Source organism: Planifilum fimeticola (assembly GCF_003001905.1).
Lineage (GTDB): Bacteria > Bacillota > Bacilli > Thermoactinomycetales > DSM-44946 > Planifilum > Planifilum fimeticola.
Genome location: NZ_PVNE01000019.1, coordinates 1 through 57671, shown reverse-complemented (window position 1 = coordinate 57671; position 57671 = coordinate 1). Strand labels below are relative to the sequence as shown.

Here is a 57671-nt window from a genome sequence, read left to right as displayed (position 1 = left end):
CCGCTTCCCGACCTGCGCTACCGGATCTATCGGGAGACCGAGCTCAGCCTCTCCTGCATGGAACAGCTGAAGGAGATGGGGCTTGTCGGATTGTCGGCGGACCTGCCGGTGGAGATCCACCTCGACGTGGGTCGTCGGGGAGAGACCCGGAAACTGATCCAGGAAGTGGTGGGATGGGTGACCTCCGTGGGTTATACAGCCAAGATCAAGCCCGAGGCATACGCGGCCAGCGCGGTGGCGGACCGGTTCACCAAGTGATTTTTTGAAAAAAGTCCCGATTTTGTTTGCGAAATCTGTTGACATGAGCTTTGTCTCATTGCTATAATACTGTGTTCGTTTGACAAAGCCACCTCCTCGTGTTATAATCGTTTCGAGTGAGGTGGTCGAACAGCCATGGGCAAAAATGCGCTCTCGGAGATCAAGCGTACGCTCGACGGTTACATCGGGCAGAGGATTCGTCTGAAGGCCAACAGCGGACGGCGTAAGACCATTGAACGAACCGGCATCCTGGAGGAAACGTATCCTTCCGTCTTCATCGTCAAACTGGATGAGGAACAACACGCTTTCAAGCGGGTTTCCTACAGTTATGCCGATATCTTGACGGAGTCGGTTGAACTCACCGTATTTCAGGAAAGCGGACCGGTTCAAGTCAAGTACGTGAAGAAACAATAAACACATCGTGGTTTTGTGGTGTTTGGATAACGCCCGGCGGAATTTCCGCCGGGTTTTGTGCTGAAATTGCCAGCAACCGAGCCGGGCCCCGGAGCCATACTAAACCTGTCCCGCGCGAAAAGGGGGTTCTCGAGTGGCACGACGCCGTGGTGTCATGTCGGAGGACTTGAAGGTCGAGTTGGCTAAGGATCTCGGTTTTTACGATGTGGTAAGGCGTGAGGGCTGGGGCGGAATCAAGGCCCGAGACGCCGGAAATATGGTAAAACGCGCGATCCAGATGGCTGAGGAACGCTTGAAGGACCGATAAATGTCCGGCTGCGCGGGACGGCCGGGGAGCGAGGCTCCCCGGCTGAGGCTATTGACAAACCCAGCGGAAAAACCGCTGGGTTTGTATGCTAATTGGAAGAAAATAGAGAAGAACAGACGGATAAAGGACCCGCCTTGGGGCCCATTGTTCCTCTTCCAAAGGAGCAAGGCCATTTTCTTGATGTTTTGGCCAAAACCGACGCCGCAGGTTCAACGGTACGACCATCTGGATCTCTTCCACCAGGCGCCGTTCCGAGCGAATGCCGTACAAATACCCGATGAACAACATTTTGAACAACATCACCGGGTCCACGCAGGGACGCCCATTGTTCTCGCAGTATAACGGTCGGGTCTTTTCCGCGATGAACGAAAAGTCGATGGTGGCGTCAATCTTGCGCAACAGGTGATCCTGCGGTACCAAATCTTCGATATTGACCAATTCAATACTGCCTTGCCGATGGGAGTGGGTTTGAAACATACCATCCCGTCCTTATCCTTTTTGTGTTATCTTCTGATTTCGACAAAAAAAGACTGCTGACCTGCTACCTTTGTCAGCAGTCTCGGCCGGGGAGCGAGGCTCCCCGGCTTTTAGTTTCTTCGGGAAACCAGACGTGATAAAATTGGAGAGAAACCCGCGGAAGGCGGAATCTCGGAAATGGTTTGGGTGGCAGGGACAGGATTGGGGGTCAGCAACGATTGATGATCTATTCGGAAAAAGCGCCTGCAAAAATCAACCTGACGTTGGACGCATTACATAAACGGGAAGACGGCTATCATGAATTGGAAATGATCATGACCACCATCGATCTGGCCGACCGGATCGATCTGGTGGAGACGGACGACGGACGGATTCACATGGACAGCACATCGGGGTTGGTTCCCCTGGACGAGCGAAATCTGGCCTACCGGGCGGCGTCCCTGCTCCGGGAGCGGTTCGGCATCCGGCAAGGTGTTCGCATCTTTATCCACAAGAAAATCCCCGTCGCCGCGGGGCTTGCCGGCGGAAGCAGCGATGCGGCGGCCACCCTTCGCGGTCTCAACCGAATGTGGAAGTTGGGGCTGACGCTGGAGGAGCTGGTGAAGTTGGGGGCGGAACTGGGATCCGATGTGCCCTATTGCGTTCAGATGGGAACGGCCCTGGCCAAGGGCAGGGGGGAGATCCTCCGGCCCCTTCCGCCGCCTCCGCCCTGCTGGGTGGTGTTGGCCAAGCCACCCCACGGCATTTCCACCGCCGACATCTTTCGCCGGCTGGACATCGATCGCATCTCCGCCCGTCCGGAAACGGAGAAGATGATCGAGGCCCTGTCCCGCTCCGATTATCCGGCCGTCTGCCGCCTCCTGGGAAATGTGCTGGAAGAGGTGACGCTGGAAATGTTCCCGGAAGTGAGACGGCTCAAGGAGCGGATTCGACGCTACGGCGCCGACGGGGTGCTGATGTCGGGGAGCGGTCCCACCGTTTTCGGCTTGGTCGACCGCGAATCGAGGGCGCGCCGGATCGTCAACGCGTTGCGCGGATTTTGCCGGCAGGTGTTCGCGGTCCGGATGCTGGGCATCCCCGAGGAGTTGTCGGCGCGCGGGGGGTGAAGGCCCGGGATTTCCTATCGCAGACCGCCCACCGGGGGGGTTCGTCCCGTCGGTCCCGATCTCTTGAACGTCCCCGGATTGCGTGATATATTTCGTTTGATACACGGCTGATTGTCGGAGGGCGATCCATGAAAAAGTGGAGACGGAGCGCACGGTTGGTGGATATGACACGGTTGTTGATCCAAGAGCCGCACAAGCTGATTCCTCTCGGGACCTTCGCCGAGCGGTACGGGACGGCCAAGTCGTCCATCAGCGAGGACCTGGACATCATTCACGCGGTGCTCGAAGCGCAGGGAGCGGGAGTGCTGGAAACCGTCGCCGGGGCGGCCGGCGGCGTCCGGTTCATCCCGCGGTTGGACCGGAGCCGGACCGAAGCCGTGGTGAAGGAACTGTGCGAGCGGTTGGCCGATCCGGACCGCATTTTGCCCGGAGGATACCTGTACCTGTCGGACCTGCTCGGCGATCCGGCGCTGATTCGGGAGATCGGCCTCATCTGGGCTACCCTGTTCGCGGGAGAACGGATCGACGCGGTGGTGACCGTCGAAACCAAGGGAATTCCTCTCGCTTACGCCACAGCAACCCACCTGGGCACCGCCGTGGCGATCGTTCGCCGGGACAGCCGGGTGACCGAGGGGTCGGTGGTGACGATCAACGCCGTTTCCGGTTCCAGCCGGCGCATCCGGACCTTCTCCCTTGCCCGACGCAGCCTGAAGGAGGGTTCCCGCGTCCTGGTCGTCGATGATTTCATGAAGGCGGGAGGAACCGTGCGGGGGATGGTGGACCTGCTGGCGGAATTCCGGGCGGAAGTGGCCGGGGTGTGCGTCATGGTGGAATCCCCCGCCCAGGAGCGGTTGGTGGACGATTATGTCTCACTGGCGAAGGTGGAGGAAATCGACGTGAAAAGCAGGAAAATCGCCGTGTCCCTCGGCAATCTCTTCACAAAAGGGGTGGGATTTCAGTGAAACCGATTCGTACCGATCAGGCGCCGGCGGCGATCGGTCCCTACGCTCAGGCGATGCAGGTGGGAAACTTCGTGTTTACCTCGGGGCAGATTCCCCTGAAGCCGACGGGGGAACTGGTGACCGGGGACATCGAGGAGCAGACCCACCAGGTCTTTGCCAACCTGCGCGCCGTCCTGCAGGCGGCCGGTACCGATCTGGACCGGGTGGTCAAAACGACGGTCTACCTGGCCGACATGAACGATTTCTCCAAGGTGAACGAAGTGTATGCCACGTACTTCCCGGAGCACCGTCCGGCCCGGTCCTGCGTGGAAGTTTCCCGCCTTCCCAAGGACGTCGGGATCGAAATTGAAGTGATCGCCACGATCGACTAAATTTCACAAAAATCGAATCGGCTGGAAGGATTTTCACCACCCGCGTGGAATAGTACAATGACGGCATCTTTGGAAATGGGTGGTGAAAGGGACTTGGAAGTGACAGAAGTGCGGTTGCGGCGCGTATATCCGGAGGGGCGTATGCGCGCCATCGTTTCCATCACCATCGACGGTGAATTCGTCGTTCACGACATTCGCGTGATCGACGGAAAAAAGGGGATGTTCGTTGCGATGCCCAGCAAACGAACGCCGGAGGGGGAATTTCGCGACATCGCCCATCCGATTTCACCGACGATGAGGGAAAAGATTGAAGCCGCGGTTCTGGAAGCGTACCGCCGGGCCAGTGAGAATCTGGTCAGGGAACCGGCCGAAGGGGTTTTGTGATCCGACCCTCGTCAGCGGCGAGAAGGCCTTTCAGGAATTTCGAATCGATCCCTGCGGCGGAAACGGATGGCGCATACATATCGCGAATGGGTCCGGAAGGTTCGGGCCCCCTTTTTTTGGGCCGACGAATTGGAAAGAACCAGCACGACCGCACTTATTGAAATCATAAGGGCTTTGGGATATAGTCAGGTATGAAGTTTATCAGGAGAAACAGGGGGCTCATCCGAAGATGGAGAAACTGTATGCGGTCATCTTGGCCGCCGGGCAGGGGACTCGGATGAAATCGGGGAAACACAAGGTGTTGCACCCGGTCTGCGGCAAACCGATCATCGATCACATTCTGGACGCCCTAAACCGGATAGGAGTGGACGAGACGATCGTCGTGGTGGGGCACCACGCAGAGCAGGTTCAATCCCATGTGGGGGAGCGGGCCCGTTTCGTGGAGCAAAAGGAGCAGCTGGGGACGGCCCATGCGGTGATGCAGGCGTCATCCCTCCTTCAGGGGCGGGACGGGACCACCTTGATTCTCTACGGCGACCATCCCTTGTATACGGAGGACACCTTTTCCCGACTGGTGGAGGGTCACCGCCGCTTAGGAGCGGCCGCTACTCTGCTCACGGCGGTTTTGCCCGATCCGACGGGTTACGGCAGGGTGTTGCGCGGGGAGGGCGGCGAGGTTCTCCGGATCGTGGAGCACAAGGACGCCTCACCGGAGGAACGGAAGGTGCGCGAAGTGTTTACCGGAACGGTTTGCTTCGACAACCGCCGGCTGTTTGACGCCCTCGCCCAGGTGAGCAACGACAATGACCAAGGAGAATACTATCTCCCGGACGTGATTCCCATCCTGCGGCATCGGGGAGAGCGCATTGCGGCGGAGATCGTCGACGATCCGGAAGAAGCCATGGGTGTGAACAACCGCGTCCAGCTGGCTGAGGCGGAGGCCGCCATGACCCGGCGGCTCCTGAGAGAACATATGTTGAACGGCGTGACCGTCATCGATCCCGGGAACACTTACATTGAGGCGGATGTGGTCATCGGCCGGGACACGGTGATTTACCCCGGAAGTTACCTGAAGGGGGGGACCGTGATCGGTGAAGGCTGCACCATCGGTCCCCAGGCGGATCTGACCGGAGTGACGGTGGGGGACGGCTCGACCATCCGGTATTCGGTGCTGCAGGATTGCGCGGTGGAGGAGCGCTCCCAGGTGGGTCCCTTCGCTTATATCCGTCCGGGAAGCCGGTTGGAGGCGGAGACGAAGGTGGGCTGTTTCGTCGACATCAAAAACGCCCGGCTGGGACGGGGCTCCAAAGTATCCCACCTCGGTTACGTGGGAGACGCCGACGTGGGAGAAGGCGTGAACATCGGTTGCGGAGCGGTCACCGTCAACTACGACGGGGTGAAAAAACACCGGACCGTGATCGGTGACGGAGCTTTCATCGGATGCAACGTAAACCTGGTCGCCCCCGTGACCGTCGAGAAGGGAGCTTATGTGGCCGCCGGTTCCACCATCACCGACGATGTGCCGCAAGAGGCTTTGGCCATCGCCCGCGAGCGGCAGGTGAACAAACCGGGCTATGCCAAAAGGCTGAGACAGAAGAAAGATTCCGATTGAAACAAGGGCACGACGGGCCGATCCTTCGCCCCGCCGTGCCGTTTCCACGTCCGGGAAAGGTTTGATCTTTGGACAGGTTTTGAAAACAGTGGCAAAATGGAAGCGCCTTCGGCGCTGCCGGCAGCGAAAATGATGGAGGGTACAGCGACATGTCACATTATCGGGAATCCCGCTTGCAAATTTTCACCTGTAATTCAAATCCTGATTTGGCCCGGGAAATTGCGGACCACATCGGCGTTCCGCTCGGGGATGCCGAAGTGGGTCGATTCAGCGACGGCGAAATTCATATCAAGTTGAATGAAAGCGTGAGGGGATCGGATGTTTATGTGGTCCAATCCACCTGTCATCCCGTCAACCAGCACCTGATGGAGCTCCTGGTGATGGTTGACGCGCTGAAACGGGCTTCCGCCCGGACGATCAACGTGGTGATCCCCTATTACGGTTACGCCCGCCAGGATCGCAAAACCAGGGCGAGGGATCCGATTACCGCCAAATTGGTGGCCAATCTGATCGAGACGGCGGGTGCCGACCGGATTATCACGATGGATCTGCACGCCACCCAAATCCAGGGATTTTTCGACATTCCGGTGGATCATCTGCTCGGCGTTCCCATTTTGAGCAAGTATTTCATCGAGAAGCAGCTGGATGAAGTGGTGGTGGTCTCCCCCGACCACGGAGGGGTGATCCGCGCCCGCAAGATGGCCGAGAGACTGGGAGCCCCGATTGCCATTATCGACAAGCGGCGTCCGGAGCCCAACGTGGCGGAAGTGATGAACATCGTCGGGGATGTCAGGGGCCGGACGGCCATCATCATCGACGATATCATCGACACGGCGGGGACGATCATGCTGGCGGCCGACGCCCTCATCGAGCACGGGGCCAAAGAGGTTTACGCCTGCTGCACCCATCCCGTCTTTTCCGGCCCCGCCATCGAACGGATCAAAAAGGCCAATATCAAGGAAATGGTCGTGACCAACACCATTCCCCTCACCCCGGAGAAACAGCTGGACAAAATCCGCGTCCTCTCGGTTTCTCCCCTGATCGGTGAGGCGATTATCCGCGTTCATCAGGAGTTGTCCGTCAGCAAGCTCTTTGATTAAAGGTTTGAAACCCTCCTCGTTGGGATATATTCCTTAAATGGGTTTATATCCCACCTCGAGGAGGATGATGAAAGGTGCTCACGCTTATCGCCGAAAAGAGGGAAGCCCGACCACGGTCCACCGTCACCCGCCTGCGGCGCAAGGGACGCATTCCCGGTGTCCTGTACGGGAAAAACCGGGACAACCGGTTGCTGCACGTGGACCAGGGAGAGTTTATCCGCCTGCTGCAGCAGGGAGGAAGTTCGGCCGTCCTGCAGCTTCAGCTGGAGGGGGAAAACCAGGCCGTCATCGTGCAGGAAGTGCAGAGGGATCCGGTGAAGGACCAGATCCTGCACGTGGACTTCAAGGCCATCCGCATGGACGAGCCCGTCGAAAAGGAAGTTCCCCTCACCCTCCAGGGAGAATCCCCGGGAGTGAAGGCCGGCGGCGTCTTGCAGCAACAGCTGCGGTATGCGGAGATTCGTTGTCTTCCCAGTCAGCTTCCTGGCGAGATCTCCGTCGATGTGAGCAACCTGGAAATCGGCGATGTCCTCACCTTGGCAGAGATACCCCTTCCTGAAGGGGTAAAGCTTTTGTCCGATCCGGACCAGGTGGTTGTCAGCGTGCTGGAGCCGCAATCGGGTGCGGAGGAGGAAGCGGCGGACGAAGGAACGGATGAAACCGCCGAAACGGAAGAGGGTGAATGACGGACGTCCCTCCGGGCGGGCAGGTTCCGCCCGGGATGTCCTTTGGATACGGGCGCAACGAAAGTTGCGCTTGCTCTTTTTTCGCCGGAGCCCGGGAAGGGCGGTGACGGGAACATCCGCCCGATTCGCCGGGCGCATACATAGAGACAGAGAGGGGGAGGAAGGGCGGCCTTCCGCGGGCCGTGGCTGATTGGCCGCCCGTTTTTTCATGAAACTGATCGTCGGATTGGGAAATCCAGGAGAAAAATATGCGGCGACGCGGCACAATGTGGGCTTTTGGGTGATCGACCGCTTGGCGGAGCGGTGGCAGATCTCCATGAATCAGAGCAAGTGGAAGGGATTGACCGGAAGCGGCCGGGTGATGGGAGAGCGGGTCGTTCTCCTGAAACCGATGACCTACATGAACCTCTCGGGGGAATCGGTGCGGCCCGCCTGTGACTGGCTGAAGTGTGACATCGAGGATGTTGCTGTCGTCTGCGACGATCTGGACCTGCCTCCGGGACAATTGCGCCTCCGCAAGAAGGGCAGCTCCGGCGGACACCGGGGACTTGAGTCGCTCATCGAGCATCTCGGGACCAATGAGTTCAAGCGCGTTCGAATCGGCATCGGACACCCCGCCGGTCGAATGCCGGTGGTGGATTACGTGATCTCCCCCTTCACCCGGGAGGAGCGCCCCCTGATCGAGGAAACGGTGGAGAGGGCGGCGGAGGCGATCCACCAGTGGGTGGTATCCACCTTCGACGAGGCGATGAACCGGTTTAACCGGCGAGGGACGGGATGACTGAAAAGCGGCCGACAGGGTCATAATAGGAAGGGAAAACACGGACGGCGGGAGGCTGCCTACCATGGCGATCCAATATGTCTGTCGCTACTGCCGGACCCCGATCGGCCGCATCGAAGATGATCGGGTCACCGAAATGCAGCTGGGGTTCCATTGGTTGACCCCGGAGGAGCGGAAGGATATAATATCCTATGAACTGGATGGGGAGATACGCGTGCAAGTGATTTGTGAAACCTGCCAGGAAATGCTCCAGAACAACCCGGAATTATCGCTCCTGCCGGATCCTTTTCAATAGGGAAATAGGGAGTGTTTCTTTTTTGGCGATGGGTACGGTTCCCTTTGGGAAGTTCCTCGGAGGGCCGTTTCTCGCTCCTGCCGCCCGGTTTGCTGCCGGACGGAGGGGGGAAGGTGCTCGGAGGAACTTTGATCGTTTACACGAATCCCTAAGGAGCCTCGTTTTTGAAGAGGCCCGGAGGTTTGGCAAAGCGGCGGATAACAGCCTTGGCTGTCCCCAGCCAAGGCTTCTTTGCATGGAGACGAAAGCGGTAACGATAACTCCGCGGAGGGGAGGGATCATCCGATGGAGCCGCTCATTCAAATGTTCAGACAGGATGGCGATTTTCAGGCGACCGTGGAAGGGCTCAAGCGGCGGCTCAAGGAACAGATGGTTGCGGGATTGTCCGGAACCGCCCGCATGGTATATGTGGCGGCCCTCCATCAGGAGACGGAGCGGCCGGTTCTCCTGGTCACCCACAACCTGAACCAGGCGCAAAAGGCGCTGGAGGACCTGTATGAACTGCTTCCCAGGGATCAGGTGATGCTGTATCCGGCCAACGAGCTGGTGGTGACGGAGGTGGCACTGGCCGGGCAGGAGACCCTGGGGGAGCGGATCGAGGTATTGTCCCGCCTGTCCCGGGGCTTCAGGGGCGTGCTGGTGGTTCCCTACTCGGGATTGCGCCGCCGTTTCCCCCCGCGCTCCGCTGTGAGAGACGCCCACATCCACCTGACGGTGGGGGAAGTGCACCCGATGGAACCCTTGGTGAGCCGCTTGTCGGAGATCGGCTACGAACGGGTGGAAATGGTGGAAAAGGCCGGAGAATTCAGCGTGCGGGGCGGCATCTTGGACGTGTATCCCGTCACCTTCAACGATCCGGTCCGCATTGAGTGGTTTGACGACGAGGTGGATTCCATCCGTCCCTTTTCCGTGGCCGATCAACGTTCCTATGAGAAGCGGCAGGAGGTGCTGATCCCGCCCGCCCGGGAGCTGTTTGCTCCCCAGGAACGGCTGTATCAGGCCGGGGACCGGGTGGCGGGCCTGCTGGAGGAACGGCTCAGGACGGTGAAGGACCCGGCCCTGAGGAAAAAATTGACCGAAACGATCGGCTGGGAGATCGAGCAGCTGAAGACCGGGCAGTTTTTCACCGGAATCTACAAATATATCGAACCCATTTACCCTGATTGTCAAAGTATTCTGTCATATATGCCCGGGGATGCGGTGCTCATCATGGATGAACCGACCCGCATCCGGGAGACGGCCCGGCAGATGGAGCGGGAAGAGGCGGAATGGCAGACGGCCCTCCTGGGGCAGGGGGAGTATCTGCCCGAGCTGAAGGTTTCCTTTTCCTATGAGGATCTGTTTCAGCGGATTTCCCTCGATGTGATCTACCTTTCCCTGTTCATGCGCCAGACGCCGGGCATCCAGCCCCAGAACATCGTCCAGATCCTCTGCCGGGGGATGCAGCAGTTCCACGGACAGATGCATGCCTTGAAGGGGGAATGGGAGCGTTGGATGAAGGGGCGCTACCGGGTCATCTTCACCGCCGGCACGGAGGAGCGCGCCGAGCGGTTGATCCGGGTGCTCGCCGATTACGGCATGGAGGCGACGAAAGATACGTCGAAGGACCCTCCCCCTCCGGGACATCCGGTGGTGCGGATCGCCACCCTTTTGGGCGGCTTTGAGATGAGCGCCTCCCGGCTGGCGGTGATCACGGAAGGGGAAGTCTTCACCCAGCGGCGACGGCGGGCCCGCCGCATCGCCAAGATGGATTATGCGGAAAAGATCAAGGATTATCAGGATCTGAAGCCGGGCGATTACGTGGTGCACGTCAATCACGGCATCGGTCGCTATGCGGGCATCGAGACGCTGGAGGTGGACGGCCGCCACAAGGATTATCTGCTGATCCAGTACGCCGGGAACGACAAGCTGTATGTCCCGGTGGAACAGATCGAGCAGGTCCAAAAGTACATCGGCAGCGAGGAAAAGAAACCCAAGGTGTACAGCCTGGGGGGCAGCGAGTGGAGCAAGGTGAAAAACCGGGTCCGCTCCTCGGTGCAGGACATCGCCGCCGAACTGATTCAGCTCTACGCCAAGCGGCAGGCGGCCAAGGGTTACGCCTTCTCCAAGGACACCCCCTTCCAGCGGGAATTCGACGCCATGTTTCCCTATGAGGAAACCCCCGACCAGCTGCGCTCCATCGAGGAGATCAAGCGGGACATGGAGCGGGACCGGCCGATGGACCGCCTGCTGTGCGGGGATGTGGGGTACGGAAAGACGGAAGTGGCCATCCGGGCGGCCTTCAAGGCCGTGATGGACGGCAAGCAGGTGGCCGTCCTGGTGCCGACCACCATCCTGGCCCAACAGCACTACGAGACCTTCCGGGAGCGGTTTGCCGATTTCCCCGTGGAGATCCGGGTGCTGTCCCGGTTCCGCACCCGCAAGGAACAGAGGGAAACGATCAAGGGGCTCAAAGAGCACACCGTGGACATCGTGATCGGCACCCACCGACTCCTGTCCAAGGATGTCCAGTTCCGGGATCTCGGGCTGTTGATCGTCGACGAGGAACAGCGGTTCGGCGTGAAGCACAAGGAGAAAATCAAACAGATGAAGCACAATGTGGATGTGCTGACCCTTACCGCCACGCCGATCCCCCGCACCCTTCACATGGCGATGATCGGGGTGCGGGATCTGTCCGTCATCGAGACGCCGCCGGAAAACCGCTTTCCGGTTCAAACCTATGTGTTGGAGTACTCCGCCGCCCTGGTGCGGGAGGCGATCGAGCGGGAGCTGGCGCGCGGGGGGCAGGTGTACTTCCTGTACAACCAGGTGCACAACATCGACCAGATGGCCGATCAGGTGCGTTCGCTGGTTCCCGAGGCGCGGGTGGCCGTCGCCCACGGCCAGATGCCGGAGACGGAGCTGGAGAAGGTGATGCTCGATTTCCTGGACGGAGAGTACGACGTGCTCGTCAGCACCTCCATCATCGAGACCGGCGTGGACATCCCCAACGTCAACACCCTGATCATCTACGACGCCGACAAGATGGGTCTTTCTCAGCTGTACCAGCTCCGGGGTCGGGTGGGGCGCTCCAACCGCATCGCCTACGCCTATTTCACCTATCAGCGGGACAAGGTGCTTTCGGAGGCGGCGGAGAAGCGCCTGCAGGCGATCAAGGAATTCACCGAGCTCGGTTCCGGGTTCAAGATCGCCATGCGGGACCTGGCCATCCGCGGCGCCGGGAACCTCCTGGGGGCGGAGCAGCATGGCCACATCGCCTCGGTGGGCTTTGAGCTTTACAGCCAGATGCTGAAGGAGGCCATCGACGAACTGCAGGGGAAAGAGGAGAAAGAGAAGGGCGGGGAGCCGGAGATCGAACTGAAGGTGGACGCCTACCTTCCGTCCGAATATATCCGGGACGAGAAGCAGAAGATCGAGATTTACAAGAAGATCCGCTCCGTCCGCGCCCTGGAAGAGGCCCGGGACCTGGAGGAGGAGATCGAGGACCGCTTCGGTGACCTGCCGGAACCGGTGATCAACCTGCTCCGGGTGGCGCGGATTCGCGCCTACGCCGTCCGATACGGCATCGAGCAGGTGGTGCAGGAGAAGGGGGAGATCGTCATCCGGTTTTCTCCGGATCAGAACGGGCGGATCGATGCCGGTCGGTTGATCCGCCTCACCCACGAGTTTCCGGATCGGCGCGTCCGGCTGTCCTCCGGCCGGCGGGTCGGGATCGCCTTCAAGGTGCAGGGGATGAATTCGGGAGACGCCCTGGCGATGATCGAAAGGTTTTTGGAAAAGTATGAGACGGTCCTTCACAAGAAAGGGGAAATGCGACATGCGGCACAATAAGCGGCGCTGGACGGTGATGTTGGCGATTCTGCTGGCTTTTTCCGTCGTGATCGCCGGATGCGGGAAGGACGAATCGAAGGAGGCGAACAAGGAGCAGGATCCGGCGGCTGAACTGGGCAAACCTCTGGATACCACCAGCAAGAAGATCGTGGCGGAATACGAGGGCGGAAAAGTGACGGAAGGGGAGCTGAACCTGTACCTGAACATTCTTCAGTTCCTGCAGCCCAACGTCTCCCTCTTTATAAACGACGCCCAAGCGAAAAAGCAGCTGGTGAAGCAGCTGATCGGCGAGCGGATGATCGCCGCAAAGGTGAAGGAGGATGAATCCTACGCCAAGCAGGCCGACAAAGTGATGAAGGAGATCGAGGACTATTTGAAGTCCCAGTCGAAGGAGAAATCCTTCGAAGCCAGCCTGAAGGAGCGGGGCTTCAACAAGGAGCAGCTCCGGGAATTTCTCATCAACGGCAACAAGGTTTCCTCCTACTTCGAAAAACAGGTGAAGGAAGAGGATCTGAAGAAGGAATACAACAAACCCGATCAGTTTGTCAGTGTCAAGGTGCAGCATATCCTGATTTCCACCGAGAACCGCTCCGATGCCGAGGCGAAAAAACGGGCGGAGGAAGTGAAGAGGAAGCTGGATAAAGGCGGCGACTTCGGCAAGCTGGCCAAGGAGTACTCGGACGATCCCGGTTCGAAGGAACAGGGGGGCGTCATCGAGGGGCTGTCGGATCAATTTGTGCCGGAGTTCGCCAAAGCCGCCCGCACCCTTCCCCTCAACAAACTGAGCGAGCCGATCAAAACCGATTACGGATACCACGTGATGAAGGTGTCGGAACGCAAGAAGTTGCCCTACAAAGAAGTGAAGGATCAGCTCAAGCAGGATCAGGTTCAGAAGCTGTACCAATCCTTCGTGGAAAAGAACGTGAAGTTGAAAAAGCTGGACCTGCCGGAGGAGAAGAACGAAAAACAGTGAGAAAAAAGAGCCGGTCCCCGGATGGGGCCGGCGTTTTTCTGTTTCCGGGGTGCTGGCAGGCTTTGCATCTCTTGGTCCCGGAAGGAGACTTCCTCCTTTGCGCAGGAGGTCGCTTTTGTTGTCCACGTTTTAGGCAGCGCGTCCGTGCCTTTTTCCCGGCGGGCCAAACGGGGCATTCGGTTCCGGGTCCTCCGGAGGATCCGGTCCAAAGGCGCGGAATTTCCGCGGGGGATGAGGAACGAATCCGAGGCGCGTAAAGGGCTCAGGGTGTCGCTACCGCGTTTCCACCGCCCCTTGGGACCCGGACCGCCCGTGGGAAAAGGGGCGGGCGGTCCCGCCTCCGCGCCTCGTCTCACCGCCTGTCCCGTCCCGGTATTCCCTGTTCCCTCCACTCGAATAAAGATTTGGCAGCGGATGAATACTATGGACGACACCGCAGCCAGTCAACCGGTCTGATTCCAGAAAGAAAGCGAGGCATCATGACATATGAAAGCTACGGGTATCGTCCGTCGCATCGACGATCTGGGACGGGTGGTGATTCCGAAGGAAATCCGTCGGACGCTCCGGATCCGTGAAGGGGATCCGCTGGAGATCTTCGTGGATCGGGACGGAGAAGTGATTCTGAAGAAATACTCCCCCATCGGGGAACTGGGGGATTTTGCAACGGAATACGCCGAGGCCTTGTTTGAAAACACCCAGCATGTCACCTTGATCTGCGACCGCGACATGGTGATCGCCGTCGCGGGCGGGTCCAAAAAGGAGTATCTGAACAAACCGGTGGGCAATCTGGTGGAGTCCTGCATGGACCAGCGCCGGATCCACGTGGAGACGGAGCCCGGCGAGCCGGAACTGTTCCGGGATTCGCCGGACCGGGTGGAGTCCTTTGTGGTCGCCCCGATCATTGCCGGGGGCGACCCCATCGGGGCGGTGATTCTCCTCTCCAAAAAAGAGGGGGTGCGCATGGGAGACCTCGAAGTGAAGATGGCCGGAACGGCCGCCGCCTTTCTGGGCAAACAGATGGAGCAGTAAAGAAGAAAGAACTCTTCCGGACCTTTATTTGCGCAGGTGGTTTCCACCTGCCTTTTTTGGTACGGAAAATTTTCATCCCCCTAGGCGGAGGGTACGGTTTCCCGGCCGGCGGAGGATTTCCGGCTCCTTTTGTATTTCTTCCTTTTTCCCCAGGGCTTCAGATAGGAGATCAACACCAGGAAGGTCAGGATGGACAGACTGATCAGGGTGCCCATGACCAGCAGCCGCCGGTTTTCCAGATAAACCGGGTTCTGCAAAGGATTCATGCCGTCGGCAAAGAGGATCGGGAATGAATCGTGAATCCAGACGCGCATGCACATGGCCCCGAAAAGGATGGCCATACTGTTTCCGACCCATTTCGCGATGACCCAATAATGGCGGGTGATGCCCCACGTTCCCACGGCGAGCCCGAATCCCGTGGTCAGGCTGCCGAAAGCCCCGGGAATGATGAGGAACCAGTCGAAAAACTGAATGAAAAGGTGTGCCGCATAGATCAATCCGGGACGGTCGGTAAAGGCCGTTGAAAGGGATAGAAGGAGGGTGCCCAACAGCCCGCTGAAATAGAGGACGACGAAGAAGATGTGCGCGATGAGCCACCATGTTTTCCATCTCGGCTTGAACCTTTTGGCGAACTTTTTTTCAACGAGGAAAGAGGCAAGGATCACCACGAGGATCGGAATCAATGTACCGAGGAACACGCTGACGGAGAAATTCATGAACCGACTCCTTTCATTCGGCGAGACTAACACCGTTAGATGAATCTAACACTGTTAGGGTAACGGAGGATGATACAATTGTCAAGAGCAAAGGAGGTGAGCGTCCCTAAAATGCCGAGGAGATCACCGCCGGGGCGGACCGGAGATTTCCGCAAACCGGAGCCCGTCCCCTTGACTCGGGAAGGGATCATCGATGCCGCATTGAGTCTGTTGAATCAGTCGGGTCTGAACCGGTTGAGCATGAGAAGGCTTGCCGACTCGCTCGGGGTTCAGGCCGCCTCCCTGTACTGGCATATCAAAAACAAATCGGAACTGCTTCAGCTGATGGCGGATAAAATCTGCGAGGAGATGAACTGGCCGGATGAAGCCGGGATGTCTTGGCGGGAAAAAGTTCGTCGCGGTATGGTCAGTTATCGGGAAGCGCTGCTTCAGTACCGCGATTCAGCCGAAATCTTTGCCGATACGCCTCCGCTTACGCCCAACCGCTTACGTATGATCGAGTCTTTGTACAAAACACTCGGTCAAGCGGGTCTCAGCCAGGAAGAGGTTGTTTTGACGGCGGATTTGTTGAACAACTACGTCATCGGCTTCGTGATGGAGGAGGTTCGCTTCGCGGGACGGCCCGGGCGACAAGAGGAAGAGAAGGAAGCCCGGCCGGAGTCGCACCCGGTTTTGCCGGATATGGAAAAGAGGTTTCAGTACGGTCTCGAAATCATATTGGACGGGATCAGCTTCAGGTTGAACAGGGAGGGTTCTTCGCCGGGGCAATAGTTCCGTGAAGTTCGGACCCTGGAGGCGGTTGAAAGCGTCCGGCCGGGGTTTTCGCTCGGCGAGTGTCGCCCGCCGATCCGGTCGTCCGGGCTTTGAGCCCTTTGAACGGCCGGGTTGCGGCCACCCGTCTGGTCGATTTTTTGCCGGGGCAAAAATGTGTATAATGGGATTCAGCGCGGCGGGAAAGGGGAAAAAGATGACATCGGGAAGACAAACCTTTGTCCAAGGGGCGGCGATTTTGGGAGCTGCCGCCTTTTTTACGAAGCTGTTGGGGGCTGTGTACCGGGTCCCCTATCAAAACATCACCGGCAACGAAGGGATGTTCGTATACCAGCAGGTATACCCCCTGTACAGCACGCTGCTAATCCTGGCCACCGCCGGTTTTCCCCTGGCCATCTCCAAATTGGTGTCGGAACGGTTGGCCGAGGGAGATGAGGCGGGTGCCCGCCGGGTTTTCGTCGTTTCGTCGGTTACGCTGACTTTGACCGGCTTTCTCTTTTTTCTTCTCCTGTTTGCCGGGGCCCCCTGGATCGCCGGGTGGATGGGGAACCGGGAGTGGCTCACCCTGCCGATCCGGGCCGTCTCCTTCGCCCTTCTGGTGGTGCCGCTGATGTCGGCCGTCCGGGGGTATTTTCAGGGCCATCAGAACATGATCCCCACGGCCCTTTCCCAATCGGTGGAGCAGGTGGTCCGGGTCGCCACCATCCTCTTCGCCGCCTGGTGGTTCATGTCCCGGGAGGGGGACGTGGTCTCCGCCGGCGCCGGGGCGGTGTTCGGCGCCTTTACCGGCGCGGTGGGAGCGCTGCTGGTCCTGCTGATGTTCCTGCGCGGAAGCGGCCTGTTGCGAAAGGCTTCGCAAGCCGGGATAGGCGCCTTTGCGGATCGGGAATCCGCCCGGTATGTCGCCCGGGAGATCTGGCGGCTCTCCCTGCCCATCTGTCTCGGCTCTCTGGTGCTTCCCCTCTTCTCGCTGGTGGACTCCTTCACGGTGGCCAACCTTCTCCAGTGGTCCGGCTGGAGCGTGAACTCGTCGATCGTGGCCAAGGGAATCTTCGACCGGGGGCAGCCGCTGATTCAGTTTGCCTCCTTCTTCGCCACGGCGATCGCCCTCTCCATCGTTCCGGCGGTCGCCGAAGCCAAGGCGAGGGGGGAAATCGGGAAAATGGAAGATCGGGCCTCCCTCGCCTGCCGGCTGACGCTCCTTCTGGGGCTTCCCGCCTCCGTGGGGTTGGCGGTGGTGGTCCGGCCCACCAATGTGATGCTGTTTGAGGATGCCTCCGGGTCCGACGCCCTGGCCATTCTCGCTCTCACCACCGTCTTCTTCACCCTGGGGGTGACCTCCGCGGGGATTCTGCAGGGGATGGGCAAGGTGGTGCTGCCGGCGCGCAATCTGCTGGCGGGGGTCGCCGTCAAACTGGTTCTCAACCTCATCCTGATCCCCTGGTGGGACATCCGCGGTGCGGCGACGGCCACGCTGCTGGCCTACGCCACGGCCACATTCCTCAATCTGGCCGCCTTCCGGGGACAGCTCGGCCGGATGTTCCGCTTGAAGGAAACGGGATGGGCCCTGCTGACCGCCACGCTTTTGATGGCCGGAGCGGCGGCGGGAGTCCAGGCGCTCCTGACGGCGGTCACCGCGGATTGGGCATCTCATCGCTTGGCCATGACCCTCACCGCATTCGGAGCGGTAGTGGCCGGAGCGGCGGTTTACGGGGTTGTCCTGCTGGGGCTCGGGGGCGTGCGCCGGGAGGAGCTCCGGGTTGTCCCCAAGTTGGGACCGCGCCTGGTTTCCCTGCTGGAAAGCCGGGGGCTGATCCGATAGTTTTCGCAGGCGGGGGATGCCCCCGCGCGACGGAGTCTGGATAAGCGAGGTGGAGGGAAATGGCAGGAACGATTATTGTGGTGGGGTTGGGGCCGGGGGATGAGAGCGGAATCCCCCTCGGAACGCTTCGCCTGCTGCGCGAGGCGGACAAAATCCGACTCCGCACGGAAAAGCATCCCGTGGTCAACTGGCTGCGCCGGGAAGGGATCGCCTTTCAAACCTTCGATCACCTTTACGAAGCCCACGACGACTTTGAATCCGTCTACGGGGCGATCGCCGAATCGCTGCTTCAGGAAGCGGGTTCGGGCGCTACTCTGGTCTATGCCGTTCCCGGGCACCCCATGGTGGCGGAGCGGTCGGTGCGGATGCTCCTCGCCAAGGGCCCGGAACGGGGGGTGAAGATCGATGTGAGGGGAGGGGGCAGCTTCCTCGACACGGCCTTTGCCCGCCTGGGAATCGATCCGGTGGAGGGGTTCGCGATGTTGGACGGGACCGCACTGGAGGCCTCCCGGATCGATCCGCGCCTCCATCTGATCGTGGGGCAAGTGTACGACCGCATGGTGGCCTCCGATGTGAAACTGGCGCTGATGGAGGTGTTTCCCGACGAATACCCCGTCACCGTCGCTTCCTGCCTCGGGATGGAAGGGAGGGAGCGGGTGAGACGGATGCCCCTGTACGCCCTGGACCGGGAGGACCGGTTTGACGACTGGACGCTGGTCTATGTTCCTCCCTCCGAGGACGCCGGAACCCTCCACCGCCGGTTTGACACGCTGACGGAGGTTATCGCCCATCTAAGGGGGCCGGAGGGATGCCCCTGGGACAGGAAACAGACTCACCGAAGCCTTCGGAAATATTTGCTGGAGGAGGCCTATGAATTTCTGGAGGCGGTCGGGGAGGAAGATTTCGAGGCGATGGCCGAGGAGCTGGGAGATGTCCTGCTTCAAGTGGTCCTTCACGCCCAGATCGCCCGGGAGGAAGGGTACTTCGACATCCGGGACGTCATCGGCCGGCTGACGGAGAAACTGATTCGCCGCCATCCCCACGTGTTCGGCGAAGACGAGGCCTCCGACGCCGAGGATGTGAAGGGCAAGTGGGAGGCGATCAAGGAGCGGGAACGGGCGGAAAAGGGGTTGCCGAAGGCGGAGTCCCTTCTGGACGGCATCCCGCGGTTTCCGGCCCTCATCCGGGCGACGGAACTGCAGAAGCGGGCCGCCAAGGTGGGCTTTGACTGGGAAAGCAAGGAGGATGTCCGCGTCAAGTTGCTGGAGGAGCTGGAGGAGCTGTTCCAGGCCGATTCCCCCGAGAAGAGGGAAGAGGAGCTGGGGGACCTCTTGTTTTCCGCCGTTGCCCTGACCCGCTTTTTCGGGGCGGATGCGGAGCAGGCGCTCCTTGAGGCCTGCCGCAAATTTGACCGCCGCTTCCGCTTCGTGGAGCAGCGGGCGGCGGAGACGGGAGAGCGGCTGGAGGCGTTTTCCCTGGAGCAGCTGGACAAGTGGTGGGATGAGGCCAAAATTCGGGGGCTGTGACAATAGCGCCGATATCTTTAAGACTTTTTTTTCCACCGAAAGCAGGATTTTCTCTCTTTTTCCCGAAACAATATCCCTAGACCACCGATCAAGGAGGTGAAAGGCTCGCTAAGAGCCGGAATTTCCGGCGGCGGGCCGTTGGGATGAACAAACAGGAATTGATCAGTCGGATCGCCAAGAAGAGCGGCATGACCAAAAGGGACGTGGAGACGGTGATCAACGGTTTCCTGGACGAGGTCTCCGCGGCGTTGAGTTCGGGGGAAAAGGTGCAGCTGATCGGCTTCGGCACCTTTGAGGCCCGGAAGCGCTCCGGTCGAAAGGGGCGGAATCCCCAGACCGGCGATGTGATGCACATTCCCGAATCGACGGTTCCCACCTTCAGGGCGGGAAGCCGGTTGAAACAAGCGGTGAAATGATGCGGCTGGACAAGTTTCTGAAGGTTTCCCGACTGATCAAACGACGCACGCTGGCCAAGGAGGTTTGTGACCAGGGAAGGGTCTTGATCAACGGCCGCACGGCCAAAGCCGGATCGACGGTGGCGATCGGCGATCAAATCACCATCCGTTTCGGTCACAAGCAGGTGAAGGTCCGGGTCGATTCCCTGGCCGATTCCCCCCGAAAGCAGGATGCCGGTTCGATGTACACCCTGCTGGAGGAAACGGCCCTGGAAGATCCCGAGGAGGCGGGCACCCCGCTTTGAACCGTCGCCCGCTACCCGACGACGGGCCTTGGATTTCCGATAACCCGCATCTGCTGCCCCGCCGGGTTTCGAAACGGTTTCCTCTCCCGACGAAGGTTCTATTCGGCAACCTTCGTCCATATCATGTACCGAAAGGGGGTACATGCCATGGTTGAGGAGACGTACGGAACCCGGCACGATCTGGTGATGTCCAACCGAAACAACCTGGAGGTCACCGGGGTGATCAGCGTGGAGAGCTTCGACAGCGAGGAGTTTCTTCTGAACACCGATTGCGGCTTCCTCGGGATACGCGGGCAGAACCTGCACATCAAGAGCTTGGATCTGGAGAAGGGGCGGGTGGCCATCGAGGGCACGATCCACGAGATGAGTTATCTGGATGACGGTTCCCCCCGCGGCGACAAAGTGAAAGGCTTCTTCGGAAGGTTGTTCCGGTGAGCCTGCAAGCCCAGTGGATCACGATGCTGACCATGGTGGGGTCCGGCCTGATCCTCGGGGTGGTGCTGGATGCCTACCGGGTGTTGAAGGAGCGCTTTCGCCTGCGCGGGTGGGTGGTTTCCCTCGTCGATCTGCTCTATTGGGTTGCCGCCGCCAGTCTCGTCTTTCACCTGTTGGTATGGAGCAATTGGGGAGAACTCCGCTTTTACGTGTTCGTGGCGGTCCTGGCCGGTTTTTGGATCTACTTTTCCTGGTTCAGCGACGGGGTTTTCCGCTTCCTCCGCTGGCTGCTTCATGGGCTGGAGCGGATCGGGAGGTCCGTCATCCGGGTGGTGACCGTCCTCATCTGGGTCCCCCTCGCCTACCTGTGGGCCCTGTTCCGCAGGGCGGGCATGCTTTTGTGGCGCCTGGCGCGGGGGTTGTTCCGCCTGGTTTTGGCTCCCTTCTCCCCCCTTATCCGGTTTCTTTCCCCCTTGGGAAAGGCCCTCGAGGGGCTTTTCCATCGCTTCCTCCGTCTGATTCGCGGGCCGAGAAAATGAGATGAAACAGAGAAAAGGAATGATGGGTATGGCATTTGTGCGGAAAGGAAATGTGGTTTCGTTCAGTCCCTCCCGTCCTTCCGAACCGTCGGGCAAACCATCCCAAAGCCGTCTTCCGCGGAATGTCCGCCGTCGCCGCCTGATTTGGTTGATCGTCATGATCGCCTTTTTTGGATGGTTCCTTTCCGAATTCGTGACGCAGACCGGGAGGATTTCCGCCCGGGAGGCGGAGTTGAAGGAGAAAAAGGCAGAGCTGACGGCCCTCAAAAAGGAGCAGAAAGCCCTTCGCGAGGAGATCAAACGGCTGCACGACGAGGAATATCTGAAGGAATTGGCCCGCAAGTACGGATACCAGGAGCCGGGGGAGGAGATCTACACGTTGCCGGAGGGAAAGAATTGATGTCAAACCGCCTGTCCGGAGCAAGCAGGCGGTTTTGAGTTTAAAAAAGAAGAACGGAATGAATCTCCGCAGCCCTCCGTTTTGGGAAATGCATAGCTGTTGGGCTTTGTCGCCGTGATCACCGGAGAGATCGTCCCCTTCGCCGTGCGCGGGCTGATCCCCATCGTCCTGAACGTCCACCGAGCCCTGCGGGAAGTCCGGGACCGGTTGGACGGGAAGCCCGGTGATGCGGAGAAAAGCGAAGAGAAATGAAGCGCGCGGCCTTTCTTTCCGGGAGGATGTCGGAATGACCCCGGTTTCCCCAGAATCATTTGTTTCATTTTCCATCCAAAATCCCTTGACATGTCCGGAGGGGTTTTGTATAATGAAAGCCGTTGATGACCGACGCGGGGTGGAGCAGCTGGTAGCTCGTCGGGCTCATAACCCGAAGGTCGCAGGTTCGAATCCTGCCCCCGCAACCAATTAGACGGAACAGAAGAGGTCGGGTTTCGGAAAACCCGCTCCGACCTCTTTTTTCTTGGCGGCGTAGCTCAGTTGGCTAGAGCGTACGGTTCATACCCGTAAGGTCGGGGGTTCGAGGCCCTCCGCCGCTACCATACAGGAGAGGGGAAGGCGAGGCATCAGCCCCGATGGGGCGACTGAATCGCCTTTTTTTATTTGCTCGGTTGCGGATGTGATACTGTGGATGTCACCATTAAAAAGATCAAGTTCACCACCATAAACAAAACCTATACCGAAAAGGTGCGGGACTGGCGGGGTCGTTACTGTTTCGCGACGCAGTACCCCAATCCGGACGGGAAACGGATTTTTTTGACCTATTATTTCGTGAGGAAAGGATACACGATCTCCAAGGTCTTCAACCGTTCCGGGGAATTCCTCTATTATTACTGCGACATCATGGAGATGCGCCAGACGGGACGCCTTCGCTATGTGATGGTGGATCTGCTCCTCGACATGATCATTTATCCCGATGGCCGTTACCACCTGATCGACATCGACGAATTTGCCACCGCCATCGAGAAGGGGCAGCTGAAACGGCGGCAACAGGTGCACGCCCTGCGAACGCTGGACCGGATGATCCGCAAGCAGACCGAGCGTACCTTTATCCCGCCCTATCTCCACAAGGTTTCCATGCACCCCCTTACGGGGGAGGAGAAGTAGGGTTCCGGCTCCGCGACCTGGGAATTCCCGCTTTTTACGCATTTCTGCCGACCGGTCCGTTGTTTCCCGTTGTCGGGAAATCCCGCCGGGGGAAGCTGCAGTCGGCATTCTTTGTGCTCCGGCGGAAGGCGGGGGAATTCCCGTTCCCCTCAGGCGATCTCTCCGGTTGATCGGGGCGGAGTCCTCCTGCGGGCGGTCTTTCGACGCCGTTTTGTGATGATTTCGGAAGTTTTGTCGGAACCGGGCGGCCTGCGGGCCGGTTCGACAGGATCGTGCCGAAATAAGCAGCAATTCCCCGGGCGTTGAAAGGGAATGCCGATCCCTTTTCCGGGAATGCCCGGTTCGAACTTTTCCCCAGCCTTGAGCGGCCCCGCCGCTTTGAAAAATTGTCGGAAAAAAATTTGGTCGCTCCTCCCGATTGTGACAAACTTTCCCTTCGGGCCTCGCTATAATGGGTGGCACATGAACCGCAAAGGAGCGTGGGATTCGATGCCATCCGGTTACTTGAGCGATTTCAAAAAGGCCTGGAGGGAGAGGGTCGTCGATTGGCGCCTGCGGAGCGGATCGTGGAAGACGCAGCTCCGCCAGCCGTTTCGCGCGTGGAATTTTCCCGTCATTTTCATGGGTTTCCTGTTGGGGAGAGCGATGATTCTGGATGTGATCGCTCCCTTCGCCGTCGCCTATCTGGCCGTCGTCTTCCATCTGTGCAGGCGACAGTGGCCTCTCGCCTTCTTTTCCCTGATCCTTGGAGGGATTTCCCGCGACGAACTCCACGCGGTGCAGATCGCCGGCTTTCTGATTCTCTTTCTGCTGGTGCAGAAAACCTTCGACTGGATGGGAAAGGGGCAGCTCAACTACGTCCCTTTCGTGGTGCTGGTCACGGGGGTCGGGGGCCACCTGGGGAAAATCGGCTGGGAGGGCTGGTCACCCTATCAGGGGATCATGGCCGGGGTGGAGATCCTCCTCAGCTTCATCCTCACTTTTATATTTGTCCAGTCTCTTCCCATCTTTACCGTCCGGCGCAAGCGGTACGCCCTCCGCCATGAGGAAGTGATCTGCCTGATCATCCTCGTGGGATCGGTCATCACCGGAACCATCGGATGGAACGTGTCGGGAATGGAACTGGTCAACGTCGTCTCCCGCTATCTGATCATGGTGATGGCCTTGGCCGGCGGAGGGATGATGGGGGCTTCCGTCGGCGTGGTGATGGGGATGATCATGAGCCTCTCCGAACCCCGAACCATCGCCCAGGTGAGCCTGCTCGCCTTCTCCGGTCTGCTCGCCGGCTTGTTCCGGGAGGGGAAGCGATGGGGCGTGGCCATCGGCTTCCTGTTGGGGACCTCCATCTTCGCCCTCTACGGGACCAGTTCCCAGGAGGTGTGGGCCTCTCTCCGCGAATCCGTCGTGGCGATGCTCCTCTTCCTGGTCACCCCGGAATCCTTTTACCGCGCGGTTGCCCGGTACATCCCGGGAACGGCGGAGCACGAATCCTCCCGCCAGGAGTACATCCGGCGGCTCCGCGACGTCACTGCGGCCAAGGTGGAGCAGTTCGCCGAACTGTTCAACGAGCTCTCCCGCAGTTTCCGGGAGGATGACCGGCGCAGCCGGCGGGAGGAAGAGGCTCAGCTCAACTACTTCCTTTCCGAAGTGATGGAAGGCTCCTGCAGGATGTGCCGGCGGTATCAGCAATGTTGGGAGAAGGAGTTCGTCAAGACCTACCAGGGGATGACCGATCTCATGGCCATGGTCGAATTGCACGGGGGAGAAAAACCCCTCCGCGTCCCCCGTTCCTGGGCGGAACACTGCGTCCGGTCGGACGAGGTTCTGGAACGGATCCGGCAGGGATACAGTTCCTATGAGAAGGATCTGTACTGGCGGGAGAAGCTCAAGGAGACGCGGCGGCTGGTGTCGGATCAGCTGAGCGGCGTCGCCGAGGTGATGAGCAATCTCGCCGGGGACATCCGCCGGGAGGCCAAAGCGATGACCGCCCAGGAGGAGCAGATCCATCAGGCCCTGGAGGAGCTGGGCTTGTCCATTCAGCGGGTGGAGGTGATCAACCTCGAAGAGGGGAAGGTGGAAATCGAGATCACCTTGCCCCACGCCGATGCCCTGGACGAATGCCGCAAGCTGATCGCCCCGCTGCTCACGGAGATCGTCGGCGAACCGATCGCCGTTCATCGGAAAATGGTCCGGGGCCAGGCCTCCGGCGCCGTCGTCACATTGGGCTCCGCCCAGCGCTACGAAGTGAAGACCGGGGTGGCGGGAACGGCCAAGGGAGGCCATTGGCTGTCCGGTGACAGCTACTGTTACATGAATCTGGGAACCGGCAAATACGCCGTCGCCGTGAGCGACGGGATGGGCAACGGCGAGCGGGCCCAGCAGGAAAGCCAAGCGGCGCTTCAGCTCCTCCGACACCTCCTTCAGTCGGGGATCCGGGAGGATCAGGCGGTGGAGACGGTGAATGCCATCCTAAGCCTCCGTTCCACCGAGGAGATGTTTGCCACCATCGACCTGGCGATGGTGGATTTGAACACGGCTCACGCCCGTTTCCTCAAGATCGGATCCACTCCCGGATTCATCAAGCGAGGAAAGGAGGTGATAACCGTCTCCGCCGCCAATCCGCCGATCGGCATCCTGCGGGAAATCGATGTGGAACCGGTGGAGGAGCAGCTTCGGCCCGGTGATCTCCTCATCATGGTCACCGACGGAATCTACGATGCTCCCCGCCACACCTCCGACAAGGAGCGGTGGATGAAACGGCTCATCGCCGAGATCGACACCCGCGATCCCCAGGGCTTTGCCGATTGTCTCCTGGAGAAGGTGATTCGCTATCACGACGGCGAGATCGCCGACGACATGACCGTCGTGGTGGCCAAAGTGGAGAAACACACCCCGGAATGGGCGACGATCCGCCTGCCGGGCATGGAACGGATCAGAAGGTCGGAAGTGGCCGGATTCTGAGTTCTCCCCTCGTTGATTCGTACCCCGGATGGGGATAAAATAGAGAATAACCATGTTGGACGGCCCTTTTGCCCGTCCCGGAGGTTCGACCGAGGGTGCAAGCCCCCTCCCCCTTGCATCCTCCCGGTCCGGGAAACGGTACACGGCTGGTGGTAACCGTCGACGCCGCCGTCTTCACCTTGGGCCGAGCCGAAGCGCACACCCTCCCCGCCGGTGGTGCGGCATCCCTGCCCTCCCCGATGCGTTTGCGGACGGCCGCACGACCGGAACGGTTTCGGCCTCGGGAAGAATGCGGCGTTTCTTCTCCAGGGTGCGGGCCGCGGCGAAGTGGCGGAGCGAACACCCGGGCACAGCCCGGGTGTTTCCCGCTGGAGGGGCTTTTCTCCACACAACTCCGGGGGGATGGAAATGACCTTTCGGGAGCGATTGCGGGAATCCATCCGGCGGATGGGACTTTTGGAACGGGGCGATACGGTGCTGGTCGGCGTGTCGGGAGGGCCGGATTCGATGGCCCTCCTGCACGCCTTGTGGCGCTTGTCTGCGGAAGAGGAATGGAACATCCTCGCGGTTCATGTGAACCATCAGCTGCGGGGAAAGGCGAGCGAGGCGGATCAGGCCTACGTGGAGTCCCGCTGCCGGGAGTGGGGCATCCCCTGCGATATCCGCCGGGTGGACGTGTCCGCCCGGCTCCGGGAGCGAGGCGGCAACCTCCAGGATGTGGCCCGTCGCCTCCGCTACGACGCCTTCCGGGAGGCCGCGGCCAAGGCGGGCGCCGACAAGCTGGCGCTGGCCCACCAAGCGGATGACCAGGTGGAGACGGTTCTGATGCGATTCCTGCGGGGCACCGGCGTCGGCGGCTTGGCCGGCATTCCCCCGTCCCGCCCCTGGTACGGGATGGTGCTGGTGCGCCCGCTGCTCCCCTTTTTCCGGGAGGAGATCGAGGCGTACTGCCGGGAGGAGGGCCTTCATCCCCGCCGGGACGAGAGCAACGACTCCCTCGCCTACACCCGCAACCGGCTCCGCCACCGGCTGATCCCGCAATTGGCCGAATATAATCCCCGGGTGAAGGAGGCCATTCTGAAATTGAGCCTCCTCGCGGCGGAGGAAGAGAAGGTATGGGAGCGCCTGGAGGCGGAAGCCGCGGAAGAGGTGACGGTCCGGCGGGGGAGGGGGGAGATCACCCTGGACGTTTCGGCCCTCGGGCGGCAACCCCTTGCTTTACAAAGGAGATTGATTAAACTACACTTAAATTGTCTTGTGAAGGACGGAGCGGTTGAGATTCCCATGAACGCCGTGGACCGGGTTCTTTCCCTGGCGGAGGTCGGAACGGGAAGCCGCCTGCACCTTCCGGGAAACCTGGAAGCGGAGCGGGAATACGGTCGGCTCCGCCTCCGAAGGGCGGAGGCGGATTCCACCGATCCCGGGGGGGATGCCCTCCCTTTGGCCGTGCCCGGCGTGACCTCCCTGCCGCACATGGGCGGGGCGATCGAGGCCCGGGTGGAGGAGCGGCCCCTGGCGGCGGGGGAGCTGTCCGGGAGGTGGGCCGTGTTCGATGCCGACCGGCTGGAACATCCCCTCTGCGCCCGGCCGCGCCGCCCCGGTGACCGCATGCGCCTCCTCGGATTGTCGGGCTCCAAAAAGGTGAAGGAGATCATGATTGACGCCAAGGTTCCCAGACGCCTGCGGAGTCGCTTGCCGATGGTGATCCACGGGGAGGAAATCATCTGGATTCCGGGTCTGCGCCGCTCCGATTGGGCGCCGGTGACGAACGAGACCCGGCGTTTCCTGTATTTGATGTGGTTGTCATCCGAAGAGGAAGAATAAGACCGGAGGCGGCACGCGGCAGCTCAAGGCTCGGAACGTTGCCGGGATGGAAAAAGTTCTTGGGTTTTCGGCGCGGGCGCAGACGGTTGCGACGGAAGCGCTTATCGGCGGGTGCGGGACTCGTTTCAAGGATGGGCGTTTTGCCGGCGAAGGAAGCGGCCCTCATGGCCGCTTGCGGCGGAAAACCTGTTTGAAAGGAGGCGAACCCCTGGTTGGAGGCCGGTCTGCTTGAATCGAGGATTCAGGTGGATGGTATAAACCGGGTATTCATGCACGAAGACATTCGGGAAATCCTTATAACAGAGGAAGCCATACAGCAGAAGGTGCAGGAATTGGGAAAACAACTTTCGGAGGATTATCGCGGGAAGAACCCCCTCTGCGTCTGCGTGTTGAAGGGGGCGGCCCTGTTTATGACGGACCTCGTCCGCCGGATGGACATCCCGTTGGAGATGGACTTCATGGCCGTCTCCAGCTACGGCGCCTCGACGGCTTCTTCCGGAGTGGTGAGGATCATCAAGGATTTGGACACATCGGTGGAGGGACGGCACGTCCTGGTGGTGGAAGACATCATCGACAGCGGACTGACCTTGAGCTACCTGCTGGAGCTGATGCGGCAGCGCAATGCCGCTTCGATCAAGGTGGTCACACTCCTGGACAAACCCCACCGCCGTACGGTGGACCTGACTCCGGATTACTGCGGTTTTACCGTGCCCGATGCCTTTGTGGTCGGCTACGGATTGGATTATGCGGAGAAGTATCGCAACCTTCCCTACATCGGCATCCTGAAGGAAGAGGTCTACCGGTAGATCTCGGTTGTGGGAGCCAAGCGGCTGTGGTAAAATGGTGAAAGGGTCTATATGGGAGACATGACAATGGGTTCCGTCGATATCGATTCGTCACAGGCGAGCAAAGGGTCAAAGGGCAAAAGGGCTTTCACCTCGCGAACCGCAAGGTGACCAAGCCCATTCTTGCACTTTTTGGCCGAAATCGTTTTTTGTCGAGACGCACTCCTTCATTCGAGCACCCTGACCTGTCTAAAAGAAAGGAGGCAAAGGCGGCTTTCCCCCGGGGGATCGAGGGGGTCTCCGCTGCCCACAATCTCTTATGAAAAACGTTATCCGGATTCCCGGATTATATATTATCCTCATCTTTGTGGCCGTCGGGATTGGGAATTTATATTTTCAACAGCAGTCCGAGACGGAGACACTTACATACACCAAATTTAAGGATAAACTGAGCGCGGGGCAAATCGCCGAAGTGCTGGTCCGCCCCGAAGGGGAGACCTTCCGCGTCGAGGGGAAATACAAAAATGTTTCCCCGGGACAGGCGACCAATTTTGTCACCCACGTCCCTTTGGACACCCAGGAGATCAACGACCTGAAAAAGCACAAGGTCCAGATCAAAATCGAAAAAGCCAAGGGGGATTCCTTTCTACTCACGCTGCTGACGTCGATCGTCCCCCTCGTGCTCCTGCTCCTCCTGTTCTTCTGGGTGCTGAACCAGGCCCAGGGCGGCGGTAACCGGGTCATGAATTTTGGAAAATCCCGGGCCAAGCTGTACAATGAGGAGAAAAAGCGGATCACCTTCGCAGATGTTGCCGGGGCCGACGAGGAGAAGGCGGAGCTGGTGGAGATCGTCGATTTCCTCAAGAACAGCCGGAAATTCGCCACCATCGGGGCGCGGATTCCCAAAGGGGTGCTCCTGGTCGGTCCTCCGGGAACGGGAAAAACCCTGCTGGCGCGTGCCGTGGCCGGGGAGGCCCAGGTGCCCTTTTTCAGCATCAGCGGTTCCGACTTCGTGGAAATGTTCGTCGGTGTGGGCGCCTCCCGGGTCCGAGATCTGTTTGAGCAGGCGAAGAAGAATCGCCCGTGCATCATCTTCATCGACGAGATCGATGCCGTCGGACGCCAGCGGGGCGCCGGACTGGGCGGAGGCCACGACGAACGGGAGCAAACGCTGAACCAGCTGCTGGTGGAGATGGACGGCTTCGACGCCAACGACGCGATCATCGTGATGGCCGCCACCAACCGGCCGGACATCCTGGATCCGGCGCTGCTCCGTCCCGGCCGTTTCGACCGGCAGATCACCGTGAACCGCCCCGATGTGAAAGGACGCGAGGCCATCCTGAAGGTGCACGCCCGGAACAAGCCCCTGGAGGAGAATGTGAAGCTGGACGTGATCGCCCAGCGCACCATCGGGTTTACCGGGGCTGACCTGGAGAACCTCCTCAACGAGGCGGCGCTTTTGGCGGTCCGGAGAGACAAAGAGAAGATCGGCATGGATGAGATCGACGAGGCGATCGACCGGGTGATCGCCGGTCCGCAGAAGAAGAGCCGGGTCATCAGCGAAAAGGAGAAGCGGACCATCGCTTATCACGAAGCGGGCCACACCATCGTCGGCTATTATCTGGAGCATGCGGAGACGGTGCACAAGGTGACCGTCGTTCCCCGCGGCCAGGCCGGGGGATATGTCGTGATGCTGCCCAAGGAAGACCGCTTCCTGCTGACCAAAAACGAGCTGCTGGACCGGGTCACCGGCTTGCTGGCCGGACGCGTGGCGGAGGAGATCGTCTTCGGAGAAATCAGCACGGGCGCCCACAACGACTTCGAGAAGGCGACCAACATCGTCCGCCGCATGATCACCGAGTTCGGCATGAGCGACAAGCTGGCTCCGATGCAGTTCGGCCGTTCCCAGGGGCATGTGTTCCTGGGTCGGGATCTCGGCCACGAGCAGAACTACAGCGACGCCATCGCTTACGAAATCGATCAGGAGATGCAGGAGCTGATCCGGACCTGTTACGAGCGGGCGAAAAATCTGCTTCTGGAACACCGGGACCAGCTGGAACTGATCGCCCAAACCCTGCTGGTGAAGGAAACCCTGGACGCCGAAGAGATCAAACAGCTGCTGGAGACCGGAAAGCTGGATGATCCCGAGCTGAACGAGAAGATCAAGGTGAACATTCAGGGGAGCAAAAACCTGAACGGATCGTCCAATTGGAATGCGGAAGCGGAGAAGAGCCCGGACGGAGAAAAAGCCGGCGACGCGAAGGGCGAAGACGCGGAAGCTCAGAAAAGCGACGGCGAAGGTCCGAAGGAAACTTAATCGCCGCACCGGGAGGATGCCGAGGGCATCCTCCGTTTTTTGTTGGGATGTCGCTTTTCGCAGGCTTTTCGCGCATTGAAGCCGGGTTCTCCCTCTGTTAAGATGGAGTTGGACTTTTGGGAGAAAAGCGGGTGGAATGGATGCTGTTGGTGATGGATGTCGGTAATACCCACATCGTGCTGGGTCTTTTTCAAAAGGACGAGTTGCTTCATCACTGGCGGGTTCAAACCGATCGCAACGCGACGGAAGACGAATACGCGATGTTGCTGAAGAGTTTGTTTGAACACGTCGGGATCCGGATGGAGGAGATCGACGGGGTGAGCATCTCGTCGGTGGTTCCCCCCCTCAAACGGGTGCTGCATCTGCTCGTCCGCAAGTATTTCGGCCTGGAACCCCTGGTGATCGGCCCCGGGGTGAAAACCGGGCTCAACATCCAATACGAAAATCCCCGGGAAGTGGGTGCGGACCGGATCGTGAACGCGGTTGCCGCCATCGACACCTACGGTCCGCCGCTGATCATCGTCGATTTCGGGACGGCGACCACCTTCTGCTTCATCAACGAACAGGGGCATTACGTCGGGGGAGCGATCGTTCCGGGCGTCCATGTCTCCGCGGAAGCCCTCCACCAGCGGGCCGCCCAGCTGACCCGGGTGGAGGTCGTCAAACCGGAAAGCGTCGTGGGCAGGAATACCGTAAAGGCCGTTCAGTCCGGTCTCTTTTACGGTTACGTGGGCGTGGTGGACGGAATCGTGAACCGGATGAAGCGGCTTTTGACCAAGCGGCCCACGGTGGTTGCCACCGGGGGACTGGCGGAGCTGATTTCAAAGGAAGCGGAGAGCATCGACGTGTATGATCCGCTCCTGACGCTTCGGGGGCTCAAGATCATTTACGAGCGGAATCGGTAAAAGCCCGGGGAGACGGCCCGGAAAACGGGGAAGGGAGGGGTGCCGCTTCCGTGCTTTCGGAAAACGGAGCCGCACATCTCCCTTTCGGATGTTTTCACCCGCTCGGCGCCCGAGGAGCGCCGAAATCGCGATCCCGGATGGTCTGCGCCCTCTTGTGGAATCCTGAAGGCGACGGGGCCGGATGGCGGAGAAGCGCTGCGCCTCTTCCTTGGGTGGGAATCAGCGGGGTGTCGATTGTTGAGAGACCGGGAGGTGTCACGATGAGCGAGGACTATGCGGTCCGGGCGACGGTCCGGAGCGGAGTGCTGCGGGCCTTCGCCGCCCGGACGACCGAATTGGTGAAGGAACTTCAACGGCGCCACCACACCTGGCCGGTGGCTACGGCCGCCCTGGGGCGGGCCGTCACGGTGGGGGCGATGATGGGGCTGATGCTCAAAGGGGAGCGGGACCGCCTCACGATCCAGATCAAGGGGAACGGCCCCCTCGGCCAGATCGTGGTGGATGCGGACTCCCGGGGCAATGTCCGGGGGTACGTGGACAACCCGGCGGTCGACCTTCCCCTGAACGCCCGGGGGAAACTGGATGTGGCCGGGGCCGTCGGCGAGGGGATGCTCTACATCGTCAAGGATCTCGGCCTGAAGGAACCCTACCGGGGGAGCGTTCCCCTCGTTTCCGGAGAGTTGGGGGAGGATTTCACCTATTATTTCACCACATCGGAGCAGATTCCGTCGGCGGTGGGCGTCGGCGTCCTGGTGGACCGGGACGGTTCGGTGCTGGCTTCCGGAGGTTTTATCCTCCAGGTGCTGCCGGGGGCCGACGAAGAGATGATCACGCAACTGGAGGAACGGATCGCCGCCATGGCCTCCGTCACCGATCGGATTCAATCCGGTGCCACGCCCGAGGATCTCCTCCGGGAAGTGATCGGCGAGGAGGTCCAGGTGCTGCAGCGGCAGCCCGTCGCCTTTGATTGCTCCTGTTCCCCGGAACGGATCCGATCCCTGCTGAAAAGCATGGGGAAGGAGGAGATCTCGGACATTTTGAAAAGCCGGGGGGAGGCGGAAGTGGTCTGTCATTTCTGCAACGAGCGCTACGTGGTGGAGAAAGCGGAATTGGAAGAATGGCTGGGGGAAACGGAATGACCCCCGGCCTTCTTTATTGTTGACAATGCCGGGGAGATGGAGATAAGATAAAGGAAAGTAACCCTAGTTACATGATAGGAATAGGAGGCCTTCATATGCGGGTTGCCAACAATATTTTGGAGCTGATCGGCCAGACGCCGTTGGTCAAACTGAATCGGATTATCGGAAAAACGGACGCGGACGTGTATCTGAAGTTGGAATTTTTCAATCCGGGCGGAAGCGTGAAGGACCGGATCGCCCTCAGCATGATTGAGGAAGCGGAGAAGGAAGGGCGGCTGAAACCCGGAGACACCATCGTGGAACCCACCAGCGGAAACACGGGGATCGGTCTGGCGATGGTGGCGGCGGCCAAAGGGTATCGCGCCCTCTTGGTGATGCCGGACACGATGAGCTTGGAGCGCCGCAACCTCCTCCGGGCCTATGGTGCGGAATTGGTGTTGACGCCCGGTGCCGAGGGAATGCGCGGCGCGGTGAAAAAGGCGGAGGAAATCGTGCGGGAGCGGCCGGACCATTTCATGCCCCAGCAGTTTAAAAACCCGGCCAACGTGAAGATCCACCGGGAAACCACCGCCCGGGAGTTGTTGGAGCAGACGGGCGGCCACTTTGACGCCTTTGTCGCCGGCGTCGGTACCGGGGGAACGATCACCGGAGTCGGACAAGTGATCAAGGAGAAGATCCCCGGAGTGCATCTGGTCGCCGTCGAACCGAGCGCTTCTCCGGTGCTCTCCGGCGGAAAACCCGGTCCCCACAAGATTCAGGGAATCGGTGCCGGATTCGTTCCGGACATTCTGGATACGGAGATCTACGATGAAGTGATCACCGTCGACAACGAGGAAGCCTTCCAATGGGCCCGCCGGATGGCCCGGGAGGAGGGAATCCTCGGCGGCATCTCCTCCGGCGCGGCGGTGGCCGCCGCGGCCAAAGTGGCCCGCCGCCTGGGTGAAGGGAAAAAGGTGGTGGCGGTGATCCCCAGCAACGGGGAGCGCTACCTGTCGACGCCCCTGTACCAGTTCGAAGAAGAGGAATCGACCGCGAAATAAGCGGACGAAACGAAAGAAGCCGTCGGAACCCATCCGGCGGCTTCGGTTTTTTCCGGGAAAACGGGAAAGGAGGAGGCCGGTTACTGCTCCGGCGTGACAATGATCTCGACGCGCCGGTTTTTCTGTCGCCCTTCAACGGTTTCATTGGAGGCGATGGGTTTTGTTTCTCCCCATCCTTTGGTTTGGAATCGGATTTCCTGCAGAGTCAGTTTTTCAAGGTGTTTTTTGACGACTTCGGCCCGCTCTTCAGACAGCTTCTGGTTATACGCCTTATCGCCGATGCTGTCGGTATGGCCTTCGATTTGCACCTTCGCGTTGGGGAAGTGGTTTAGGAACCGCGCCACCTCGTTCAGTGTCGTTTTGGCTTCTTCCGTCAGCGAACTTTTGCCGAATTCGAAGAGGATGGGTTCAGGGACGTTAAGCTTAATCCAGTTCTCCCTTAGCGTAATCCCGACGGAGCCGGGCAATTCGATATCCTTCAGCCGATTCGACTTGGAAAGTCCGTCCACCACATGAAAGGTGCCGACGCCGAGCAACGTCAAGTCCTTATAGATTCGCACCTTGTATTCCCCGGGTTCCAATTTGCCATCAATGGCCGGGCGGTAAAATTCCTTGGTGTACCATACGTAATCCGGGCTGAGGTATACCTCATACCGCTCGATCACCTTCTTCACTTCTCCCTTTAATTGAAGGAGGTTGACGGTGAGTTTGTTGGTTCCGAAGGCCGAAGGGCTGGTCAGTTTAAAGCTGAGTTCTCATCGGTGTCAAAGGCCTCGCGGGGATTGGCCAAAGAACCTTTCACATTTTGGTCGAAATCGCCGAACTGCAATTTTTGCGCTTTCTCTTCCTGTTCTTTTGCGTATTTTTCCCATTTTTCCTTTTCCTTTCGGATTGCTTCCTCTTCTTCTTTCTTTTTCTCCTCTTTCTTTTGCGTTTCGGTCCGTTCGTTCACCGCTTGAAGGGACAGCCAATCCGCTTGGCATCCCGCAAGAAGCACGCAAAGAATGAAGAGCCAGAATATCCGTTGTCGCATGGGATGTTCTCCTTTCTACGGAATCACTTCAAAGGTCCCTTTGGACATAAGGGTTTGATCCCGGTCTCGGTAAACCTCCACCCGGTATTTGCCGGGCTGAAGCCAGGGAAGACCGTCATGGAAAGTGTACATGCTGCCGAAAGAGAGGGCGTCAACGTAGACTTTCTTCTCTTTGATCACCTCGCCCGTTTCACGGACGACTCGCACCCGGATCTCATGGGTAAACATCGGTTTATGATCCTTAAAACAATATGTAATCGATTCATTCGGGCGAAATTGCGAACGCGGATTGTCGACCACGAACTTGGTTTCGTCTTCCGGCCAATCCCCGAACGTCATCGGTCTTGGATAGGAAGCGGAGGGTTGGGCAGGTTTGGAGGCGAGCTCGGATTTGGGTTTTGACTCGGCCTGGGAGTCAGGAGAATCTGTCTTGGGCAGTTGGAGTTGACAGCCGGAAAAAATAAAAACGAAAAAAATAAATATAAAAATTTTTAATAACCCTTTCACAAAACCTACCTCCTTAGAGCTTGAAAATTTGTTATATGAATATTATAAAAAATAACGGCCCTTTGGCAACCGGTATTTTTCCTATTTCCGATGGAATTAGGGTGTAATAAGAGTTTTATGCGGCCAAAGCCGAAAAAAGGAAGTCCCTCAATTGCTTTGACCGCCTTCGGAGCGCGAGGCAATGAAGCGGGGATTTATCTGAAGGGAACTGGAAGAGGGGGTCGCGCCAAGACGGATGCCGGTCGGAAGAGGTCAGTACCCGGACCGCCGTGCCGGATCTGCGGCAGACGTCCCGGAACTTGCTGCGGGTTTATCGGTTATTGCAGGCCCGTTCCATGATTTCCCGGACGACATCGCTCTTGGCGTCCGCGTAGTCCTGCACGTGCCTCCACGGGCGCCGAGCCAATTCGCGCTTGGCACGGGCGTATTTTTCCCGGTCTTCGGGGCAGGTGCGAAGCCAGTCGCGAAAGCGCAGCATCCGCTCGATTTCCGACGCGCCCTCGCTGAAAACGTGCAGATTGATGTCGGTGTCGGGTCCCTTGAACAGGCGGTGATCAAACCATTCGGGCTCCCGGATCCGAAGCTTGTAGCCGGCCGCCTCCAGGGCCGGAACATAGGAGGGTTCGTCGGAGGAGTCGGGCACCACCAGCAGGATGTCGATGACGGGCTTGGCGCAGAGTCCCGGCACCGAGGTGGAGCCCACGTGTTCCACCCGAAGCGCCTGGTCGCCGAGGGCGGAACGGATCCGCTGCGCTTCCCGCTCGAATTGCTCGGGCCAGCGCGGGTCGTACTCCACCAGGGTGATGGGCGCGTTGTGGGGCTTCAGCTCACCCACCGTCACTTTTTTCAGGTATTCTTCCGTATCCGGCGCCGGTTTGAATTCATCCTTCGGGGACATCGCTTCACCTTTCCGTTTATCCAAATTCTTCATGCACCCTGTTCCATTATAGCAAAGGCGACGCGCCCCATCATGGTTGTTTCTGCGGTGTCTTTCAGTTCTGCGGGCTTTGCCGGCAGGTGCCATTACTTGGCCTTTTATCGGGGGGCGATTTGTTGTAAACTGATAAGGATAGCGGGAGTTTGCGGAGCCGAGATCGAGATGAGAGGAGAGGAGCCGAGATGATTCTGGTGATCGACAATTACGATTCCTTTACCTATAATCTGGTGCAGTATCTGGGAGAGTTGGGGGAATCCCCGGAGGTGCGGAGGAACGACCGGATCACTCCGGAGGAGATCGAAGGGATGGCGCCCGAGGCGATCATTCTCTCTCCGGGACCGGGCAAGCCGGAGGAGTCGGGGGTGTGTCCGGAGCTGGTCCGCCGCTTTGCGGGACGCATTCCCATCCTCGGCGTCTGCCTGGGTCACCAGGTCATCGCACGCGTTTTCGGCGGGCAGGTGGTCCGGGCCGGCCGGCTGATGCACGGGAAAACCTCCCCGATCCTGCACGACGGGAAAACCTTGTTCCGGGGGATGCCCTCCCCCTTTGAGGCGATGCGCTATCACTCCCTGATCGTCGACCGGAAGAGCCTGCCGGAGGACCTTTTGGTCAGCGCCGAAACGCCGGAAGGGGAAGTGATGGCCCTGCGCCACCGGGAATATCCCCTGGAGGGCGTCCAGTTCCATCCGGAATCGGTGTTGACCCGAGACGGGAAAAAGCTGCTGGCCAACTTTTTGGATGCGCATTTGCCCGGCCGTCCGGTCCGGGCGGTGTGACTTTCCGCGAAGGGGCGAACGGGATGAACGGCACCATTTCCATGATGCATCCGCCCAGGGAACCCTTGAAGGTCGGTTCCCATCTCCTTCCCATCCACCGGCGCACGCTGGTGATGGGCATCCTGAACGTGACTCCGGACTCCTTCTCCGACGGGGGCCGGTACAACCGATTGGACCGGGCCGTCTCCCACGCCCGCCGGATGGTGGCGGGGGGGGCGGACCTGATCGATGTGGGGGGAGAATCCACCCGCCCCGGACATGAACCGGTTCCCCTGGAGGAGGAGCTGGAGCGGGTGATCCCCGTGATCGAGGCCCTCGTCCGGGAAGTGGACGTCCCCCTCTCCGTCGACACCTACAAGGCGGAGGTGGCCCGGCAGGCCCTGGAGGCGGGCGCCCACATCATCAACGACGTGTGGGGCTGCAGGCGGGATCCGGAGATGGCCCGGGTGGCGGCACGCTTCGATGTTCCGGTCATCCTGATGCACAACCGGGAAATGCCGACGGCATATGAGTCCCTTTTAGACGATATCTGCGCCGATCTGCTGGAAAGCGTGCGGATCGCCCGGGAGGCGGGCGTCAAGGAGGAGCGGATCATTCTCGATCCGGGGATCGGCTTCGGCAAAACCTATGAGGAGAACCTCGAGGTGATGCGCCGGCTGGAGCGGATCACAGAGCTGGGCTATCCGGTGCTGCTCGGCACCTCCCGGAAGTCGATGATCGGCAAAACCCTGGACCTGCCCACGGATCAGCGCGTCGAGGGGACCGCGGCCACGGTCGCCTTGGGCATCGCCAAGGGGTGCCGGATCGTCCGGGTGCACGACGTGCGGGAAATGGTCCGGGTCGCCCGCATGACCGATGCGATCCTGTACGGTCCCGATGCGGCCAAGGATTGACGGCTTTGCGGCACAGAGGAAGAGGGAGGCCGGGGAGACGATGGACAAGGATACGATCTTTTTCAGGGGAATGGCCTTTTACGGATATCACGGGGTGTATCCCGAGGAGACACGGCTGGGACAGCGGTTTGTCGTCGATCTGGAGTTGGGACTGGACCTGGCCCCCGCCGCCCGCACCGACGATCTGAATCAGACCGTGGACTACGGCCGGGTGTATCAGGTGGTCAAGGAGCTGGTGGAGGGGCAGCCCTTCCGGCTGGTGGAGACCCTGGCGGAGCGGATCGCCGACGCGCTCCTCACCGGCTTTCCGGTGGAGGAGGCGCGGGTCCGGGTGACCAAGCCGAATCCGCCCATCCCCGGACATTACGATTCCGTGGGCGTGGAGATCCGCAGGAGGCGGACATGAGGGCGCCGACGACCGCATACCTGGGGCTGGGCTCCAATCTGGGCGACCGGCTGGACCACCTGCGTCAGGGGGTGGAGCTGCTCCAGTCCCATCCGGCCGTCCGCATCACACGGATCTCCTCCATCTACGAGACGGCCCCCGTCGGTCCGGTGGAACAACCGGATTTCCTCAACCTGGTCGTCGCCGCCGACACCACCCTTTCCCCGGAGGAACTGCTCTCGGTCGCCCAGGAAATCGAGAGGCGGCTTCACCGGGTCCGGACGATCCGCTGGGGTCCCCGCACCCTGGACATCGACATCCTGCTGTACGGGGACCGGATCCTTCAGCAGGAGGGATTGACCGTCCCCCATCCCCGGATGGAGGAGCGAGCCTTCGTCCTGATTCCCCTCCTGGAGGTGGCGGGCAACCTGCGGATTCCGGGAAGCGGGGCGACGGTCCGGGAGCGGATCGAAGAGGCCCCGGACCGGTCGGGCGTACGAAAGACCCCGCACCGCATCGCCCCGGCGAATCCGGTGATGGGATGAGAAATCGATCGGCATGAAGAATACGGTATAGAAAGGAGGATGGCGCGCCATGATGAAGAAACTGAAGATCGGACCGGTGGAAACGAAGAACAACGTGGTGCTGGCCCCGATGGCCGGCGTCTGCAACCCCGCCTTCCGCCTGATCGCCAAGGAATTCGGGACCGGCTTGGTCTGCGCCGAGATGGTGAGCGACAAGGCGATTCTGCACGGCAATGAGCGGACCCGGAAGATGCTGTACGTGGACGAGCGGGAAAAGCCCCTCAGCCTGCAGATCTTCGGCGGGGACAAAAAGAGCCTGGTGGAAGCGGCCAAGATCGTGGACCGGCAGACCAATGCGGACATCATCGACATCAACATGGGCTGCCCGGTGCCCAAGGTGACCAAATGCGACGCCGGCGCCCGCTGGCTGCTGGATCCGAAGAAGATCGAAGAGCTGGTGGCCGCCGTCGTCGACGCGGTGGAAAAGCCGGTCACCGTCAAGATGCGGATCGGCTGGGATGAGGAACACATCTACGCCGTGGAGAACGCCCTGGCCGTCCAGCGGGCCGGGGGGAAGGCGGTAGCTGTGCACGGCCGCACCCGGAAGCAGATGTACACCGGAAAGGCCAACTGGGACATCATCCGCCAGGTGAAGGAGGCCGTGGACATCCCGGTGATCGGCAACGGGGATGTCTTCACCCCCGAGGATGCGAAACGGATGCTGGAGCAGACCGGCTGCGACGGCGTCATGATCGGACGCGGGGCCCTGGGGAATCCCTGGATGTTGTACCGCACCGTTCATTATCTGGAGACCGGTGAACTCCTTCCCGAGCCCACCCCCCGGGAAAAGGTGGAGATCGCGCTGCTTCATATGGACCGGCTCATCGCCCTGCGCGGCGAGGAAGTGGCCGTCCGGGAGATGCGGAAGCACGCCTCCTGGTATCTGAAGGGGCTGCGGGGCGCCGCCCGGGTGAAGGACCGCGTCAACGAGCAAACCACCCGGGAGGGCATGGCCCGGGTCCTGTGGGAATTCGTGGAGCAGCTGGAAGAGGAACGGTCCGGGAATTCGGCGAAAAAGGCGGGATGACTCCAGCGGTTCGTCCCGCCCGGCGTTTTTCTTTCCGGAAGCCGAAAACGGCTTCTTGAGGCGCGAAACCCGGCGGAGACGGCTCTCGGCCGTTTTTTCTGTTTGAGGGTCGTCCCGTTTGGTCCATAAAGGAAAGTAAGGGGAAAGTACCGTTTGAAGGTCAAATGGTCCCCCGTCGAACCGGAGGGAGTGTCTGTCATGACTTGGGATGAGGAACAAAACGAATTGTTGAAGGTCCGACGGGAAAAGATGGAGACCCTGCGCGAGGAGGGCATCGACCCGTTCGGCCGCCGCTTTGAGCGGACCCATTCAGCCCGTGACATTCACGAAGCCTTTGATCGCTTCAGCAAGGAAGAGTTGCAGGAAAAAGGGGAAAAGGTGACGGTGGCGGGGCGCCTCATGTCCAAGCGGAAGCAGGGCAAGGCCTCCTTTGCCCACCTGCAGGATTTGACCGGCCGGATTCAGATTTACGTCCGCCTGGACGAGGTGGGAGAGAAGCAGTACGAGCTTTTCACCATGGCCGACATCGGCGACTGGCTCGGGGTCAGCGGCGAGGTGTTTAAGACCAACCGCGGGGAGACCAGCGTCAAGGCGGAATCCGTCACCTTCCTGACCAAGTCCCTTCGCCCCCTGCCGGAGAAGTTCCACGGCTTGAAGGATGTGGAGCTGCGCTACCGCAAGCGTTATCTGGACCTGATCATGAATCCCGATGTGAAGGAGACCTTTATCCTGCGCAGCCGCATCATCGCGGCGATCCGCCGCTATCTGGACGAGCGGGGCTATCTGGAGGTGGAGACGCCCACCATGCACGCCATCGCCGGGGGAGCGGCGGCCCGTCCCTTCATCACCCACCACAACGCCCTCGATATGCAGCTCTACATGCGGATCGCCATCGAGCTCCATCTGAAGCGGCTGATCGTCGGCGGGCTGGAAAAGGTGTACGAGATCGGCCGCGTCTACCGGAACGAGGGGATTTCCACCAAGCACAACCCGGAATTTACGATGCTGGAGCTGTATCAGGCCTTTGCCGATTTCCGGGACATCATGGATCTGACGGAGGACCTGATCGCCCACGTGGCCCGGGAAGTGCTTGGGACGACCCGGATCGTTTACCAGGGTCACGAAATCGATCTGACGCCCCCCTGGGACCGGAAATCGATGACCGATCTCATCCGGGAGCACGTCGGCATCGACTTCACCCGGGAGATGAGCGACGAGGAGGCCCGCCGCCTCGCCGGGGAGCACGGCGTCGAAGTGACCGAAGCGATGACCTTCGGCCACATCGTCAACGAGTTTTTCGAGCAGAAGGTGGAGGACAAACTGATCCAGCCCACCTTCGTCTACGGCCATCCCACGGCCATCTCCCCGCTGGCCAAGAAGAACGAAGAGGATCCGCGCTTCACCGACCGCTTCGAACTCTTCATCGTCGGCCGGGAGCACGCCAACGCCTTTACCGAGCTGAACGACCCCATCGATCAGCGGCAGCGGTTTGAGGCGCAATTGAAGGAGCGGGCCGCCGGCAACGAGGAGGCCCATCCGATGGACGAGGACTTCCTGGAGTCCCTGGAATACGGCATGCCTCCCACCGGAGGCCTGGGGATCGGCATCGACCGGCTGGTGATGCTCCTCACCGACAGCCCCTCCATCCGGGACGTCCTCCTCTTCCCGCTGATGCGGGATCGGGATTAAGCCGAGGGCGATGTCAAGAAGCGGAAAAAAGGCGTTCCCCCGTATTTTTGGGGGGCGCTTTTTTTGTCGGTGAAAGCCTGTGCATGGCTTCGATGAATTCCGCAGCTCAAATCGAGTGGCTGTTTAAAAATATATTGACAGTTCAACAAATTCCATCTAACCTAATGAGGAGAATTTCAATAAACAGGGGAGGTATCGAATACATGGAAACGGTTCAAGACGCCAACGTGGAAGGACAGCAACGGGATGGCCTCGATCGTTTGGGTTTCAAAAGGACATCGGTGCTGTTCATGGTGTTCATGTCCATCATTTCGCTGGGAATCTATCTTCCCTATTGGTTCCTGAGCCGGGAGAAGGCGATCCATCAGTTGCGGTCGGAAAAAGAACTTCCCAAGTTTCACTCCCGCCTTGTACTGGTCCTATACATTCTATCCGCCGTTTTGTTCCTTTTTTCCGGGTTCATGAGTGAATCGATGCTCGAATTTTATGATAGCCTGGACCGACTGATTACTTTTGTGGGAGGCCTTGCGCTCATCTTTTTGGCTTTCCGGACGAGGAGAAGACTGATTGACCACCTCGGTGAGCAGCTTTCGTGGATTTGGACGCTTCTTTTTGGCCCCTGGTACCTTCAGTACCGGATCAACCGACATCTTTGAAGGAGTTCAAATCGTTGATTGGCCGATGGGAACGAGAACAGAAGGGGGCGGCACCACGCAAGCCTTGATGTGGTGACCTCCCCTTTTCCTTTGAATAAAGCAATCGTCAGAAGGATCGAACCTAGTCATATATGCATATTTTTTGTTGACTTCCTTATTCTGTCTTGTTCCTCCGGCTAGTAAAGTCTATAATAATTGCATAACGAATGGATTTACCATGTCCTGACACAAAAGGATGACCGGTGTGCACATTGCTGAACATATCGTTTTCATCATCCTGATCATCGTTTTGATTTTTGCGACGATCACCGATCTGCGCGAACGGTTGATCTATGACCGGTTCGTGCTGGTCGGTCTGGGGGCGGTGTTGGCCGTCCGCTTCTTTTTTCGGGAAGAACCCTGGTGGGATTATCTTCTCACCGGCCTGGGTGTCACCTTTGCCCTGGCCACCGTGGCGGTGGTGACCGGCGGAAAGGCCATCGGAGGGGGTGATATCAAGGTATTCGGCTTGATCGGTCTGGCCCTCGGCTTTGAGAAATTTCTGTTGGTTTTTGTCCTTTCGCATCTGCTGGCCGCCTTTTTCATCCTGGCGCGAAAGCTGTTGCGCCGAGAGCGGATAAACGGACAAACCGGCATTCCCTTTGCCCCCTACATCCTGGCCGGAGTGATCCTTTCCTACGGATTGGTGGGGTGGAATTAGTCTCCGGAAATTGTGGAGCAAACGGGAAGATATTCCTGTAGAAACTATTGCCAGTTTGACAGATATGAAGATATAATGTCAAACGAAGAGAGAATTGTGAAATAGAATAATCCCGAATCCCCCCATATACTTTACAATTTAAATAAACTAAATGAAGGGATTGAGCAGGACCAAAGATGAATGACGCCAGAAGAAGAGCCATTATTTTTACGGTTATTGCGCTTGTATTGGCTGCCTTCGCGGGAATTCTTTTTATTCAACGGGTGGGAGAAGTCGAAGCCCAACTGGGGAATTTTGTGACGGTTTATGTTGCGAAGAAGGACATCGGATCTCGGCAACCGCTGTCCGCTGGCGATTTTGAGGCAAAGGAGATTCCGGCGAAGTATGTAGAGCAGTCCGTAGTGACTGATCTAAAAAAGATCGGCAACTATGGTTCGATCGATAAATTTGTGGCTGTGGCTCCCCTGAAAGAGGGAGATGTGTTGACGTACAATCTGCTGAAGCCGGCGGATGATTACACCACGGGCGATCGTCGCTTGGTCCAGGTTCCATCCTCGAACCGGGTGGCCTTCGATCAAGCGCTGGAAGCCAACGATCGGGTGGATATCATTGTTTCCTGGAACGAAAATGATATTCCCGCAGGTGAAAAAAGAACCAGCGTCTTTATGAAGGATGTGTTGGTCGCTTCCGTTCTGCCCTCTTCCAAAGATAAATTTACCGGTGTGTGGTTGGAAATGTCATTGGATGAGGCAAGGAAATTTATCGATGCTCAGAACTTTGCGCAATCGGTTCGCATCTTGAAGGCCCCGACGGAGCAACGTTCCTCGCAAACGGAAGGGAAAAGTTCAACTGCAGGGGTTCAGCCGTAAAAGATAGAGTTTGTGATTCTTTATATTCCGCAGAAGGATGGTTCGTGATTAAATAGACAAAGCAGATTATGGGAGGACCGAATGGTGAATGACGATGTTAAACTGCTTCTCGTGAGCGAGGATCCGGGTCAGGCGGAGGATATCGCCTCCCGAGTGACTGGAATGTTTCCGCAATATTTACATATTCATCCCGAAGAGGTCCGGCGGGAGATCGCCCGCTTGCAACCCGATATCGTCCTGCTCCACGAACGGAAAGACGGATCGGGCATATCACTACTTCCTCTTATTAAACGGGAAGTCTCCGATGTTCTCATCGTCTATCTCGCCGAGCGCAGGGACCCGATTCTCACACGGGACGTCAACCGTGCCGGTGCCTTTGACATTCTCTTTTTGCCGGAGGAGATCAACGCTCTGGAAGATGTGCTGAATCGCGCCTTGAAGGCTTGGCAGGCAAGTGGGGGGAATAAGGAGACCGCAGCTACCTTTACCTGGGGTCGGGGCCAAGTCATCACCTTCACCAGTGGAAAAGGGGGCTGTGGACGAAGCCTGTTGGCCTCTACCTTGGCACAGACCCTGATGCTGGAGTCCACCGCCGGGGTGCTTCTGGTGGATCTCAACCTTCAATACGGGGGTTTGGAAACTTACATGGGGGTGGAGGGGGACCGCAACCTCTATGACCTGACTCCCGTGTTGCAGGAGCTGAACGACAACCATATCCGCAGCGTCACCGTGGTGGAACCCCATTCCCAGGTAGAGGTTCTGGTGAGCCCCGCCGATGCGGAAATCGGTGAACAGATCGGGGAGGAACACGTGGAGCGCTTGCTCCGTGCCGCACGCCTCTATTACGACTATATTCTGGTTGACTTGCCGACGGAGATGACACCGATTTCCTGTGCGGCTTTGGAGGAGGCGGACCGGATCTTCTACGTGATGACACCGGATGCTCCCTCCTTCCGCATATTTTCACGGGTATTGGACTTGTATGCCAAGGTGAATATCGACCCCACCGACCGTTTGGAAGTTTTGCTCAATCGGTATAGCAAGGATTCGGAACTGGATGTGAAGGACGTGCAACATCATTTTGGTTATCCGGTGGTTGGTCGTTTTCAGGAGGACACAAAGCGGATTATGCAGGCGATCAACCGGGGAAATCCCTTGCGGAAATCCCGCAGGGAACGGGGATTGTCCCCCTTTGTTCGGGATGTGCAGAAGCTGGCCCGGTTTCTCCTGGCGCAGCAATCAGGAAAGTCGGCTTCGTAATTGTAATTCCGCATAAACTGTCTATGCATTCACGTGCCGCGAAGTGGAAGACGAAATAGGCGTCACCGACCTTCTTCCAACCAGAGGGAGGAACTGTTATGTCGCTCTTTAATCGAGATCTTTCACGGGCCAATAAGCCCAATCCAATAAAAAGCCGTTCCGTCTCCCAACGTCCCGCCCGGCGTGCCGCTTCGCCGAATGATTCCCGGATTGAACAGCTTGCCAATCATTTTAAGGCCCGTTTGCTTCGGGAGACAGATCTGGAAAAGTTGACGCAGATGCCTTCTGCGGAGCTGCGGGTAACTCTGGACCGGTTGATTGGGCGCTATCTGGCGGAAGAACAAGTTGTTATTCCCCGGCATGAACGGGACCGGTTGATTACTCGAATCATTGACGAATCCGTCGGTTACGGTCCCTTGGAACCCCTGCTGGAGGACGATGAGATCACCGAGATTGTCGTCAACGGTCCCTATGAGGTGTATTACGAAAAGAAGGGTCGGTTGCACAAGACGGACATTCAGTTCCGGGACGAAGAGGCGTTGCGCCATGTGATCGACCGGATTGTTGCCCCGATCGGACGCCGGATCGACGTCAGCTCGCCGATGGTGGACGCCCGTCTCCCCGACGGGAGCCGCGTGAACGCCGTCATTCCGCCGATCAGTCTGAAGGGCTCCCTCCTTTCCATCCGGAAGTTTCGTAAAGAACCGATCCATCTGGATGATTTGGTGGGATTCGGCAGCCTTACCCCTGATATGGCCAAATTTCTGACCAGCTTGGTGAAAGCGAAACTGAACCTGATTATTTCAGGGGGTACGGGAAGCGGGAAAACCACATTGCTCAACGCCTTGGCTTGTTTTATTCCGGAGCATGAACGGATTGTCACCATCGAGGATATGGCCGAGCTTCGCATCCCCCACGGTCACGTCGCAGGCATGGAAGCGCGTCCGCCCAACGTGGAGGGAAAAGGGGAAGTTACCATCCGCCAGCTTGTGCGGAATGCTTTGCGGATGCGTCCTGACCGGATCATCGTCGGGGAGGTGCGGGGTGCCGAAGCCTTTGACATGCTCCAGGCCATGAACACCGGTCACGAAGGCTCCTTGACCACGGTTCACGCCAACTCCCCCGATGATGCGATGCGCCGTCTCGAGGCCATGGTGATGATGTCCGGTGCCGAGCTCCCCTCCGCGATCATTCGGGAATACCTGGTGGGTGCGATCGACTTTATCATCCAAATCGGTCGTCTTCCCGACGGTCAGCGCAAAATGCTGTCCATCGCCGAAATGCAGAAGGAAGAGGACGGCCGCTACAAGATGGTGGAGATTTTCAAATTTATCCAGACAAATGTCGATGAAAAGGGGACTGTTCATGGATATTTTTCCCCGACCGGTGCTATACCGAAATGCCTCGGTCGTCTCAAGGCATACGGGGTTCCTGTGGATCCGGCCATCTTTCGCGTGAAAGGGGAGCGGGAATGATGTGGCTGGAGGGGATCGTCGCAGCCGGAGCGGCCTTTTGTGGGATCATGGCGGCTTACAATCTGTGGATTGTCCGAACGGAGCGTCGGGCGGTCAATGAACGGGTTAGCAAGTGGACGGAGAAACAAGTGAAGGAGTTAAGCTGGTCCGATGCTTTGGTGGAGCGCCTTGACCAGACCGAATGGGCGCAGAAGTTGAAACCGCAGTTGGAGCGGGCAAGCATCAGTTTAAAACCCACGGAATATGGGGCCTTGCTCCTTTTGGCTTTCGGGGTTGTGATAGCGGGTCTCCACTATATGCTGAGTCTTTCCTGGTTATTGAGCATCGGTTTGTCCACCTTTATCGTTCCCATGGGCTCCCGCTTGTTCCTTCGCTCCCGACGCCATGGATACGCCAGGAAATTGGATGAGCAACTTCCCGAAGTTTGTCGCCTTCTCAGCAGTGCGGCCCGTGCCGGTTTGTCCGTTCCCCAGGGACTGGACCTGGCCGCCAGAGAAATGCCCGCTCCGGCAAAAGACGAGTTGGGAATCGTGGTCAGAGAAGTTCAGTTGGGAAGAAATGTGGAATTGGCATTGAAGGATTTGCTTAAAAGGGTACCTACGAAGGACTTACAGGTTTTTGTCAATGCCATCATCATTCAGAAACGGTCGGGTGGCGATTTGGCCAGTGCGATGAGTGAAATGGCCAGAACGATGGAAGAGAGAAAGATTATCCAAAAAACCATTCAAGCATCGATTTCCCAGGCGAAGGCGTCGGCTTATGCCTTGCCCTTGGTTTCCATACTGATTGTTTTAATGCTTGGAAAATTATTTGGTGGTTTTCAACAGCTTTTCACTTCATTGCCGGGGATATTGTTATTGACAATTTTTGTTACAATGCAGATTATCGGTTTGCTGATCATCCGGAAAATCGCGAACATCCGTGTTTAGGAGGAATCGATGGGCATTTATCTCAGTTTATTAGGCTCACTGATTTGTCTGGTTTTCGCCGGACTCTCTTATATCACCTATCGCACGGAACAACAAAATGTGGATCGATACGTCAATCAATATCTTTACAGTTCGTCTGCAATAGATACCGGCAAGTCGGAAAAATATCAGTGGCATGAATGGATGGATAAACTTGCTCCCATCGGCAAGCGGATTGAGCTGTTGAGCGATCCCGTCGAATTGGAGGATGATCTAATCAAGGCGGGAACCCCTTACGGGCTTACGGTGGATCGCCTCCAGGGAGCCAAAGTATTGGGTGCTCTCGCTGGTTTTTCGATTGCATTCTTTTATACACTACTCGGCCTTCCTTTTGCTTCCGTCATGCTCCTCGGTTTGACCTTCGGAGGATATATGGCGCCCATGTGGACCATTCGCTGGTTGGCCAAAAAGAGACAGTCGGAAATCAGGTACGAGCTTCCCGATTTCCTGGACATGATGAGCATTACCTTGCAGTCGGGAATGGGGATGGATTCGGCTCTTGAATATTATGTTGAAACCTCCGAGGGACCCCTGAAAGAAGAGATCGCAAGGTTGCTCCAGGAAATCAAATTCGGGGTTCAACGGGAGACGGCATATAGATCCTTGTTGCGCCGGACCGATTCACCGGAATTGGAAGCTCTGGTGCAATCCCTGATCCAAGCCCATAACCTGGGGACTCCGGTATCCCAGACCTTTGCTCAACAGGCGGATGAAATGCGGCGGATGCGTTCCGAACAGGCAAAAGAAATTGCCGGGAAAGCAGCCCCTAAAATTTCTGTCGTTGGGGGGCTCATCATTACCCCTTCGATTGTACTGATGGTTTTTGGGATGGTAATTTTGAAGTATTTTTTTGGAGAAGACAGTCCGTTAAAGATGTTCATGAACTGAGTATTAAAGGAGGTGATGCCTCAGAAGCGAGAGGATGTTCTCTCTTGTTTAAAACAACATATTTTTGAAAGGAGGCATAATCATGAAATCACTCATGGTGAAAGGGTATCTTGCTTACAAAGATGCCGCTGAAAAGTTTAAAAGCTCTTTGAGCAACAAAAAAGGTTCCTCCACGGTCGAATACGTCATCATTATTGGAGTTGGAGCTGCAGTTGCCGGGCTGTTGGCGACGGCCTTGTCGAAAGGAAATGGAGAAATCGTTAAAACCTTAAGGGAAAAAGTTCAAGAAGTGATTAATAAAGCCCTGACACCAAAGGATGGATAATTGAATGATTTCCGCAAAGGCAGCGTAACAACTGCCTTTGCGGAAAATTGTAAAGAAGTGATGCTAAAGACGGGTCTTTACCTAGTGCGTAGCATTGGTCCTGGATTATCATTGCTCGCTACAAAAATTTTATTGACTTCAGAAACCAATTGCAATCAAGACAAGAGATAAAAGAGGGGGATGCGCCTCTTACATCTAATACTATTGGAATCATTCTGGAATTAAGGTAATACATATGATCAAAAAATGGTAACTTAGGGTGATTAACAAAATTAATGATATAGGCGAGGTTGTAAAGAAGTTTGAGGTTGAAAAAGTATTTAGAACCCTAGTACCAAAAACTCAAGGATAGCGATTGAGCAGGAATACGAAGAGATGAAAAGGGCCTTTGAAACGAAAGGGGAAAGCGAGAGAAGGATAGTCAGTAATAGTTGGGAGGAGCCTCAGTCCTATGAGATGCTTCCTGATACGAAAACGAAGGGGCAGTGTAACAACCGCTTGGGTGGGCTCCATACCGGTATTCGTTTTGTTTGCGCTTTTTGTTGGAGCCATCGCCATTGCTTGGGCTTCCCATTCCTCGGCCCAGGTGGCGGCTGATGCCGGTGCGCTGGTCGCCACCAAAAAAATGGATGAGTGGATCGGACTGGAGTTGGAGGACGAAATCCGAAATCTTTTGGGCAATGATTTTTCTGAAGAAGCGATCGAGGAAGCTTTTCCCGAGGATTCCAAGTTGAAGGAAGCGTTATTGGAAGGGAAGCCTCTGGATGATCTTCCAATTGATGAGGTACTGCAAGACTTGTTTGACGGAAACGAGCAGCTTATAAGGGAGTTTCTGAAAACTGTTTTTAATAAACATAGGCAGGAATTGGCAGTCGCGGTGCGGGATTATGTCAAGCAAAACGGCGGAGATGATCAGGGAAAAATCATCATACCGGTCCATGATCGAGTGAGAGTGGAGGCCCGCACACGCTATCAACCGGTTATCTTCCAAGAGTATTTCAGCGATACCTATGTGGAAGGCGATGGGTATGGACCAAAAAGGCTGTATTTGAAACTCCTTCCCGAAAAAATGGTGGAAATCAAATACTGAATCCGAAGGTGGGAGGGGTGAACCGTGCCTGTTTTCATCAAGCGATTGCTTCATCCATTGAAGGAACGTTCCGGATCATCGACCGTTGAATTTGTCCTTGTAATTCCCTTTTTTCTGTTGATGGCACTTGTTGTGTGGCAATTTGCGGTGGCAGGTTTGGCCGTGTTAGATACCCAGGCGGCATTGCGGGATGCGGTCCGTGTAGCAGCTATAGAAAAGGATCCGGGAGCTGCCATTCAACAAGCAAAAGCTTCCTTTGGAAAATCAGGTGCGTATCGGGCGAGTTTTGATGTAAATATCGGGAGCGACAGGGCGATTGTTACCGCCAAGACAGAAGTCGATATTGTATTTCTCTCGGGTTTGCCCCCGATTACCTTTACTCGCAGTGCGGTAGCGCCAGTTTTGGATTGATTGAAAGTCAGGGAAGGTGGAAAGATGATTGTGTTTAAGCGTAATGTAGCAATTGTAATGATTGTTGCTCTGATTGCAAGTGTGATATTTCCACTTTATTCCGCGATGGCGGAACCTTTCATACCCCAACCTTATGACCCCAAACCGGATCCCTTTACCCCTCAACCCTATGATCCTAAACCGGAACCTTTGAATCCTAAAGGGGATACACACAACCCAGATCTATCTAAAGGGGATTCCGACAGCGGTTCAAGCAATTCGACCGCACCGTCGGGATCACAAGATAATTGGGGCCTTCTGGATACACTGGGCTATAAATTGATTAAGTATGGGGTTAATGATTTTATCAAGGGTCAGATTTCACTTATAGGGGATTTAGACCCGATAAATGGTAATATCAGTGCAGGGCAAGCCGGACGGTCCACTTATAGTTTTTTGGCGGGCATACTTCGAAATGGATTTGGTTTAAAAGTTGACGGAAAAGGGTGGAACAAGCTTTTTCTCGATGCTTGGGACGGAGTGGATCAGTTTCTCGGAATTTCGGGGTTTGTGAAGTGGAGAGAGTTATTTTCAACCCTTAGAAATTTTGGTGGTTCTGGTTTTGGACAGGGAGGCTTCTCGGGATTTCTTAACAGAATCAGTACTCCTGCAGCACAGGTTTCCAAATTTGCGTATGGTGCAAATATAGTTGGCATAGCTTTTAATGGTTGGGAGTTTATATATAATTTAGGTGCGGCTTATGACGTGGCGGGAGAAGCAGATCTTGAAACACAAGCGGACTACAATTTGAAGGCTTTGGCTGCGTTAGGTGGAGTTGCGATGGGGGCTGCTTTTCTGATTGGAGGAGGTCCCATTGCATTGGCAGTCGGTGGAATTGGTTTAGCTGTCTGGGCCTTTGGCACCTTTGGACAATATTTCACCAAGAATAAGACTTTTGCCCGGATTGTTTCAGCTCCGATGAGGGCGGTAAAAAGCGGTGTCAATGCAGTAGCAAACGCAGGCAAAAGAGCATGGAATAAGGTGAAAAGCTGGTTCTCTTAAATGACATATGCCCCCCGGGCATTGAAAGCTGTCCCGGGGGTTCTCTACAATAGAGGTTGGGGGTGATGGTATGGCGAAATTTAGACTACCAGAGGTCGTGTCAAAAACCCTAGAACAGTATAAGCGACAAGGTGAGCGCTATCAAATCTTTCCTTGCAGAATCGAGGTGAACGGAAATACCTATTACGGTGCCAGTTATCATTTAGGACAACCGGTAACCGGATATATTACCATCAAAGAGGACGGTTCGGTACCATCTCTTAAATTAGAAGAAGTTGAATTGGCGACAAGAATGAATTTTGAATTGAGTAATATAAATGAAGCCCTTTATACAACCGGATTTCGAGTGGCAAGAAAACGGCACTTGGGCTTCATGAGACGTACCTTGTCGATTCTTCGCTGGGTGGAACGTACGATGAAACATGAGATGCCTCTGGATATCCAGAAAGCGTTGGAGGGTTTCATCAAAGCTCCTCAATCGACGATTGAAAACCATCTACGCTTTAAAGAATTAGTTAAAAAAGCGGATCGTCATATAAGCCAAAGGGTAAAGGATCAAGTTGTAACACCTGAAGATCTTAAAATATTGAACGACTACCACTACGAACTCTGGAAATGTGCCACCATGCAGAATATCGTTCAGATGAACACCTATGAGGATCGAAAAAAGGTGATTCGGTACCTTTTTCAAAAGAAAAAAATCTTCCCGGCAATCGCATTGTGGTTTTACCATATCCGGATGCATCCCGACGAGGAAAAGGTGAAACCGAAAGATCGGGAGATGATGAAGGAGGTTATTGATGTTTATATAAATGGGAATATGGAGCGGGAAGAAAAAATGTTTCAAAAAGCTCTTGAGATCACACGAAATCCCAAGTAAAACACACTATTTTGGGGGGAATTGTATGAAAAGCTACCAGGAAGCCTGGATCACCTACCGAAAAAACTTCGGGACTGTTCTTTTTATTTGTCTTTCCTTTGTTCTTCCGCTTCAACTCGTTTTATACTTTGTTATCAATTATTTTAATTTGCTTTTCTCACTGGCGTATCTTCCTCAATTTGGGCAGTTGACCGGTTTCTTTTTTCTCACCGTCGGACTGTGCATTGCCCAAATCCCCTTTATTAAAATGGCTGCTCAATACAGCCTGAATGGCGAAGTGAAGCGGTCGGACTGTTTCCAGAGTTTGTTTGAAAATATCTTTCCAGTTTACGTGATGAGCGTTTTATACTCGCTGTTGGTGGTACTCGGTTCGCTACTCTTCATCATTCCGGGTTTGTTGTTTTTGGTTTGGCTTGCCACCATTCCGTATGTTGCCGTCTTGGAAAATCAACGGTGGTGGAAGGGATTCAAGAGAGCCTTCGCCATAGGCAGAAAACACTTTTTTAAGATTTTGGGTGTTATTTTTTTAATGTGGCTCGTTGAACTGGTTATTCAAGGAGTTATAGTATATTGTGTATTGCAGTTTACCAGCAGTTTCCTGTCCGTTTCCATTGCAATGATGCTCGGGAATATGTTGTTTTTGCCGTATTTCACCTTTGTTTTTACAAATTATACTCTTGACTGGGTGGAGATTGATGAAGGGCATTTTGATGAACTTGGGTTTGTGGGACAATATAAACAAGATTACTGAATATGATGTTTCTACATAGTTGTGAGTATACACAGGATAGGGGCGATAACGATTTTATTAGGGGGATTATTTATGAAAAGGCTGTTTTCAGGGATGTTGATCCTTTGTCTGCTTTTTAGTAGCGGTTGTTCCCTGCTTTCTTCACAGGATAACACTGCAGATAAAGATAAACCCAATAAAGAAGAAGTAAAGAAGGCCGCTACCGATGTGGAAGGGATGCTCCGGGAGGGGCCTGGCAAGTACGCCGGGGACAAGTACGATGAGGAAAAGGTGAAGGCGGAGCTGGACAAACTGCCCGACAACATGACTACGGACGAGGCTTACAACCATCTGGTGGCTCTTTTGGCTGAGGATTATAAGCCCGAAGTCAAAGCCCTGGACGAACTGGACCCCACCATCAGGACCGATCGTGAAACGCCGGGAGACGTCAACGCCCCGGAGGAGGGGGAACTTCCCAAACAGGTGAACGTGGAGATTCTCCTGGATGCCAGCGGGAGCATGGCAGGCCGGGTGAGCGGCGGAGTGAAGATGGATCTCGCCAAGGATGCGATCCGGAAATTTGCGTCCAAACTGCCGGAAGGAGCCCGTGTGGCATTGAGGGTTTACGGGCACAAGGGAAGCAATCAGCAGAAAGATAAAGCGCTCTCCTGCAAGAGCACCGAAATGGTGTATCCATTGGGGGAGTATGACAAGTCGTCTTTTCAGAAGTCTTTAAATAAGTTCCGACCGACGGGCTGGACTCCTCTCGCCGCAGCGATCGAGCAGGCGAAGAGCGATTTGAGCGGGAAGACAGGAGAGAATGTGGAGAACATTATCTACGTGGTGAGCGACGGGATTGAGACCTGTGGCGGGGATCCGGTCAAGGCAGCGAAGGAGCTACACGATTCGGAAATCCAAGCGATCGTCAACATTATCGGCTTTGACGTGGACAACGCGGGACAGCGGGCGCTGAAGAAGGTGGCGGAAGCCGGTGGGGGCGAGTACGCCACTGTGAACACCGGTGATGATCTACAAAGGCATTTGGAAAAGGAATATAGACGTTTGCGCAGTGAATGGCTAATGTGGGGAATTGATAGTGCAAGTGATGCCCGGAAAATGTGGGGAGATAAGATAGATGTTTTGAATGAAACTATTGATAAGATACGCGATAAATATAACAGGGAAAAAGGAAGAATGACTGATGCAAAGGATTATCTTAACTCGATTGGAAAATTGAAGGCCAGCTTCGAATTATCCAATAAAATTTCTAATAGATGGCTCAAGTTATATGAGTATACTAATAAGAGGTCTATCACATTGCGCGATCAACTTTGGAATGCACGTATGGATGAGGAAGATAGGGTTAAAGAAAAAGCAAGAGACATGCAAGAGAAATATGAGCAATAAGTTGGGTTTTTTTGCAATGTATAACGCTTGAGGGTAAATTTGTATTTCGATTCTCAGTTGTAGACGTACAAAGATTAACCTAAGAAATTACTTGGTTCTTCATTCTTAGAAAGCAAGAGCATAAAAAGGAAATAGAGATATATACCTCGATTAAGAGAATGGGGATGGTTCCCTCAACCATCCCCTTGTTTTTACAGCTCATCTTTCTTGGTTAGCAAACAGTTTCCGAAGGATCTGAATGCCGATGCTCGGAGAGGATTATCAAGGAGTTCAATGCCTTTGACACTAAGGTAAATTTAAAGTAGCCGGGGGCCTCAATGCTCCGGTGTGATCTGCTGGATGCCCAGCGGCAGCATGGTCCCTATGAGAGGGCAATAACGGTCCGTATGGCGGAAGTTGATTATAGGAATTTTACATTTGTTCACAGGCAAAGTGATTAAACCTTGATAGGTGATGTCAGCATGTAGTATTGCGAATTTTATCAAAGGTATTTTTGTGTAGAGAGCCGCTGGCAAAGAATTTCGTTCCTGCTGGCGGCCATTTTTATAGATGTGGGATTCCCGCCGAATCAATGCCAAGAATCAACAAACACTTAATCTTTGATAACGGACTTGAGTTCAATGGAAGTTTGCAAACGACTGGAGGCAATGTGATGAGGAAGGCATTTTCAAGGTTGCTGATTCTTTGTTTGCTTAGCGGCTGCTCCCTGTTTTATCCCTCGGAGGATCCTGCGAAGGTTCAAAAAGAAATTATCCGCTACCTTGAAAACAAATATGGCCAGGAGTTTGTGGTGGTCCGGGAAGCAAAGTACAATTATGAGCTGGGTGAGTTTAGTCTCATCGCCCATCCAAAAGGGAATAAACGAGTTACCTTTGTTGGGTATAAATCGAAAAACAGAGGATATTTCGATACCTATCCTGTTGCATTGTGGAGCAAGCAATCAGAAGACGAAATCAAGCCCTTGATCGACCAGCTGTATCCAGCCCGGGAACGTTGGGAATTTACTTCAGATGTGGGGACGAATGAATCACTGTATGAAGAACTGGACCACAAGAATCTACCTGACTATCAGGAGATCCGAAAGCAACACCCGGACAAAATGCGATCGATAGTGGATATCTTTTTGTTCAAAGACTTGAACGAGTCCAATAAGGATGAGGAGCTGGAGAAGGCTTTTCAGCTGATTGAGTTTTTCCGTGAAAAAGGGATTCAACGTTTTAGATTGGAGATTTCATTTTATGAGGAAAGGCTGTTGAGGGAAAAGGGTAGAGACATAAAGGTGAGCGGAGAATACATTGATTATCTTAGACATGACATTGTTTTGACCCATGAGAGAGCAAAAAAAGTTCGCACACCGAAGGATATTGAAAAATATCTTGTTGAGTATCCAAAGTAGCAATTGGAGGTCTTCCATTTCGCTTCGCTGGCTTTCGGCTTTTCGAAGGAGTTAGGCGGTAACGGATGTGGAAGGGCAGGCCCTGCAATAGCACCGGGGTTGTCTATGGGAGTCGTTCAAGGTCTTTAATCAAATTCTGTCCAGCGGGATGGATTCACTTACGCAGCGATCGAGCAGGCACAGAAGAAGGGAGAATATCTTTTGCGTGGTGAGCAATTGTGACTCGTCGGATAGGATCTGGTCAAGCGATGAGTTGCACCAAGCATGGAATTATCAGTGCATTGACAAGTGTTAGCTGAAAATGTCGCGGATCAGTAATGCCCAGCGGGGATATGAGGAGGAGCGGGTGATGATAATACCGAGCAACTTGGATCCCGAGATCCGAGAAGTTGTTGAACGATACACAAAGAATGGAGAAAAGTGGGAAGTATTCCCTGCTAAACTTTTTATAGATGGTACCTTCTATTACTACTTTTACTTTGATCCAGCAGAGGAACTGATGGTTATCCGTGACGATGGTGCGGTCTTACCGGTATCACAAATACGAAAAGTGGCATTGATTGCAGATGCATACAATACATCAATCACAATTTTAGCTAATGACGGAGAAAGTATGGCAAGAAAGCCGATAGTAACTATCTATAAAAGGTATATCAGGGTGTTGGAAAAGATAAAAAAATATGCGGTTAATTTGCCCAGTCAACTACAAAAAGAATTGGATGAAATGATTTCCTTATCCAAAGAAGTGATTGACCATCAGATTACTATTAGGAAATCTGTGAATGCCGGGAAAAAGCTTACGGTAGAAACCCGTAAACGGGGAGTGGTTACGGAAGATGATTTTAAGAAAATGAGAAGCTATCATATGGCCTTGGCACGTAGTGGTTTTAGACAAAATGAAATTGAATTGGAAACATCTGAAGCCCGTGAGCGTCTTATCAACTACCTCAATACCCAGGTATCGTGGAAAAACTGGCGGCTGTGGTTAGCTTATAAGGAGTTGAAGCATCATGACAGGCGGATGTATTCGAAGAAAAGGGACCCCGAAGAGGTTAAAATCTTGGAGGAGCTAAGAAGGGAAATATACAAGGATATACCAATCGAGCAACATCCAGATGTAGAAAACTATTTAGCTAAACTTCGCAATCCCAAATCGTAATGAATGGAAGAGCATTTCATTTCAGATTCCCTTTTTTGCTAATTAGAATTATGTTCCAAGTGTTAGGAGAGTGGATCATTATTAGGATCGTAAAAAATATTTTGCTGGTGGCGTATTATTTCGCTGCTGTTTATTTGAGTTTAGAAGTGATCAATAAATGGATTATTAACATACAGGAATATTTGACCCGGGAACCCAGTTTTCAGACCTGGGCTCCAACAGGTCTTTCCTACACAATCCTAACAATGACAGTATTATTTATTGTAGTGGGCATTTTTGGTTGGGTTCATCTCTTGCTGGCTAAGAATGATCTGAAGGAGATGATACCAGGTAAAATAGTGGCCGTAATTTTAGCCTATGGTTCCATTTTGGTGCTTTTTCTCGGATTGTTGTTGACACCTTTAGCCATTGATCATTATGTTGCTGCAGATGAAGATGCATTTTATTATGATCCGTATTTTGGATTTGAACCCGAAGTATTTCCCTGGGAAGAAGCCCAGGTAATACTTGGTTATCAATATTTAAGATCTCAAGAAATCGGAATGAACTACATTATCAAGACCGATGAAAATGAATATGATCTATGGAAATCAATGTTGAACACGACTCACTCTGAAGAGCAATTTCAAATGATCAAAGATGTGGATCGCATTGTCCGAGAAAAAGGTGTGCCAGTTACCATTCGTCAGAAAATAGGTCCGCAGGAGTTGGAATTAATGGTGACAAGTGTTCATTTTACTCCGGAAGAAATTGAGTTTGTGAAAAACATCTTTGGAGTTGAGTTTTAGATATCTATTACATTTACCTCAGTGCTAACTATACAAGCTATTTCAAAAACATGATCTGCCAATGTAAAATGGAAGTATGAGTACGAGACATGAGCTGACAGACGAACAATGGGCTGTGATTGAGCCCCTGCTCCCCAAACCGAAACCAGGCCCCGGGCGTCCGCCCGCCG

General features: G+C 56.3%; 60 protein-coding genes, 2 tRNA genes and 1 pseudogene (1 of these 63 running past the window's edge). 57 read left to right on the top strand and 6 right to left on the bottom strand.

Annotated elements, in window-relative coordinates; translation table 11 throughout:
• From CLV97_RS11995 to CLV97_RS11985, 3 genes are all read left to right on the top strand, one after another.
• Positions 1–258, top strand: partial view of a ribonuclease H-like YkuK family protein gene (locus CLV97_RS11995; RefSeq protein ID WP_245891507.1) — the 3' portion only. 213 nt of this gene lie to the left of the window's left edge; 258 of the gene's 471 nt are visible here — the last part of the coding sequence; the start codon falls outside the window, past its left edge; its stop codon occupies positions 256–258.
• 135 nt (positions 259–393) lie between these two features.
• Entirely contained in the window at positions 394–672 is a 279-nt protein-coding gene (gene veg / locus CLV97_RS11990) for a biofilm formation stimulator Veg (protein WP_106345768.1), read from the top strand.
• Positions 673–805: 133 nt separating this feature from the next.
• Positions 806–979 carry a small, acid-soluble spore protein, alpha/beta type gene (locus CLV97_RS11985; protein ID WP_106345767.1) on the top strand — a complete coding sequence of 58 codons (174 nt, stop codon included), beginning with the start codon at positions 806–808 and terminating at the stop codon, positions 977–979.
• Between the two features lie 216 nt (positions 980–1195).
• Here CLV97_RS11985 and CLV97_RS18385 read toward each other — a convergent pair.
• Positions 1196–1456 (bottom strand): annotated as a pseudogene (locus CLV97_RS18385) (transposase); the annotation flags it as partial.
• A gap of 221 nt (positions 1457–1677) precedes the next feature.
• Here CLV97_RS18385 and ispE point away from each other — a divergent pair.
• The 12 genes from ispE (at position 1678) to spoVT (ending at position 14586) form a co-directional block, all read left to right on the top strand.
• Entirely contained in the window at positions 1678–2562 is an 885-nt protein-coding gene (ispE, locus tag CLV97_RS11975) for a 4-(cytidine 5'-diphospho)-2-C-methyl-D-erythritol kinase (RefSeq protein ID WP_106345785.1), read from the top strand.
• Between the two features lie 128 nt (positions 2563–2690).
• Positions 2691–3524: a pur operon repressor gene (purR, locus tag CLV97_RS11970; RefSeq protein WP_106345765.1), complete on the top strand. Its 834-nt coding sequence runs from the start codon at positions 2691–2693 to the stop codon at positions 3522–3524.
• The gene (locus CLV97_RS11965) at positions 3521–3895 is read left to right on the top strand and encodes a RidA family protein (RefSeq protein ID WP_106345764.1); all 375 of its coding nucleotides are present in this window, start codon (positions 3521–3523) and stop codon (positions 3893–3895) included. Before purR ends, CLV97_RS11965 begins: the two co-directional genes overlap by 4 nt.
• 93 nt (positions 3896–3988) lie before the next feature.
• On the top strand, positions 3989–4279 hold the full coding sequence (gene spoVG / locus CLV97_RS11960) for a septation regulator SpoVG (RefSeq protein ID WP_106345784.1): 291 nt from the start codon (positions 3989–3991) through the stop codon (positions 4277–4279).
• 229 nt (positions 4280–4508) lie between these two features.
• Positions 4509–5891 (top strand): bifunctional UDP-N-acetylglucosamine diphosphorylase/glucosamine-1-phosphate N-acetyltransferase GlmU, encoded by a 1383-nt coding sequence (gene glmU / locus CLV97_RS11955; RefSeq protein ID WP_106345763.1) that lies wholly within the window; start codon positions 4509–4511, stop codon positions 5889–5891.
• Between the two features lie 149 nt (positions 5892–6040).
• Positions 6041–6991: a ribose-phosphate diphosphokinase gene (locus CLV97_RS11950; protein WP_106345762.1), complete on the top strand. Its 951-nt coding sequence runs from the start codon at positions 6041–6043 to the stop codon at positions 6989–6991.
• A 74-nt stretch (positions 6992–7065) separates the two neighbouring features.
• Positions 7066–7677: a 50S ribosomal protein L25/general stress protein Ctc gene (locus CLV97_RS11945; protein WP_106345761.1), complete on the top strand. Its 612-nt coding sequence runs from the start codon at positions 7066–7068 to the stop codon at positions 7675–7677.
• Positions 7678–7885: 208 nt separating this feature from the next.
• A complete protein-coding gene (pth, locus tag CLV97_RS11940; RefSeq protein ID WP_106345783.1) occupies positions 7886–8458 on the top strand; it encodes an aminoacyl-tRNA hydrolase in 573 nt (190 codons plus the stop codon).
• Between the two features lie 64 nt (positions 8459–8522).
• Complete coding sequence (gene fin, locus CLV97_RS11935; protein WP_106345760.1) at positions 8523–8753, top strand: anti-sigma-F factor Fin; 231 nt, start codon at positions 8523–8525, stop codon at positions 8751–8753.
• 285 nt (positions 8754–9038) lie between these two features.
• Complete coding sequence (mfd, locus tag CLV97_RS11930) at positions 9039–12584, top strand: transcription-repair coupling factor (RefSeq protein WP_106345759.1); 3546 nt, start codon at positions 9039–9041, stop codon at positions 12582–12584.
• Positions 12571–13557: a peptidylprolyl isomerase gene (locus CLV97_RS11925; protein ID WP_170070497.1), complete on the top strand. Its 987-nt coding sequence runs from the start codon at positions 12571–12573 to the stop codon at positions 13555–13557. Before mfd ends, CLV97_RS11925 begins: the two co-directional genes overlap by 14 nt.
• A gap of 486 nt (positions 13558–14043) precedes the next feature.
• On the top strand, positions 14044–14586 hold the full coding sequence (gene spoVT / locus CLV97_RS11915; RefSeq protein WP_106345756.1) for a stage V sporulation protein T: 543 nt from the start codon (positions 14044–14046) through the stop codon (positions 14584–14586).
• Between the two features lie 80 nt (positions 14587–14666).
• Here spoVT and CLV97_RS11910 read toward each other — a convergent pair whose 3' ends face one another.
• Positions 14667–15302, bottom strand: coding sequence for a DUF2269 domain-containing protein (locus CLV97_RS11910; RefSeq protein ID WP_106345755.1), 636 nt, complete (start codon positions 15300–15302; stop codon positions 14667–14669).
• A gap of 111 nt (positions 15303–15413) precedes the next feature.
• On the opposite strand from CLV97_RS11910, the gene CLV97_RS11905 reads away from it, so the two are divergent.
• From CLV97_RS11905 to cysK, 19 genes are all read left to right on the top strand, one after another.
• Complete coding sequence (locus tag CLV97_RS11905) at positions 15414–16073, top strand: TetR/AcrR family transcriptional regulator C-terminal domain-containing protein (protein ID WP_170070496.1); 660 nt, start codon at positions 15414–15416, stop codon at positions 16071–16073.
• A 196-nt stretch (positions 16074–16269) separates the two neighbouring features.
• The gene (locus CLV97_RS11900; protein WP_106345782.1) at positions 16270–17895 is read left to right on the top strand and encodes a putative polysaccharide biosynthesis protein; all 1626 of its coding nucleotides are present in this window, start codon (positions 16270–16272) and stop codon (positions 17893–17895) included.
• Between the two features lie 59 nt (positions 17896–17954).
• Positions 17955–19421 carry a bifunctional methyltransferase/pyrophosphohydrolase YabN gene (gene yabN / locus CLV97_RS11895; protein ID WP_106345753.1) on the top strand — a complete coding sequence of 489 codons (1467 nt, stop codon included), beginning with the start codon at positions 17955–17957 and terminating at the stop codon, positions 19419–19421.
• A gap of 143 nt (positions 19422–19564) precedes the next feature.
• Entirely contained in the window at positions 19565–19837 is a 273-nt protein-coding gene (locus CLV97_RS11890) for an HU family DNA-binding protein (RefSeq protein ID WP_106345752.1), read from the top strand.
• A complete protein-coding gene (locus tag CLV97_RS11885; protein ID WP_106345751.1) occupies positions 19837–20121 on the top strand; it encodes an RNA-binding S4 domain-containing protein in 285 nt (94 codons plus the stop codon). Before CLV97_RS11890 ends, CLV97_RS11885 begins: the two co-directional genes overlap by 1 nt.
• Before the next feature lie 147 nt (positions 20122–20268).
• The gene (gene yabP / locus CLV97_RS11880) at positions 20269–20556 is read left to right on the top strand and encodes a sporulation protein YabP (RefSeq protein WP_106345750.1); all 288 of its coding nucleotides are present in this window, start codon (positions 20269–20271) and stop codon (positions 20554–20556) included.
• Positions 20553–21095, top strand: coding sequence for a spore cortex biosynthesis protein YabQ (gene yabQ / locus CLV97_RS11875; protein WP_106345749.1), 543 nt, complete (start codon positions 20553–20555; stop codon positions 21093–21095). Before yabP ends, yabQ begins: the two co-directional genes overlap by 4 nt.
• A 28-nt stretch (positions 21096–21123) precedes the next feature.
• Positions 21124–21495, top strand: a complete 372-nt coding sequence (locus CLV97_RS11870; RefSeq protein WP_170070495.1) for an FtsB family cell division protein — start codon at positions 21124–21126, stop codon at positions 21493–21495.
• Between the two features lie 99 nt (positions 21496–21594).
• Positions 21595–21747, top strand: a complete 153-nt coding sequence (locus CLV97_RS18190; protein ID WP_170070494.1) for a hypothetical protein — start codon at positions 21595–21597, stop codon at positions 21745–21747.
• Positions 21748–21880: 133 nt separating this feature from the next.
• Positions 21881–21956, top strand: a tRNA-Met gene (locus tag CLV97_RS11865).
• A 58-nt stretch (positions 21957–22014) separates the two neighbouring features.
• Positions 22015–22091, top strand: a tRNA-Met gene (locus CLV97_RS11860).
• Positions 22092–22176: 85 nt separating this feature from the next.
• Positions 22177–22656, top strand: a complete 480-nt coding sequence (locus CLV97_RS11855) for a ribonuclease FAU-1 family protein (protein ID WP_170070493.1) — start codon at positions 22177–22179, stop codon at positions 22654–22656.
• Positions 22657–23145: 489 nt separating this feature from the next.
• Positions 23146–25617: a stage II sporulation protein E gene (spoIIE, locus tag CLV97_RS11850; RefSeq protein WP_170070492.1), complete on the top strand. Its 2472-nt coding sequence runs from the start codon at positions 23146–23148 to the stop codon at positions 25615–25617.
• Positions 25618–26025: 408 nt separating this feature from the next.
• Entirely contained in the window at positions 26026–27441 is a 1416-nt protein-coding gene (gene tilS, locus CLV97_RS11845; RefSeq protein WP_170070491.1) for a tRNA lysidine(34) synthetase TilS, read from the top strand.
• Between the two features lie 269 nt (positions 27442–27710).
• Positions 27711–28247, top strand: a complete 537-nt coding sequence (gene hpt / locus CLV97_RS11840) for a hypoxanthine phosphoribosyltransferase (protein WP_106345781.1) — start codon at positions 27711–27713, stop codon at positions 28245–28247.
• Between the two features lie 298 nt (positions 28248–28545).
• A complete protein-coding gene (gene ftsH / locus CLV97_RS11835) occupies positions 28546–30543 on the top strand; it encodes an ATP-dependent zinc metalloprotease FtsH (protein ID WP_106345744.1) in 1998 nt (665 codons plus the stop codon).
• Between the two features lie 140 nt (positions 30544–30683).
• On the top strand, positions 30684–31448 hold the full coding sequence (locus CLV97_RS11830) for a type III pantothenate kinase (protein WP_106345780.1): 765 nt from the start codon (positions 30684–30686) through the stop codon (positions 31446–31448).
• Between the two features lie 260 nt (positions 31449–31708).
• On the top strand, positions 31709–32587 hold the full coding sequence (hslO, locus tag CLV97_RS11825; protein WP_106345743.1) for an Hsp33 family molecular chaperone HslO: 879 nt from the start codon (positions 31709–31711) through the stop codon (positions 32585–32587).
• A gap of 95 nt (positions 32588–32682) precedes the next feature.
• Complete coding sequence (cysK, locus tag CLV97_RS11820; RefSeq protein WP_106345742.1) at positions 32683–33627, top strand: cysteine synthase A; 945 nt, start codon at positions 32683–32685, stop codon at positions 33625–33627.
• A gap of 80 nt (positions 33628–33707) precedes the next feature.
• On the opposite strand, the gene CLV97_RS11815 is transcribed toward cysK, so the two are convergent.
• The 4 genes from CLV97_RS11815 to CLV97_RS11805 all read right to left on the bottom strand — a co-directional run bounded on the left by CLV97_RS11815 (position 33708) and on the right by CLV97_RS11805 (position 36065).
• Positions 33708–34301, bottom strand: coding sequence for an OmpA family protein (locus tag CLV97_RS11815; RefSeq protein WP_281257609.1), 594 nt, complete (start codon positions 34299–34301; stop codon positions 33708–33710).
• Positions 34302–34363: 62 nt separating this feature from the next.
• Positions 34364–34660, bottom strand: coding sequence for a hypothetical protein (locus CLV97_RS18185; RefSeq protein WP_170070490.1), 297 nt, complete (start codon positions 34658–34660; stop codon positions 34364–34366).
• A 15-nt stretch (positions 34661–34675) separates the two neighbouring features.
• Entirely contained in the window at positions 34676–35167 is a 492-nt protein-coding gene (locus CLV97_RS18180; protein WP_170070489.1) for a hypothetical protein, read from the bottom strand.
• Positions 35168–35477: 310 nt separating this feature from the next.
• Positions 35478–36065 (bottom strand): GrpB family protein, encoded by a 588-nt coding sequence (locus tag CLV97_RS11805; RefSeq protein WP_106345739.1) that lies wholly within the window; start codon positions 36063–36065, stop codon positions 35478–35480.
• A gap of 221 nt (positions 36066–36286) precedes the next feature.
• Here CLV97_RS11805 and CLV97_RS11800 point away from each other — a divergent pair, with 221 nt between their 5' ends.
• From CLV97_RS11800 to CLV97_RS11690, 23 genes are all read left to right on the top strand, one after another.
• On the top strand, positions 36287–36880 hold the full coding sequence (locus tag CLV97_RS11800) for an anthranilate synthase component II (RefSeq protein WP_106345738.1): 594 nt from the start codon (positions 36287–36289) through the stop codon (positions 36878–36880).
• Positions 36881–36924: 44 nt separating this feature from the next.
• Positions 36925–37773 (top strand): dihydropteroate synthase, encoded by an 849-nt coding sequence (gene folP, locus CLV97_RS11795; RefSeq protein WP_425440569.1) that lies wholly within the window; start codon positions 36925–36927, stop codon positions 37771–37773.
• A gap of 40 nt (positions 37774–37813) precedes the next feature.
• Positions 37814–38179, top strand: coding sequence for a dihydroneopterin aldolase (gene folB / locus CLV97_RS11790; RefSeq protein WP_106345736.1), 366 nt, complete (start codon positions 37814–37816; stop codon positions 38177–38179).
• Positions 38176–38703: a 2-amino-4-hydroxy-6-hydroxymethyldihydropteridine diphosphokinase gene (gene folK / locus CLV97_RS11785; protein ID WP_106345735.1), complete on the top strand. Its 528-nt coding sequence runs from the start codon at positions 38176–38178 to the stop codon at positions 38701–38703. The genes folB and folK overlap by 4 nt, the downstream gene beginning before the upstream one ends.
• Before the next feature lie 52 nt (positions 38704–38755).
• Positions 38756–39769 (top strand): tRNA dihydrouridine synthase DusB, encoded by a 1014-nt coding sequence (dusB, locus tag CLV97_RS11780; RefSeq protein WP_106345779.1) that lies wholly within the window; start codon positions 38756–38758, stop codon positions 39767–39769.
• Between the two features lie 198 nt (positions 39770–39967).
• Complete coding sequence (gene lysS, locus CLV97_RS11775) at positions 39968–41458, top strand: lysine--tRNA ligase (RefSeq protein WP_106345778.1); 1491 nt, start codon at positions 39968–39970, stop codon at positions 41456–41458.
• Between the two features lie 203 nt (positions 41459–41661).
• Entirely contained in the window at positions 41662–42114 is a 453-nt protein-coding gene (locus CLV97_RS11770; protein ID WP_170070488.1) for a DUF4234 domain-containing protein, read from the top strand.
• Positions 42115–42358: 244 nt separating this feature from the next.
• Entirely contained in the window at positions 42359–42814 is a 456-nt protein-coding gene (locus CLV97_RS11765) for a prepilin peptidase (protein WP_170070487.1), read from the top strand.
• Positions 42815–42990: 176 nt separating this feature from the next.
• Positions 42991–43683, top strand: coding sequence for an SAF domain-containing protein (locus tag CLV97_RS11760; protein ID WP_146130480.1), 693 nt, complete (start codon positions 42991–42993; stop codon positions 43681–43683).
• A gap of 84 nt (positions 43684–43767) precedes the next feature.
• Positions 43768–44943 carry a CpaE/TadZ family protein gene (locus CLV97_RS11755; protein WP_170070486.1) on the top strand — a complete coding sequence of 392 codons (1176 nt, stop codon included), beginning with the start codon at positions 43768–43770 and terminating at the stop codon, positions 44941–44943.
• A 98-nt stretch (positions 44944–45041) separates the two neighbouring features.
• The gene (locus CLV97_RS11750) at positions 45042–46418 is read left to right on the top strand and encodes a TadA family conjugal transfer-associated ATPase (protein ID WP_106345730.1); all 1377 of its coding nucleotides are present in this window, start codon (positions 45042–45044) and stop codon (positions 46416–46418) included.
• Between the two features lie 128 nt (positions 46419–46546).
• Positions 46547–47347, top strand: a complete 801-nt coding sequence (locus CLV97_RS11745; protein ID WP_170070485.1) for a type II secretion system F family protein — start codon at positions 46547–46549, stop codon at positions 47345–47347.
• A gap of 9 nt (positions 47348–47356) precedes the next feature.
• Complete coding sequence (locus tag CLV97_RS11740) at positions 47357–48274, top strand: type II secretion system F family protein (protein ID WP_106345728.1); 918 nt, start codon at positions 47357–47359, stop codon at positions 48272–48274.
• An 82-nt stretch (positions 48275–48356) separates the two neighbouring features.
• Entirely contained in the window at positions 48357–48599 is a 243-nt protein-coding gene (locus tag CLV97_RS11735; protein ID WP_106345727.1) for a hypothetical protein, read from the top strand.
• 451 nt (positions 48600–49050) lie between these two features.
• Positions 49051–49689 carry an Rv3654c family TadE-like protein gene (locus CLV97_RS11730; protein WP_146130479.1) on the top strand — a complete coding sequence of 213 codons (639 nt, stop codon included), beginning with the start codon at positions 49051–49053 and terminating at the stop codon, positions 49687–49689.
• A 24-nt stretch (positions 49690–49713) separates the two neighbouring features.
• A complete protein-coding gene (locus CLV97_RS11725) occupies positions 49714–50100 on the top strand; it encodes a TadE/TadG family type IV pilus assembly protein (protein ID WP_106345725.1) in 387 nt (128 codons plus the stop codon).
• 24 nt (positions 50101–50124) lie between these two features.
• Complete coding sequence (locus tag CLV97_RS11720) at positions 50125–51141, top strand: hypothetical protein (RefSeq protein WP_106345724.1); 1017 nt, start codon at positions 50125–50127, stop codon at positions 51139–51141.
• 70 nt (positions 51142–51211) lie between these two features.
• On the top strand, positions 51212–52021 hold the full coding sequence (locus CLV97_RS11715) for a hypothetical protein (protein ID WP_106345723.1): 810 nt from the start codon (positions 51212–51214) through the stop codon (positions 52019–52021).
• Between the two features lie 25 nt (positions 52022–52046).
• Entirely contained in the window at positions 52047–52772 is a 726-nt protein-coding gene (locus CLV97_RS11710) for a hypothetical protein (RefSeq protein ID WP_106345722.1), read from the top strand.
• A gap of 72 nt (positions 52773–52844) precedes the next feature.
• Entirely contained in the window at positions 52845–54158 is a 1314-nt protein-coding gene (locus CLV97_RS11705) for a VWA domain-containing protein (RefSeq protein ID WP_106345721.1), read from the top strand.
• Between the two features lie 652 nt (positions 54159–54810).
• On the top strand, positions 54811–55554 hold the full coding sequence (locus CLV97_RS11700) for a hypothetical protein (protein WP_106345720.1): 744 nt from the start codon (positions 54811–54813) through the stop codon (positions 55552–55554).
• A 349-nt stretch (positions 55555–55903) separates the two neighbouring features.
• Positions 55904–56713 (top strand): hypothetical protein, encoded by an 810-nt coding sequence (locus tag CLV97_RS11695; protein ID WP_106345719.1) that lies wholly within the window; start codon positions 55904–55906, stop codon positions 56711–56713.
• A gap of 59 nt (positions 56714–56772) precedes the next feature.
• Positions 56773–57501 carry a hypothetical protein gene (locus tag CLV97_RS11690; RefSeq protein WP_146130478.1) on the top strand — a complete coding sequence of 243 codons (729 nt, stop codon included), beginning with the start codon at positions 56773–56775 and terminating at the stop codon, positions 57499–57501.
• The last annotated feature ends 170 nt before the right edge of the window (positions 57502–57671 follow it).

Excerpts from the sequence above, each read along its gene's own strand:
- veg (WP_106345768.1), top strand. The coding sequence starts at position 394 with ATGGGCAAAAATGCGCTCTCGGAGATCAAGCGTACGCTCGACGGTTAC.
- ispE (WP_106345785.1), top strand. The coding sequence starts at position 1,678 with ATGATCTATTCGGAAAAAGCGCCTGCAAAAATCAACCTGACGTTGGAC.
- purR (WP_106345765.1), top strand. The coding sequence starts at position 2,691 with ATGAAAAAGTGGAGACGGAGCGCACGGTTGGTGGATATGACACGGTTG.
- glmU (WP_106345763.1), top strand. The coding sequence starts at position 4,509 with ATGGAGAAACTGTATGCGGTCATCTTGGCCGCCGGGCAGGGGACTCGG.
- CLV97_RS11950 (WP_106345762.1), top strand. The coding sequence starts at position 6,041 with ATGTCACATTATCGGGAATCCCGCTTGCAAATTTTCACCTGTAATTCA.
- pth (WP_106345783.1), top strand. The coding sequence starts at position 7,886 with ATGAAACTGATCGTCGGATTGGGAAATCCAGGAGAAAAATATGCGGCG.
- fin (WP_106345760.1), top strand. The coding sequence starts at position 8,523 with ATGGCGATCCAATATGTCTGTCGCTACTGCCGGACCCCGATCGGCCGC.
- mfd (WP_106345759.1), top strand. The coding sequence starts at position 9,039 with ATGGAGCCGCTCATTCAAATGTTCAGACAGGATGGCGATTTTCAGGCG.
- CLV97_RS11925 (WP_170070497.1), top strand. The coding sequence starts at position 12,571 with ATGCGGCACAATAAGCGGCGCTGGACGGTGATGTTGGCGATTCTGCTG.
- spoVT (WP_106345756.1), top strand. The coding sequence starts at position 14,044 with ATGAAAGCTACGGGTATCGTCCGTCGCATCGACGATCTGGGACGGGTG.
- CLV97_RS11910 (WP_106345755.1), bottom strand. The coding sequence starts at position 15,302 with ATGAATTTCTCCGTCAGCGTGTTCCTCGGTACATTGATTCCGATCCTC.
- CLV97_RS11905 (WP_170070496.1), top strand. The coding sequence starts at position 15,414 with ATGCCGAGGAGATCACCGCCGGGGCGGACCGGAGATTTCCGCAAACCG.
- CLV97_RS11900 (WP_106345782.1), top strand. The coding sequence starts at position 16,270 with ATGACATCGGGAAGACAAACCTTTGTCCAAGGGGCGGCGATTTTGGGA.
- yabN (WP_106345753.1), top strand. The coding sequence starts at position 17,955 with ATGGCAGGAACGATTATTGTGGTGGGGTTGGGGCCGGGGGATGAGAGC.
- CLV97_RS11890 (WP_106345752.1), top strand. The coding sequence starts at position 19,565 with ATGAACAAACAGGAATTGATCAGTCGGATCGCCAAGAAGAGCGGCATG.
- CLV97_RS11885 (WP_106345751.1), top strand. The coding sequence starts at position 19,837 with ATGCGGCTGGACAAGTTTCTGAAGGTTTCCCGACTGATCAAACGACGC.
- yabP (WP_106345750.1), top strand. The coding sequence starts at position 20,269 with ATGGTTGAGGAGACGTACGGAACCCGGCACGATCTGGTGATGTCCAAC.
- CLV97_RS11870 (WP_170070495.1), top strand. The coding sequence starts at position 21,124 with ATGGCATTTGTGCGGAAAGGAAATGTGGTTTCGTTCAGTCCCTCCCGT.
- spoIIE (WP_170070492.1), top strand. The coding sequence starts at position 23,146 with ATGCCATCCGGTTACTTGAGCGATTTCAAAAAGGCCTGGAGGGAGAGG.
- tilS (WP_170070491.1), top strand. The coding sequence starts at position 26,026 with ATGACCTTTCGGGAGCGATTGCGGGAATCCATCCGGCGGATGGGACTT.
- hpt (WP_106345781.1), top strand. The coding sequence starts at position 27,711 with ATGCACGAAGACATTCGGGAAATCCTTATAACAGAGGAAGCCATACAG.
- ftsH (WP_106345744.1), top strand. The coding sequence starts at position 28,546 with ATGAAAAACGTTATCCGGATTCCCGGATTATATATTATCCTCATCTTT.
- CLV97_RS11830 (WP_106345780.1), top strand. The coding sequence starts at position 30,684 with ATGCTGTTGGTGATGGATGTCGGTAATACCCACATCGTGCTGGGTCTT.
- hslO (WP_106345743.1), top strand. The coding sequence starts at position 31,709 with ATGAGCGAGGACTATGCGGTCCGGGCGACGGTCCGGAGCGGAGTGCTG.
- cysK (WP_106345742.1), top strand. The coding sequence starts at position 32,683 with ATGCGGGTTGCCAACAATATTTTGGAGCTGATCGGCCAGACGCCGTTG.
- CLV97_RS18185 (WP_170070490.1), bottom strand. The coding sequence starts at position 34,660 with ATGCGACAACGGATATTCTGGCTCTTCATTCTTTGCGTGCTTCTTGCG.
- CLV97_RS11805 (WP_106345739.1), bottom strand. The coding sequence starts at position 36,065 with ATGTCCCCGAAGGATGAATTCAAACCGGCGCCGGATACGGAAGAATAC.
- CLV97_RS11800 (WP_106345738.1), top strand. The coding sequence starts at position 36,287 with ATGATTCTGGTGATCGACAATTACGATTCCTTTACCTATAATCTGGTG.
- folP (WP_425440569.1), top strand. The coding sequence starts at position 36,925 with ATGCATCCGCCCAGGGAACCCTTGAAGGTCGGTTCCCATCTCCTTCCC.
- folB (WP_106345736.1), top strand. The coding sequence starts at position 37,814 with ATGGACAAGGATACGATCTTTTTCAGGGGAATGGCCTTTTACGGATAT.
- folK (WP_106345735.1), top strand. The coding sequence starts at position 38,176 with ATGAGGGCGCCGACGACCGCATACCTGGGGCTGGGCTCCAATCTGGGC.
- dusB (WP_106345779.1), top strand. The coding sequence starts at position 38,756 with ATGAAGAAACTGAAGATCGGACCGGTGGAAACGAAGAACAACGTGGTG.
- lysS (WP_106345778.1), top strand. The coding sequence starts at position 39,968 with ATGACTTGGGATGAGGAACAAAACGAATTGTTGAAGGTCCGACGGGAA.
- CLV97_RS11770 (WP_170070488.1), top strand. The coding sequence starts at position 41,662 with ATGGAAACGGTTCAAGACGCCAACGTGGAAGGACAGCAACGGGATGGC.
- CLV97_RS11760 (WP_146130480.1), top strand. The coding sequence starts at position 42,991 with ATGAATGACGCCAGAAGAAGAGCCATTATTTTTACGGTTATTGCGCTT.
- CLV97_RS11750 (WP_106345730.1), top strand. The coding sequence starts at position 45,042 with ATGTCGCTCTTTAATCGAGATCTTTCACGGGCCAATAAGCCCAATCCA.
- CLV97_RS11740 (WP_106345728.1), top strand. The coding sequence starts at position 47,357 with ATGGGCATTTATCTCAGTTTATTAGGCTCACTGATTTGTCTGGTTTTC.
- CLV97_RS11735 (WP_106345727.1), top strand. The coding sequence starts at position 48,357 with ATGAAATCACTCATGGTGAAAGGGTATCTTGCTTACAAAGATGCCGCT.
- CLV97_RS11730 (WP_146130479.1), top strand. The coding sequence starts at position 49,051 with ATGAGATGCTTCCTGATACGAAAACGAAGGGGCAGTGTAACAACCGCT.
- CLV97_RS11720 (WP_106345724.1), top strand. The coding sequence starts at position 50,125 with ATGATTGTGTTTAAGCGTAATGTAGCAATTGTAATGATTGTTGCTCTG.
- CLV97_RS11715 (WP_106345723.1), top strand. The coding sequence starts at position 51,212 with ATGGCGAAATTTAGACTACCAGAGGTCGTGTCAAAAACCCTAGAACAG.
- CLV97_RS11710 (WP_106345722.1), top strand. The coding sequence starts at position 52,047 with ATGAAAAGCTACCAGGAAGCCTGGATCACCTACCGAAAAAACTTCGGG.
- CLV97_RS11705 (WP_106345721.1), top strand. The coding sequence starts at position 52,845 with ATGAAAAGGCTGTTTTCAGGGATGTTGATCCTTTGTCTGCTTTTTAGT.
- CLV97_RS11700 (WP_106345720.1), top strand. The coding sequence starts at position 54,811 with ATGAGGAAGGCATTTTCAAGGTTGCTGATTCTTTGTTTGCTTAGCGGC.
- CLV97_RS11695 (WP_106345719.1), top strand. The coding sequence starts at position 55,904 with ATGATAATACCGAGCAACTTGGATCCCGAGATCCGAGAAGTTGTTGAA.